The sequence below is a fragment of the Pseudoflavonifractor sp. An176 genome (assembly GCF_002160435.1).
In the GTDB taxonomy this organism is placed as follows: Bacteria; Bacillota; Clostridia; order Oscillospirales; family Oscillospiraceae; genus Enterenecus; species Enterenecus faecium.
On record NZ_NFKO01000013.1, the window covers coordinates 1 to 54,984 of the forward strand.

The following is a 54,984-nucleotide window of genomic DNA, read 5'->3' on the forward strand; positions in this document are numbered from 1 at the left end:
CTTCAGATTCCACCTCACGATGGACACCCTTGCCTTCGGCTAACAGTTCCTACTGCCAAGTCTGTAGTGGACTTTCACCACCAAGTTATTGCCCATGCCGGGCGCACCACTGAAAAGCAGGTCGCAGCCCAATGACTGCGACCTGCTTTGTTTCTACTCTGTGTGATGGTCTACGTATCCGCTTAGCCGTTGCGGCGCTTGCGGGCAATGGCCACGCCGCCCAAAGCGGTGGCACTGCTCATCAGCACGCCCACCATGGCAGCCAGCTGGCTGGCATCCCCCGTCTGGGGCACGTTGGTCTCGGGTTTCTCAGACACCACAGGCTTCTGAGTGGCCTCGGGAGTCTGGCTGGCCTCAGGGGTCTGAGTGGGCTGGGGAGTGGTCTCAGCAGTGAGTCCGTTCATGGCGGAGGCGAGCGCTTCCACAGCGGCGTCCACCGCGTCCTGATCCTCCACGCTGAGGGTCTCGTCCGCCATCACCGCCTGAGCCTCAGCCAATGCAGCTTGGAACACGGCCACGCTCTGGGCGGTATAACCGGAGAGGTCCACAGCCTGAGCCTGGTTCAGAATATCCTCCAGGTTCTCCTTGTTGGCCTTGTAGCGCTGGGCCAGAATGGCGTTCAACAGTGCTTCGCTGGCCTCTCCCACATCCCCTGCCAAGGCATTGCCGCTGTCTTCCAGCAGCTCCTGGGCCTGGGCCAAAGCGTCCACCAGCTGCTGCCAATCGGTCTGCACGTACTTGTCCTGCTCGGCCACCATGGCCTCGGCCTTTGCCACCAGCTGCTCCAGCATGCCTCTGCCTTGTATTTTTCCCACTGACGTGGTAGCATGAAGGAAAAGGAGATGGAACCATAAAACTTTACAAAATCACCTTCAGCCCCACAGGCGGCACCCAAAAGGCCGCTGACCTGCTGGTGGAGAACTGGAAGGCCCAGTCCATTTCGCTGGACCTCACTGACCCCAATGCCCACTTCTCCGATTACTCCCTAACCGCAGAAGATGTGGCTGTCATTGCCGTGCCCTCCTATGCTGGCCGGGTCCCCGCCCCCGCCGTCCAGCGCCTGACTGCCATGCAGGGCAACGGCGCCCGGGCGGTGCTGGTGTGCGTGTATGGCAACCGGGCCTATGAGGACACCCTGGTGGAGCTGGAGGACGCCGCCGTCCAGGCGGGCTTCCAGGTGGTGGCCGGAGTGGCCGCCATTGCCGAACACTCCATCGCCCACCAGTATGCCGCCGGACGTCCAGACAGCCAGGACAAGCAGCAATTGCAGGACTTTGGACAAAAAATTTGGGATAAGCTGCAGTCCGGAGACAACTCCCAGCCCACGCTGCCCGGCAACCGCCCCTACAAAAAGGCGGGCGGAGTCGGCATGGTGCCCAAGCCCGCCAAGGACTGCAACCGCTGCGGCCTGTGTGCCCAGCAGTGCCCCGTCCAGGCCATTGACCCCGCCGACCCCAGCCGCACCGACAAGGAGCTGTGTATTTCCTGCATGCGCTGCGTGGCCGTGTGCCCCCAGGGTGCCCGGAAGGTAAATCCCGTCATGCTCACCGCCGCACAGGTGGCCTTGAAGAAGGTTTGCTCGGACCGGAAAGAGGGCGAGCTGTTCCTGTAACCGTACCGCAAAGAGGTGTTGGTCCCCATCCAACGGGGACCAACACCTCTTTCCTTTCCTCAAGTATAGGTTTTAAGCATGGTGATGCATTCTGTATAAGTATTGGTGATTCTATCTCTGGAGTGTTAGAATCAGAATCAAAGATCCACTCACATAAGGAGGAACCCATATGAGTAAACACGTTTTGGTCATCTCCACCAGCCTGCGCTCCCGCAGCAATTCCCATCTGCTGGCTCAGCAGTTTGCCCAGGGCGCCCAGGAAGCTGGGCACCAGGTGGAGCTTGTCTCCCTGCAAGGGAAACAGCTGCACTTCTGCAACGGCTGCATGGCCTGTCTGGAGGCCCACCGGTGTGTCATTGAGGACGACGCCAACGCCATTGTGGAGAAGATGGGGGCGGCAGACGTCATCTGTTTTGCCACTCCGGTCTACTATTATGAGATGGCCGGTCAGATGAAGACCCTGCTGGACCGGGCCAACTCCCTGTATGACTCCGCCTACGCCTTCCGGGACATCTATCTGCTCACCGCCTCCGCCGAGGAGGAGGACAGCGCCTCGAATGGTCCTGTCCACGGCCTCAACGGCTGGATTGCCTGCTTTGAACGGGCCCGACTGGCCGGCGTGGTCCGGGGCGGCGGTGCCAACGACCCCGGTGAGATGGGCCAGGACAAGCTGGACGCTGCCTACCAGATGGGCAAGAACGTGTAAGGAGGGAATACGCCATGGAATCCAAGTACAACGGATATTCCTTCCCCCTCCGGGACACCGTGCGCCGGGAGAAGGTGAAGTTCCACAACCGCTACGGCATCGAGCTGACAGGAGACCTGTACCTGCCCCAGGATGCAACGGGAAAGCTGGCCGCTGTGGCGGTGTCCGGCCCCTTCGGAGCGGTAAAAGAGCAGTGCTCCGGGCTGTACGCCGAAGAGCTGGCCAGCCGTGGCTTTGCCGCTCTGGCCTTTGACCCCTCCTTTATCGGAGAGAGCGGCGGTGCGGTGCGCAACGTGGCCTCCCCCGACATCAACACCGAGGACTTCTCCGCTGCGGTGGACTTTTTGGCCACCCGGGACTTTGTGGACGGGGAGAAGATCGGCATTCTGGGTATCTGCGGCTTTGGCGGCATGGCCCTCAACGCCGCCGCCATGGACACCCGCATCAAAGCCACCGTCACCTCCACCATGTATGACATGAGCCGGGTCAACGCCAAGGGCTACTTTGATTCCACCGACAGCGCCGACGCCCGGTACGAGATGAAACAAGCCCTCAACGCCCAGCGCACCCAGGACTACCAGTCCGGCACCTACGCCCGGGCCGGGGGTGTGGTGGACCCGCTGCCGGAAGACGCCCCCTTCTTTCTCAAGGACTACTACGACTACTACAAGACCCAGCGGGGGTACACCGAGCGGTCCCTCAACTCCAACGACGGCTGGAATGTGACCTCTTCCCTGTCCTTTGTCAACATGCCCATTCTGCACTACACCAACGAAATCCGCAGTGCCGTGCTGATGCTCCACGGGGAGAAGGCCCACTCCTGCTATTTCAGCCGGGACGCCTTCGCCCACATGGTGGAGGGAAATCCCTACACCGCCAACAAGGAGTTGCTCATCATCCCCGACGCCGTCCACACCGATCTGTATGACCGAAAGGACATCATTCCCTTTGACAAGATCACAAGTTTCTTCCACGCGTATTTGGCATAAAGGAGGCCTTTGAAATGGCAGTGAAGCAGACCGCAGGCCGGGACGCTCTGGGTAAGTTTGCCCCCAAGTTTGCCCAGTTGAATGACGATGTATTGTTTGGAGAGGTGTGGAGCCGTGAGGACAAACTCTCCCTTCGGGACCGCTCCCTGGTCACCGTGGTGGCCCTCATGGCCCAGGGGCTGGTGGACAGCTCCTTCCAGTATCACCTGACCACCGCCAAGCAAAACGGCATCACCCGACAGGAAATTTCCGAGATTCTCACCCACGCCGCCTTCTACGCTGGCTGGCCCAAGGCCTGGGCCGCCTTCCGCATGGCCAAAGAGGTGTGGGCGGAGGAAGATGACGCAGACGGCAAGGCCCAACATCAGCAGGAGATGGTCTTCCCCATCGGCGCGCCCAACGATGGCTTTGCCCAGTATTTCGTGGGGCAGAGCTATCTGCACCCCCTGTCCACCAGCCAGGTGGGGGTGTTCAATGTGACCTTTGAACCCGGTTGCCGCAACAACTGGCACATCCACCACGCCACCCAGGGCGGCGGTCAAATGCTGATCTGTGTGGCCGGGCGTGGCTACTATCAGGAGTGGGGCAAGGAGGCCCAGGAGCTGCACCCTGGCGATGTGGTGAACATTCCCACCGGGGTCAAGCACTGGCACGGGGCCGCTCCCGACAGCTGGTTCTCTCACTTGGCTCTGGAGGTTCCCGGTGAGAACAGCTCCAACGAATGGCTGGAGGCCGTCTCCGACGAGGAGTACAGCAAACTCAAGTAACGAATAAGGGGGTGACGGAACCGTCACCCCCTTTTGTCATCTATTTGGTTATCCGCCGATCTTTTCCACGGGTTTCCCCACTTTATGCTCCAGGAAGCTGCGGAAGGAGTCCACCGTGCCCCCCTTCAACTCTCGCTTGGCAAATGCCTGGGCGTGGTTTTTGCCCAGCACAAAGACAAGATAGTCCCGGGTCTCCGCAATGGCCAGGATGTTCCCATACTCCCAGCTGGTGGTGGCGCCGGAGATTTTGCACTCATAGTGGTCCCCGTAAAAGCTGCTGCTGCACAGCTCGCTGCTCGGCATCATGCGGCGTTGGGCCATCAGGGCGTTGAGGCCATCTCCCCAGCCCTGCACCACAAACAGGCACACCACCGCCACCAGGATCACGGCTTTGAACCACAGCCGTTCGCCGGGCTCCAGCAGGAGGGACAGCCCCAGGACCAGAAGCAGGCATCCCGCCATCCACCACCGCCGGGCGGTCTTCTTCCGAACGGTTTTCCGCAGCGCGCGAGACATATCGGCCAGAGTGTGGCGATCATAGATGGTATAGCAGCTATATTCCATAGAGATTCCCTCCTAACTTGGCGCGGTCATTTCTTTTACAGTATAGCAAACCCGCAGTGGAAAATGCAAGATTTCCACTTACCAGATGGAGCCCTGGAAATGGCCGAAAATTTTTTCAACTTTTTTTGATTTCCCTCTTGCAATTTCAAAAGTCATGTGCTATTATGTCATAGTTCGGTTCAAATCCGGGTGTGGCGAAGTTTGGTATCGCGCTTGACTGGGGGTCAAGAGGCCGCAGGTTCAAGTCCTGTCACTCGGACCAAAAGAGAAGAGCACTGTCAACATCAGTTGGCAGTGCTCTTCTCTTTTGATTTGTACGGGGTGGTGAACCTGCGGCCTCTTGGTGCCGTCAGGCACATAAAATCCGCCGCCCTATGGCCTCCAGAGCGTCAGCTCTGGGGGCCAGTGGGTCAAGTCCTGTCGCCGGAAAACTTCTCTTGACCTTCTAGAGCACACCTGCTACCGGGCACCAATCAAAACAAAACCTGAGTAGCCATCCAGCTACTCAGGTTTTATTTATGTGCGAATTATCCGGTAATCCACTTGGTAAACGTGGCTACCTTCTCCAAATCTTCCTCACTTAACGACCTCAACCGCTCACAAAGTTTATGATAAGCGGAATCATCCTGTTCCAAGGGAGCAAAAAATTCTCCTGGCGTCATATCGAAATACGAAATGATGTTGAACAGTTCTCTCAGGGATGGCAAGGCCGCTCCGCTGGTGACGCCTCGAATATAAGAGCCGCTTTTACCTAAATCCAGGCTCATGCGATGCTCGGACACATCTTTGGCCATCCTCAATTCGGTAATACGAGTTCTAATGAAATCTTCATATGGCATATCAACCATTGCCTTCCCTCCCTTTTTCGTTATTTTATTACGAACCAGGGAATGGCGTTGGTAGTGTAATAGCTAATTTGCGATTTACTCTTCTCTTTATTGGTAGTATAATTACCAATGTATAATATTCTTTATGATTACACTACCACTTCCCATTTGGAGGCGATTGTATGCGCACCACGACAGTCAGCTTTTTTGGTCATCGACAAATGAAAGCCCCACTTCAAACGGAGCAGAACTTGGAAAAAATCATTTCACATCTGCTGCAAGAAAATGATTTTATAGAATTTCTTGTAGGGCGCAATGGAGAATTTGATCAAATCGTATCTTCAACCATACGCAAGTGCAAAAGACAGATTCGTAATGATAACAGTGTGCTCATTTGGGTTATGCCATATTCCACTGCCGAGTATCGCAACAACAAACGGTCCTTCCTTTCATACTATGATGAAATAGAAATTTGTGAGCAAGCGGCAGCAGCACACTATAAAGCTGCATTTCAAATCCGAAACCGGGCAATGGTTGACCGTTCCGATCTGGTTATTCTATACATTGATCATTCATACGGTGGTGCTTACCAGACGTTTCAGTATGTGAAAAAGATAGGAAAAAAACACATAAATATAGCGGAAAGCGATGACTCATTCTCTCAACTGTACCACTTTCCATCCTATACAATCCCTTAAAGCAAAACAGGTACTGTCCAGACAAAACGTCTGTGGCAGTACCTGTTTCATATTTGTTTAAACAAGCGAGCTTCTCGCCCCGCTCCGCCGCACGGCGTTGTCCTGGAATCGGAAAATACTGGGCACGTGCCGGGACTGGGTATACTCAAACATCACACCCTGGCTGTTGTACACCTGGTTGCTCACCACCGCCACGCAGTTGTACTCCCCCAGGTCCAGCCACTTCTTGTCCGCCCCAGTGACCGGCTCCACGGTGATGGTGCGCTTGCTGGTGACAATCACCATGCCCAGCTCCTCCTCCAAGTAGCGGTACAGAGAGCCCTGGGCGATCTCCTCCGTCAAATCCGGCATACAGTCCACCCGGAGATAGCTGTGGTTTAAAATGATGGGCTTGCCGTCCATCTCGTGGACACGGCTGAGGGAAAATAGCTCCGTCCCCACCGGAAACCCGGTTTGCAGGGAAATATTCACCCCCGCCACACACCGCTCCAGCTCCACTACCCGGGTGGCGGTGTGCTGTCCCGTGCGCTGGGCCGTCTCCCGGAAGGACTCAATGGTGCCCATGGTATAGGACGAACGCTCAATGGGCTGAAAAATATTGCAAACACCCTTGCCCTGGCTGGTCTGCACATATCCGTCCCGGACCAGCTCGGAAATGGCCCGGCGCACCGTGTTGCGGGAACAGGAAAACTCCCCGATGAGGGTATTTTCCGACGGCAGCAGCTGCCCCACCGGGTATACCCCAGACTCAATGCGGGATTTCAGGGCGGCATAAATTTGGGTAAACTTTTCTCGCGGCATATTCCTTCCACCTTGTCAAAACAGGCTCTATCTTTTTAAGATACTATATCCCCACTACCTTGTCAACGTCCCCCACCCCGCCCCCACCGAATTGTACACATGCCTAAAAATTGGGAGGAATGTTTATCACCTTTGTCAAGTTGACTTGTTTAAACAAGTGGTGTATCGTTAATATCAACAGAGACACAGGGAGCTGGGCCCCGGAACTGGAAAGCTTCCGTGCAGAAAAGAAGGAGGATGGGCATATGTCCAAGTATCAACGAGACGTAGAGGCGCTGCTGCCTCTCATCGGCGGACGGGAAAACATCCAGGCCGTCTCCCACTGCATGACCCGGATGCGGTTCGTGCTGGCCGACCCCAACAAGGCAGACGTGGACGAAATTGAGAAAATCCCCGCCGTAAAAGGCACCTTCACCCAGGCTGGACAGTTCCAGGTCATCATCGGCAACGACGTGGCGGTATTCTACAAGGAGTTCACCGCCTACGCCGGAGTGGAAGGGGTAAGCAAAGACGCCGTGAAGGCCGCCGCCAAGTCCAACCAGTCCCTCATTCAGCGGGCGGTGGGCACGCTGGGCGAGATCTTCGCCCCCATCATTCCCGCCCTGATCTGCGGCGGTCTGATTTTGGGCTTCCGCAACATCATCGGTGAAATCAACTTCTTTGCCGACGGCACCATGAGCCTGGCGGATACCTCCCAGTTCTGGGCTGGCGTGTACAGCTTCCTGTGGCTCATCGGCGAGGCCATCTTCCACATGCTCCCCGTGGGCATCTGCTGGTCCATCTCCAAGAAGATGGGCACCACCCAGATTCTCGGCATCATCCTGGGCTTGACTCTGGTCTCTCCCCAGCTGCTCAACGGCTTCTCTGTGGCCACCGCCACAGAAATCCCCGTCTGGGACTTCGGCTTTGCCCAGGTACAGATGATCGGCTATCAGGGCCAGGTCATCGCCGCCATGATGGCTGGTTTTGTGCTGGTCTATCTGGAAAAGGGCTTGAAAAAGCTCTGTCCGGAAGTCATTAGCATGATCGTGGTTCCCTTCTTCTCCCTGGTGCCTGCGGTCATCATCGCCCACACCATCGTGGGCCCCATCGGCTGGGCCATTGGCGACGCCATCGCCTCGGTGGTCTACGCCGGCCTCACCTCTTCCGTGCGCTGGCTGTTTGCCGCCGTGTTCGGCCTGTTCTACGCCCCCATCGTCATGACCGGTCTGCACCACATGACCAACGCCATCGACACCCAGCTGGTGAACCTGTACGGCGGCACCATCCTGTGGCCCATGATCGCCCTGTCCAACATCGCCCAGGGCTCTGCGGTGCTGGGTATGGCAGTGCTCCAGAAGAAGAATGAGCGGGCCCAGCAGGTGAACATCCCCGCCTGCATCTCCTGCTACCTGGGCGTCACCGAGCCCGCCCTCTTCGGCGTGAACATGAAGTACGGCTTCCCCCTGGTGTGCGGTATGATCGGCTCCGGCCTGGCCGCTGTCATCTCCATTGTCACCGGCTCTGAGGCCTACTCCATCGGCGTGGGCGGTCTGCCTGGCATCCTGTCCATCAAGCCCCAGTTCTACCTCACCTTCCTGCTGGCCATGGCCGTGGCCATCGTGGTGCCCTTCGTGCTCACCCTGATTGTGGGCAAGCGCAAACTGGACGCCGCCGCCCTGGGCACCGACCAGACTGCCGCCCCCGTTCCCGTCCAGGAGATGCCCGCCGAGGCCTGCCACGAGCTGAAAGCTCCCCTGTCCGGCCACATCATCCCCATGGAGCAGATTCCCGACCAGGTATTCTCCCAGGGCGTTCTGGGCCAGGGGGTGGGCATTGAGCCCACCGGAAATGTGGTGGTGGCCCCCGCTGACGCCACCGTGTCCACCGTCATTGAGGACAGCAAGCACGCCTGCGGACTGCTCTTAGACAACGGTGTGGAGCTGCTCATCCACGTGGGCATGGACACCGTCACCATGGGCGGCGACGGCTTCCAGCTCCATGTGAAGGAGGGGGACCGGGTACACACCGGGGACAAGCTCATCACCTTTGACCCGGAGAAAATCAAAGCCGCCGGACACCCCACCACCACCGCATTTGTCATCACAGAGCCCGGCTCTGCTCACTTCAACTTCCACACCGGACTGGACGCCCAGGCCGGCCAGACCGCCATCATCACCATGGAATGAGGAACCTACTATGAAAGACTTTCGCAACAGTGTAGTATACCAAATCTACCCCAAGTCCTTTCTGGACACCAACGGGGACGGTCTGGGGGACCTGAAGGGCGTCACCGCCAAGCTGGACTACCTGGAGAAGCTGGGCGTGGACTACATCTGGCTCACCCCCTTCTTCGTCTCCCCCCAGAACGACAACGGCTACGACGTGGCGGACTACCGGGCCATTGACCCCCGGTATGGCACCATGGCCGACTTCGAGGAACTGGTGGCCCAGGCCGAGGCCCACAACATCCGCATTATGCTGGACATGGTGTTTAACCACACCTCCACCTACCACCAGTGGTTCCAGAAGGCCCTGGCCGGGGACCCGGTGTATCAGGACTACTACATCTTCCGCCCCGGCAAGCCCGACGGCACTCCGCCCACCAACTGGGAGAGCAAGTTCGGCGGAAACGCCTGGGAGTACGTGCCCCAGCTGGGCAAATACTACCTCCACCTCTTTGACAAGACCCAGGCAGATTTGAACTGGGAGAACCCCGCCGTGCGGAAAGAAGTCCAGGACATTGTGCGCTTCTGGATGGGCAAGGGCGTGAAGGGCTTCCGCTTCGACGTGGTGAACCTCATCAGCAAGGGAGAGTACGCCGACGACTTCCAGGGGGATGGCCGCCGCTTCTACACCGACGGCCCTCGCATCCACGAGTTTTTGCATGAACTGAACCGTGAGAGCTTCGGCCAGGACCCGGAGATCATCACCGTGGGCGAGATGTCCTCCACCTCCATGGAAAACTGCTTCCGCTACGCCGGGGCAGACTGCAGCGAGCTGTCCATGGTCTTCTCCTTCCACCACCTGAAGGTGGACTTCATGGGCAACGACAAGTGGGTGCTGGTGCCCACCGACTTTGGCAAGCTCAAGGACATTCTCTTCTCCTGGCAGGAGGGCATGGCCGCCCACAACGCCTGGAACGCCGTGTTCTGGTGCAACCACGACCAGCCCCGGGTGGTGTCCCGGTTTGGAGACGAGGGGGCGTACTGGAAGGAGTCCGCCAAGATGCTGGCCAACATCGTCCACGCCATGCGGGGCACCCCCTACGTCTACCAGGGGGAAGAGCTGGGCATGACCAACGCCAACTTCACCCGCCTGGACCAGTACCGGGACGTGGAGAGCCTCAACCACTACCAGATTCTCCGGGACAAAGGCATGAGCGAGGAGAGCGTGTACAACATCCTCAAGGTGCACTCCCGGGACAACAGCCGCACCCCCATGCAGTGGGACGCCACCGCCCAGGGCGGCTTCACCACCGGGGAGCCCTGGATTTCCGTCAACCCCAACACCGCCACCATCAACGCCCAGGCCCAGGTGGAGGACAAAGACTCCATCTTCGCCCACTATCAGGCCCTCATCCGCCTGCGCCATACCTACGACGTGTTCGCTCAGGGGGACTTCACCCCCCTCACTCCCGACCACCCCGCCGTGCTGGCCTATCAGCGCAAGTACCAGGGCCAGGAGCTGATCTGTGTGAGCAACTTCTACCGCAAGGAGTGCGTGTGGAAGGCTCCCGTGGAGCTGGATGGATACCGGGTGCTGCTGTCCAACTACTCAGACAGCGTGCCCAAAGCCCAGTGGACGCTGCGGCCCTATGAGTCGGTGCTGCTGCTGAAAGAGACCCGCTAAAGACCACCTATCCCGTCCAGCCGTCCACCTATCCCATAGCTCTATACAGCCCCCTTTCCCTCTGGTATTCTAAAGATACCAAGGAAAGGGGGCATCGTTATGAAAACCTGGAATCCCAACACCAACCGCATATTGTTCCGGCTGCTCTGGGTGACGGCGGCGGTATATGCCGTGGTCTTTGTCTCCGCCTTTTGGGACTTGCCCATCGACATCCCCGTCTGGCACCAGGCTCTTCTCATCTATTTCCATTTCATCCCCATGTTCCTGTTGCAGCTGGTGCTGTGCCGCACCCGCTCCACCTCGGCGTGCATCCTTCTCCCCCTGGGCATCCTGGTAGGGGTGGGTCTGGTGTGGCTCTGTCTCACCCAATGGACGCTCTTGGGCCTGGTCCTCTTTGGCTACTGGTGCATTGCCCCGGTGATGGGCTGCGCCCTGGCCTGGGTGGTCTACTTTGCAGGGTATCTGCTGGGGTACCGACGGGTCTAACCACACAAAACGCATGGGCGGACGGCCTTTCAAGGCCGTCCGCCCATGCGTCAGCCTGTCGAGAAACCCGGTGTATGGATTATGCGTAGGCCGGGTTCTGTCATAAAGCGTGCAGAGCGGAATAGAAATGAATGGAAAAAGCTTCTCCCTCCATAGCCATATGGCCAGTTTTTTGAGGTTCATGGCAGCAAATTTAAGCTTCACCCAGTTTGTTACCTGAGCCAAGCCTCTGTACTGCGTATAACGCATGGCGTATTTTTCCTTGGCGTCGGCAAAGACCCGTTCAATGGTCTCTTTCCGTCGCTTATAGAGTTCCTGGTATTTGGGGGTATAGCGGGCGTCATCTGCCAATTCCTCATAATCCTTCCAGATATGCCTCTGCACGGTCTTTACGCAGTCCTTGGAGCAGGTACACAGATGGCGGGTAGGACAGTGGATGCAGATTTTGGGGTCGCTTTTGTATTCCCGGTATCCGTCACGGTTGGTGGTGCGGTAAGTCAGGACCTGGAATTCCGGGCAGAGCACACAGTCGTAATGCTCGTCATAGACATACTTCCACCATTCATGGCCGCCCTTTTTGGTCTGAGGCCGTTTGTAAGCGGTGGACAGCACACGCCCATCTTCAAATACCTTCTTGCAGATATGAGGCGTCTTGTAAGCGGAGTCGGCGACAATGGTCTCCGTTTCCGGGAAGGCTGCTGTTACACGGTCATAGACCTCATCAAAGGCCACGCTGTCATGGACGTTTCCGGGGGTAACGACGGTCTCCAGAATAAAACCATGCTTGTCGCAGGCTGTGTGGGCCTCATAGGCAAACTGCCGCTTGTGCTCTCCCTTGACAAACAAGCCGCTGTCCGGATCGGTCACGCTCCGCTTCACGGCGCGCTCCTTCTCCTTCTTCCGCCGGGCCAGCTTCTTCCTCGAGGTATTGTCCCTGCGCTTCTTTCTTGGTGCCGGAGGTGCATCATCGTCATCAAATGGTTCCTTTCCATGGGCCTCCCGGTCTGCGTTTACCTCCTCCATCAATTCCTTGGCGTAATGCCTGGACGCCACAGGAACCTGAACCTTCACCTGTTTTTTTGTGTTGGCGTTGGCTTTGATATGCGTGCCGTCTATAAAAACTGCCTTAGGGGAGAGATATCCCGCCTGCGCCACTTCCTCCAGAATCCAGCGGAATACCTGGTCTACCGTTTCCTCGGTAAAGCGGTTCCGGAAATTGTAACTCACCGTGGAGAAATGTGGGGTCTCCTCCTGCAGGCTGTACCCCAGAAACCAGCGATACGCATTGTTGAGGGAGACCTCCTCCGCTGTCCGCCGCAGAGACGGCAGCCCGTACAGATGCTGGATCAGCACCATCTTGAACAGTACCACCGGGTCTATGCTCGGCCTGCCATTGTCCTCACAATACAGCGGCTCCACCATTTCATACAGCCGGTTGAAATCCACCGCTCGATCTATTTTCCGCAGCAGATGATCTTCTGGGACTAAGCTGTCTATCCCTACGATCTCGATCACGTCCCGTTCCATTTTTCCTCTTTCCAGCATCTTTCTCACCACCACTTCCATTATACCTTATACACGCGAAAAAGCCCAGCTTTCGCTGGACTTTTTCGACAGGCTGACGCATGGGCGGACGGCCTTTCAAGGCCGTCCGCCCATGCGTTTATTCTTCCAGAGCCAGAGAGGCCTGGAGCAATTTCTTGGTGTAGTCGTGCTGGGGATTGTCGTAGATGGTGTCCACGTCCCCCTGCTCCACGATCTCCCCCTGGTACATCACCGCCACCCGGTCGCAGATCTGGTAGACCACCGCCAGGTCGTGGGAGATGAACAGGTAGGACAGGCGGAACTTGGCCTTCAAGTCCACCAGCAGCTGGAGGATTTGGGCCTGCATGGTCACGTCCAGGGCGGACACCGGCTCGTCCAGCACAATGAGGCGGCTGCCCCCGATGAGGGCGGCGGCAATGGCCACCCGCTGGCGCTGACCGCCGGAGAGCTGGGAGGGGCGGCGGGAATAGTGCTCCTCCCCCAGGCCCACCTGCTGCAGCATGTCAATGGCCTGGGCCTTCCGCTCCTTCTTGTCCTTCACCCCCAGCACCCGCAGAGGCTCCTCCAAAAACCAGCCCACCGACTTGGCGGGGTTCAGGGAGCCGTAGGGGTCCTGGAACACCATCTGAGGCCGGAAGGCGTTGACCTCCAAGGTGCCCTCGGTGTCCTTCACCACCCCCAACAGACACTTGGCCAGGGTGGATTTACCGGAGCCGGACTCTCCCACAATGCCCAGCACCTCGCCGGGGTCCAGGGTGAGGGAGACGTTGCGCAGCACTTGCTTGCGCTCCTTGCCCTTTCCATAGTAGCTGTTGAGGCCCTGGATGTTTACCATTGGTTTCTCAGCCATGGCTGCCACCTGCTTTCAGTTTGGTTCGGGTGGGGCGGGAGGCGATGAGCCGCTGAGTATACGCCTGCTGCGGGTGGTGGAACACCTGCTCCACGTCCCCTGCCTCCACGATCTCCCCCTGCTGCATCACCACCACGTGGTGGCACAGGGCCCGGATGACACCCAGGTCATGGGAGATGAACAAAATGGCGATGCCCTCTTTCCGGTTGATCTCCTTGAGGGTGTCCAGAATCTGTGCCTGGATGGTGACATCCAGGGCGGTGGTGGGCTCATCGGCGATGAGCAGCTTGGGCCGCAGCACCAGGGCGGCGGCAATCATCACCCGCTGGCGCATACCGCCAGACAGCTGGTGGGGGTACTGGTGGTACAACTGCTCCCCATTGGGCAGCCCGGCCAGGGCCATGGCCTTCAGAGCCCGCTGTTTGCGCTCCTTGGGGGGCATCTTGGTGTGAATGCGCAGGGCCTCCTCCACCTGGGGTCCAATCTTCATGGTGGGGTTGAGGCTGGTCATGGGCTCTTGGAAGATGATGGACAGGTCCTTGCCTTGATAGCTGCGCATCTGGCTGCGGGTGAGGTCCAGCAGTTCCACCCCCTCAAAGCGGATGGAGCCGGAGACCTGGACGCTCTTGCGGTCCAGCAGGCCCATGATGGCGTGGGCGGTCATGGACTTGCCTGAGCCGGACTCTCCCACAATGCCGATGACTTGCCCCTCCTCCACATGGAGGGAGAAGTCCTTCACCGCCTCGAAATGACCCTTGGGGTTGGGAAATGCAATTTTCAAATGTTCAATCTGTAACATCATGCCGCCATCCTTTCCCGCAGGCCCTCACCCAGCAAACTCACGCCCAGGATGGTGAGCACCACCACCAGGGCAGGACAGAGCATACACCAGGGGGCGGTGGACCACACCGCCTGGGCCTCATTGAGCATCCGTCCCAGGCTCACGTCGGGGGCGGTGACGCCAATGCTCAGATAGCTCATGGACGCCTCGGAGAGCACCGCATTGTTAAAGCCGATGGTGAGCCCCGACAACAGGGTGGGCCAGGTGTTGGGCAGGATGTGGACAAAGAGGATGCGTCCATTGGACACCCCCATGAGCCGGGCCGAGCGCACAAAGTCCCGGTCCCGGACCTTGAGGAACTCCCCCCGCACCAGGCGGGCAAAGCTGGGGATGAAGAGAATGCCCAAAGCTCCGATGACGTTATACTTGCCCGGGCCAATCACCGCCAACACCACCAGAGCCAGCAGAATGCTGGGGAAGGCGGCCAGGGCGTCACAAATTCGCATGACCAGGGCGTCCACCACGCCTCCGAAGTAGCCACAGAAGGCGCCGATGAGCAGTCCGGCCACAAAGCCGATGGCCAGCACGGCCAGGGCGATCATCAGGGTGCTGCCCGCTCCCTCCATGGTACGGGACAGGATGTCCCGGCCCAGCTGATCGCAGCCAAAGGGGTGGGCCAGAGAGGGGGCGGCATACCGGTCCGCTCCCACCATGGCGGTGGGCTCATAGGGGGTCCAGAACATGCCCACCCCGGCAAAACCCACCATGAGCACGGTGAGCACCAGGCCCAGCCGTCCATACCAGTTGCGTGTTGTCATCTCGCCTCACCGTCCTCTCAGTCTGGGGTCCATGACCCGGTAGAGCAAGTCGGCGGCGAAGTTGCACACCACCACCACCGTGGCGATGAGCACCACAATGGCCTGCACCACCGGATAGTCCCGGTTGCCAATGGAGGTCACCAGCATCTTGCCCAGGCCAGGGATGCCGAAGACCTGCTCCACCACAATGGAGCCGGCCATAATGTCCGCCACCGTCATGGCCAGGAAGGTGACCACGGGAATCATGGCGTTGCGCAGCACATGCCGCCACAGGGCCGAGGTCTTGGAGTTGCCCTTGCTGTACGCCGTGCGGATGTAGTCCTGGCCCAGCTCGCTGAGGATGGAGCCCCGCAGCATTTTCACCGTCATGGCCGACCGGGGCAGGGCCACCGCCAGGGCGGGAAAGAGCATGTACCACAGGTAGGGCCCCCATCCAGCCTGGGGGGTGACAATGGCCCCGGGCTGGAACAGGCGCAGCACCAGTCCGAACACATACACCAGCAAGATACCCGCCACAAAGTTGGGCACCGACATGGTGATCTGGTTGAGGATGGTGAGCACCCGGTCCACCACGCCCCCCTCATACCGGGCGGCGATGATACCCAGAGGCAGAGAGATGGCCACAATGAGCACAAAGGCCAGCACCGCCAGGGTGAGGGTGTGGGTGACGCAGGTGGACAGCAGCTGAGCCACCGGCATGCCGTAGTTGTAGGACTCCCCCAGATTCCCGGTGAGCAGGCCCCCCAGCCAGTGGAGGTACCGCTGCCAGATGGGCAAATCCAGCCCCAGCCGATCTCGGAGGGCTGCAATCTGTTCCTGGGTGGCCTCCACCCCCAGGATGGAGGAGGTGGGGTCGCCGGGAATGATGGAGAAGGCCACAAAGGCCAGGATGGTCACCAGCAGCAGGGTGGCAATCAGCAGCAGCACCCGCTTGACCAGGGTTTTCATCATACATCTCACCTCTTGCAATTTGGGGGCCGCAGGTGCGGCCCCCAAAGCGTTGGTCTCTTATTTATAGTGGATGGTGCTCATATCCAGCACATAGGTGGCATAGAAGGTCACGCCATCCAGGGCGGGATTCATCACCACCAGGTCGCACAGGTCCTGAATCCACAGGCTGGCGGCCTCTTCGTTGAGGATGGTCTGGGCCTGCTTGTAAAGCTGGGTCTGCTCGCCCTGGTCCAGCGTGGTCAGGGCCTTCTCCATCACCTGGTCATACTCCTCCGAGTTGAAGTTGATGAAGTTCTTCTGGTTGTCGCTGACGTAGCGCTCCAGCATCTCCCGGCCGGTCATGTCGCTGGCGGCGATGCCCACCACGGTGGACTCAAAGTCGCGGCCACGGTACACATCGCTGACCCAGCTCTCCCACTCGATGGGGTTGAGGTTGGCAGTGATGCCCACCTGAGCCAGCTGCTGGGAGACCACCTCAGCGGTCTCCACGTGCTGGGTGTAGTTGGAGGGCACGGTGATGGTCATGGTAAAGCCATCGGGATAACCGGCCTCAGCCAGCAGCTGCTTGGCCTTTTCCAGGTCCTGCTGGTAGTTTTCCGCCAGCTCGGGCATGAAATACTTGGTGTAAGCGGGGTACATGCTGGTACCAGTGGCCACGCCGTCCCCATTACACACAAATTCGATGATCTCAGGGACATTGATGGCGTAGTACATGGCCTGACGCACCCGCACGTCGTCAAAGGGCTTGACGTCGTTGTTCAGGTACAGGGCCTGCACCAGCTTCATGGTGTCCTGAAGCACGGTGAACTGCTTCTCCACCTCCTTGCGCACCGAGTTGGGCAGGTGGATGACCATGTCCAGGGTGCCGCCCTGCAAGCCCATCACCAGGGTGTTCACATCGGTGATGATGCGGAAGGTCACCTGGTCCAGCTGGGCAGGCTCGCCCCAGTAGCCGTCAAACTTCTTCATCTCCATGCTCTGCTGGGGGGTGTAGGAGGTGAAGGCGAAGGGACCGGTGCCGATGGGAGTGGTGGCAATGGTGTCGCTGGAATTTGCAGGGATGATGGCGGCAGTCATGGAGTTGATAAACTCCAGATTGGGCTCTTTGAGGGTGAGCACCACATGGGTGTCATCGGTGGCCTCCATGCTGGTGACATTAGAAAACGCCGAAATCAGAGGCGTTCCATCGTTCTCTGACCCGGCGCAGCGTTCCAAGGAGTATAGTACATCTTCCATGGTGACTGCGTTGCCGTTGTGGAACTTCACACCCTCCCGCAGGGTAAAGGTGTACTGAAGTCCGTCGTCGGAAACCGTGTAGTCACTGGCAACAGCGGGAGTGACGCCGCCGTCGGGACTGGCTTTCATCAGTCCTTCGAAGATGTTGAACAGCACTTCACTGGTCCCCGCGGCTACCGCCTTGTGGGGGTCCAGGCTGTCCAAATCCTGTGCGATACCTACCGTGACTGAGTTTCCATGGGATAACTCGCCCGTTTGTGCAGAGGCTGTGGGGGTGGCGCTATTGTTCGTGCCTCCTGTACATCCGTACAGTGAAGCCGAGAGCATGACCCCGGCCAGCAGCAGCAAAAGGGCCCGTTTCGTGAACTTGGGCATTTTGCTTCTTCCTTTCGTTTCTGCTTTTCTCGCAACTGTATTCAGTTGTCCGGTCTATTCTAACACACAGGAGCAGAATTGCAAGGTATTTCTTGCACAATTTGTGTGGCGCAGGGAGGCCCCCTGCGCCACACTTTGCCACTTATTTCAATCGCTCGTACAGGCCAGCCATGGCCTCTGCCCCGTCCCCTACCAGGGAGACCGTGCCGTCGTCCATGGTGATGAGCAGCCAGGGCCCCTCCTGAGGGTCCATGCACACGGTGATTTTGTCGTACTCGTCGCTCTGGTAGCGGCCCTTATATACGTTATCCATGGCCGTGCCAGCAATGCGCCGCAGCCCCTCCGGCTCCTCTTGCAGCAGCTGCACCTGGTCCACGTCCGCCAGGGGAATCTCATAGTGATCCCAGCCGTGCTCTGCCACCAGGACAGTATCGGTGAGGGTAAGGGTCACAGGTGCCCGCTCCTCCGCCATCAGCCACACCCCGAACAGGGGCATCAGGAGCATCAGAACCGCCGTAGCTCCCATGATGACCCTTCCGCTTTTCTTGGCCAGGTTCACGGTGGTGTTCATGCCGATGCGGTTGTTGACCACCAAGTGGGTGTCGTTGGGGTCATAGTAGAACATACCCCAAATCCACTTCTCGTCCTCGTCCACATAGTAGGTCTGGCCGCTCTGGGCGGTGAGCCGCTCCTGCTGGTGGCGCAGGTGGAACTCCAGCCCCACCGCCAGCACCAGAAAGAGGACGGTGAGGGCCAACATCACCACCAGGCCCCAAACCGGGTGGGCCAGGGACAACCACATGGCCAGGTTGACCCCTGCCATAAACCAGCTGCCCCACACCCAGCTCCGCCGCCAGGCTCTCCGGCGGATGCGGGTGAGGGTCTGGGTGAGGCTCTCATTTTCGTCCACCGTCTCCGCCCGCCGCCGCATGGCCCACTGATACAGGGCCCAGAACAGCAGCACACACACCGGCCCGGTGAGAAACAGGGCGGTCATCAGCCAATCCTGCTGCACGATGCCCCACACCAGGGGGGCCAAGCTCACCACCAGGGGAAGCAAAAACTGAACGGGCGAGATGGGCTTCTCCGCCTGGGCCGCCGCAGTGAGGTTTACCACATGGGTGCGGGGCACCTCCGGGTACCAGCCCTGTTCCTGTTTCAGCGCCTTGAGCTTTTTATGGTACTTCACATAGGGGATAAAGGGCAGCACCATGGCCACATCAATCCAAATCAGCCACACGGTCAGGGACAGCCCCGTGGACATGGGCAAAAGCACCAGCACCACCACCGATACCAGCAAGCCCAGACAGATCCACCGCAGAATCCGGCGGAACCGGTTCAGCAGCTCCACGGTCTGGGGGTGGGTGCGGCCCACATAGGGCAACGTGACCCCCAGGGCAATGTTCTTTTTAAACTTGGTCTCGTTGTTGAGCTGCCAAAACATCAGCGGTATGATGATAATTCCACACGCCCAAAGAATCAACCGAACGATCATAGTCACCCCTCCTGTTCATATAGCTTCTGGCACAGTTCCAGCACCTGCTCCTTCTGCCACCCGGCCACCCGCAGCTCGGATAGGGCCAGCTTCAACCGCCCAACCGTCTGCTCCGGCACGGTCTGGGCTCCCTCTCGGGCACTGACCACCGTCCCGCTTCTCCGGTCGGTGGTGATGTACCCCTCCTGTTTCAGAAGCTGGTAGGCACGGCTCACCGTCATCATGTTCACCCCGGCCTCATCGGCCAGAGCCCGCACCGTGGGCAGCTTCTCCCCCGGCGACAAGACCCCCTGGGCAATGCCCACCACAATCTGGTCCCGAATCTGTTGGTAAATGGGTCGCTCACTGTTGAAATCCAATTGCAGTAGCATGAGGGTTCACCGTCCTCTCTTTGTCTTGCTTGTATTATAGATTATAATACAAGAGATATAAAAAGTCAACCCCTCGCGGGGTTGACTTTGCGTCCCATTAAGCGCAGCTCTATGGGGTATGTCCCTCGTTTGACACTATACCTACGCCCCATAGGGCCATCAGAACCAGCACCAGCACAGACAAAACCGGGGAAATCATGTTCTTCCATTTCATACGGTTCACCCCAAAATCACAAAAGGTATTATGCTTACCGTGTACAGATCCTACGATTAGTGTACCAGAAGTTCCAGCCCCGGTCAATGGAAACAGCCCTCTGACCTCCACCAGGCCAAACGTCTCCCTTTTGCAAAGGGGGGCTGTCGGCTGTCCGGCTGATGGAGGAGTTGTTCTTCTAAACGGCCTAGTTCAGGCTTGCCAGCCTGGTGGGGACGCTTCCCGCTGGGGGTTCCTTTTGCTCGGTCAAAAGGAACCAAAACCCGCTTAGGGCGTTCCCCCCTAAGGACCTCCCTGGGGTACTGGAACGTACGTGCGTCAAGGCTATAGTCGGCCCGTCACCCTTGGTGTGGCGCCTAGTCGTGCCACCACACCAAGTTACTCTGGGCAGCTGGCCCTATAGCTGGGCGGTTTCCCCGTCCGGGCCTAGTCTGGTGTGTGCGGCGTTCCCGCCGCTGGAAGCCAGGCTCCCGGTGACCGCCACCTAAAGCCTCCCTCAAAGAGGCAGACAATGTACATTTCCAACTTTCCTCACTCTGCGTAGCTGTGTAGTCCCGTAGAACCTAACGACATATTGTACAGATTCATTTTGTAATGATCTTCTACAATTTCTACACTCAAACAAAAGCTTAATTTTTGATTATACTCTTTTTCGCTAAATGCACCCTTATATTTTATCTCCATATCAGTGCTTAGTATAATAAGCTTACCCTGGCACTTTTTAATTAATTGAGGAATACCAAGGATTATGTATATTTGTCCATTCACCGGCATGGTATTGATGTACTGTTCACCCAAAAAGCACGCAGTTGCTTCTTTGAGGGAGTCAACGCAACTACTGACTAGCTCTGTCTTATGCATGCTGTAATGCAGCTCAATAATCTCTCCACGTCCTACATTTTCTAACACGATCATCTTATCCATGTACACTGGTTGAGAGTCTGAGAAATATTCATTGTTAAATAGATATATAATCTCACCTACCTGCTGAAACCTGTGTTGATACTCACAGACATCAAATTTCAACAGCGGTCTATACTCTAATTCTCTCTCTTCTTTTTGCTGCACTCTATTGGCATCTATTGTCCACCATACCCCGTATAGTGTGAGAAACCCACCCATAATGGAACCGCCATAAGATACCACCGCAAGCCCAATATCCTCTGGTATCATCCCAAGCGGAGATTTCAGCAATATGACGCATGGAAATACAAGTACAATCAGTAGAAATACGATCAGCATTTTCCAATTGCTTTTAAAAAACTTCGTTACAATCACCTACACATTCTAGTTTTGTTTTAATTCCTTCACACAGTTCTCCGCAGTTTATTGAGATACCCCTCTAATATTAAGGTAGCGGCCACGGCGTCCACATTCTTCTTGTGCTGCTTCATCTTCTTCCCCGAGGCGTGGAGAATCTGGTGGGCCTCAATGGTGGTGCGCCGCTCATCCCACAGGTGCACCTCCATCCCGGTCACTTCTTGCAGCTGCCCGGCAAAGGCCCGGTACAGCTCCGCTCTCGGCCCCTCCGTGCCGTCCATGTTCCGGGGAAAGCCCATGACCAGCTCCTCCACCCGGTGCTCGCTTACCAGTTTGCCGATCTCCTGGGCCACCTGGTCCGCCTTCCGGCTGTGAATCACCGTGGTGAATCCCGCCAGCATCCCTAAGGCATCGGAAATGGCCACCCCGGTCCGGGCGTCTCCGTAGTCCACCGCCATCACTCGCATAGGTTCGTCCTCCTGATTATTTGGTAACGTGATTATAAAGGATAAATTTTCTCTTGACAACCCCTCACCCCTGTGATATGCTGGATGCACCTGTGAGCAGGGCTTTCTTTTTGTGCGCATTTTTACGGGATGAACACAAAAACCCTCTCCCCTCACCGATAGGGTCACAGGGAGGCAAAGGCCGGTTTCCCGTAGCAGATGTAGGGTGCCCCGGCACCCTTTTGAAGCGCTGGAATTGGCCATGGCCGTTCCGGCGTTTTTTGTTGCCGGGCGGCAAATTCAAAAGGAGGTGCCGAGAATGGCGAAAGCCGGTAGCCGTGTGAAGATTACCCTGCGTTGTTCTGAGTGCAAGCAGCGTAACTACAACACCAACAAAAACAAGCGCAACACCACTGAGCGTCTGGAGCTCAACAAGTACTGCCCCTTCTGCAGAAAGCACACTCTGCACACCGAAACCAAGTAATGAGCTCTCGCTCAAAGAAAGAAGGGTACAAGAATGTCTGAACTGAACAAGCGTGATGAGGTCGTCGCTGGCAAGGAGTCCGTAAGCTCCGCCGACAAGAAGGCCAAGACTGCTGCGAAGAAGAAGGACAAAAAGCCGAACCGTCTCGCCCGTTGGGTGAAGGACTTGAAGGGTGAGCTGAAGAAGGTCACTTGGCCCTCCGGCAAGGATACCCTGAAGAACGTGGGCACCGTGATTGTCTGCGTGCTCCTGGTCGGCGTGTTCATCTGGGTCTTCGACTGGATTGCTCGCCAGGTGGTTGAGGCTCTGCTCAAGCTCTTCGCTTAAGAGGTCAACACAATGGCTGAGGAAATGAAATGGTATGTGGCCCACACCTACTCTGGCTATGAGAACACCGTAGCCGTCTCCATTGAGCAGGCCGTGGAAAACCGCAACATGCACGACGTCATTGCCGAGGTCTCCATCCCCATGGAGACCGTCACTGAGATCACCGACAACGGCCCCAAGACCGTGGAGCGCAAAGTGTTCCCCGGCTACGTGCTGGTCAAAATGGTCATGACCGATGAGACCTGGCACCTGGTGCGCAACATCCGTGGCGTCACCGGATTCGTGGGCTCTGCCAACAAGGCTATCCCCCTCACCGACGAGGAAATCGCCGCTCTGGGTGTGGAGAAGCGTGAGGTCATGGTGTCCTATGCCGTGGGTGACAACGTGAAAATTACCGATGGTGCCTTGGAATCCTTCATTGGCACCGTGGAGGAAATCGACACCGAGCGCAGCAAGGTTCGGGTGGTCGTGTCCATGTTCGGACGGGAGACTCCCGTGGAACTGGAACTGGATCAGGTCGAGCCTCTCAACTGACGGAACTCTTCCGTCGCAAACCGTGGGAGGAGCACAAAGCGGCTCCGTCACCACCACATTTTATGTAGGAGGTGCTGTTTCAAATGGCACAGAAAGTTACTGGATATGTAAAGCTTCAGATCCCCGCCGGTCAGGCAACTCCCGCCCCCCCTGTTGGTCCTGCTCTGGGTCAGCACGGCGTGAACATCGCCGCGTTCACCAAGGAGTTCAACGAGCGCACCAAGAAGGACATGGGCCTGATCATCCCCGTGGTCATCACCGTGTATGCCGACCGTTCCTTCACCTTCGTGACCAAGACTCCCCCCGCCCCCGTGCTCATCAAGAAGGCCTGTGGCATTGAGTCCGGCTCCGGCGTGCCCAACAAGACCAAGGTGGCTACCCTGAGCAAGGCCGATCTGCAGAAGATCGCCGAGACCAAGATGCCCGACCTGAACGCCTCCAGCCTGGAGAGCGCCATGAGCATGATCGCCGGCACTGCCCGTTCCATGGGCGTTCTGGTGGAAGAGTAAGGGAAAGGAGGACATAAGCAATGGCAACTAAGGGTAAGAAGTATGTGGACAGCGCCAAGCTCATCGACCGCGCTGCTCAGTATGATGTGAACGAGGCCATGGAGCTGGTCATCAAGACCGCCACCGCCAAGTTCGACGAGACCGTGGAGCTGCACGTGAAGTTGGGCGTTGACTCCCGTCACGCTGACCAGCAGGTGCGCGGCGCCATCGTTCTCCCCCACGGCACCGGCAAGACTGCCCGCGTGCTGGTCTTCGCCAAGGGCGACAAGGCCGAGGAGGCCCGTGCCGCTGGCGCCGACTTCGTGGGCGATATGGACATGGTGGAGAAGATCCAGAAGGAAAACTGGTTCGACTTCGACGTGGTCGTGGCTACCCCCGACATGATGGGCGTGGTTGGCCGTCTGGGTAAGGTTCTGGGCCCCAAGGGCCTGATGCCCTCCCCCAAGGCTGGCACCGTGACCCCCAACGTGACCCAGGCTGTCAACGAGATCAAGGCCGGTAAGGTGGAGTATCGTCTGGACAAGACCAACATCATCCACTGCCCCATCGGCAAGGTCTCCTTCGGCGCTGAGAAGCTCTCTGACAACCTCAACGCTCTGATGACCGCTATCGTCAAGGCTAAGCCCGCCGCCGCTAAGGGCCAGTACGTGAAGAGCTGTGTGGCTGCTTCCACCATGGGCCCCGGCGTGAAGGTCAGCGCTGCCAAGTTCGGCAACTAATGTTTGATCCCAGCCCCGTGTCCATACCAAGGTATGGGCACGGGCCGGGAATTTCCCCAAAATTATATCCAATTCGGGCGATTTTTGCTTGACAAACTCCTCCCGGGTTGATATAATACACTTCGTGTTCGGAGACAGTAGGTGGCGCAAGCCGTAAGCCCTACCGAGAATGCAGCTCATAACGATATGTTTGCGCTGTTTTCGTCTTGACACGAAAGCGGCGTTTTTGCTTATTTGGCAAAGACCGCTGCACTAAATTTTCCGGAGGTGAATTCCAAATGCCTAACGCAAAGGTTCTCAGTGAAAAGCAAGCCATCGTGGCCTCTCTGACCGAGACCCTGCAGAGCGCTTCTTCCGGTGTGCTGGTGGACTACAAGGGTATCACCGTGGCCGAGGACACTGCTCTGCGTGCTGAACTGAGAGAGAATGGTGTGGAATATTCCGTCGTGAAGAACACCCTGCTGCGCCGCGCTGCCGACAACGTCGGTCTCGGTGAGCTGGATGAAGTGCTCAACGGTACTACTTCCATCGCCATCTCTAAGGACGACCCCATCGCTCCCATGCGTATTGTCAACAAGTACGCCAAGCAGATGGGCGATCGTTTCAACATCAAGGCCGGCTTCATGGACGGCAAGGTGATCCCCCTGGAGGACATCGCCGCTCTGGCCGAGCTGCCCTCTAAGGATGGCCTGGTGGCTCAGCTGCTCGGCATGATGCTGGCTCCCATTACCAGCCTGGCTATCGTCCTGAAGGCCATCGCCGAGAAGGACGGCGAGCCCGCTGCTGCTGCTGAGGAGACTGCCGCTGAATAATTCAGCATCGGGTCAACCCTGACCCGCCCACATTCTACTTTATATTATTTATTTAAGGAGGTATTTCATCATGGCTAGCGAGAAGATTACTGCTATGATCGAAGAGGTTAAGTCCCTGACCGTTCTGGAGCTCAACGAGCTCGTCAAGGCCCTGGAGGAGGAGTTCGGCGTTTCCGCCGCCGCCATGGCCGCTCCCGCCGCTGGCGCTGCTGCTGCTCCCGCTGAGGAGAAGACCGAGTTCGACGTGGTGCTGACTGAGGTTGGCTCCGAGAAGATCAAGGTCATCAAGGTTGTCCGCGAGATCACCGGCCTGGGCCTGGCTGACGCCAAGGGTCTGGTTGAGTCCGCTCCCAAGGCTCTGAAGGAGGGCATCTCCAAGGAGGACGCCGAGGCTCTGAAGGCCAAGCTGGAAGAGGTTGGCGCCAAGGTGGAGCTGAAGTAAGTTACTTCCCCACAGTCTTTTTCAGAAGGGCTTGTCGCAGTTCACTGCGGCAAGTCCTTCTGTGTTTTTTTACTTCCCTGTCACATTCTTCCTGTCTTGTGATTCTGCCAACATTTTGCAGGCTAGACCTTGCGACAGTTGTGCAGTTGTGATATGATTTTAGAAAATACCGCTATCATTGTGAGGAGTGTCTCCCGTGAATCAATTCTTCGACCAGCCCATTCCCCCCCGCGTCGGCGTGGAGGTGGAGAAGTGGGACCTGATGGGCCCCAATCCCCAGCCCGGTGTGGTGCCTCTGTCCGTGGCGGACATGGAATTCCGCTCTCCCCCTGCCATTGTCCAGGCCCTGGAGGAAATGGCCCGCTCTGGGCTGTGGGGCTATGCGGGCTGGAGCGACCGCTACTATAACGCCATCCGCTCCTGGGTGTCCCGCCGCTACGGCTGGGAGGTCCAGCGGGACTGGATTATCCGCACCACCGGTGTGGTCCACGGCATCAACGCCGCCGTCCGGGCCTTCACCCAGCCCGGGGACGGCATCGTCATCCAGACCCCCGTCTACCCCCCCTTCTACCGGGCGGTGCGGGAAAACGGGCGCACCCTTCTGGAAAATTCCCTGAAGCTGGTGGACGGCCACTATGAGATGGACTTTGACGACCTGGAGGACAAGCTGTCCCGGCCCACCACCACCGCCATGATTCTCTGCTCTCCCCACAATCCCGTGGGACGGGTGTGGACCCGGGCAGAATTGCAGCGGGTGGGCGACCTGTGTCTGGCCCACGGGGTGTTCCTAATCAGCGACGAAATCCACTGTGACCTGTGCCAGCCGGACCACCCCCACACGGTGTACGCCTCTCTGGGGGAGGAGTACGCCAAGCACTGTGTCATCGGCATGGCCGCCAGCAAGACCTTCTCCCTGGCCGGGCTGGCCTGCGGCAACATGATTGTGCCCGATGGAGACAACAAGGCCAAACTGGAAGCCGAGGTGGCCCGCTCTGGGGCCTACTCCAACTCCTCCTTTGGTACCCTGGCCCTGGAAGTGGGGTACGAGCAGTGCGAGCCCTGGGTGGAGCAGCTGGTGGACTATCTCAAGGAGAATGACCGCTACCTCCGGAACTTCATGGCCCAGCATTTCCCCAAGGTCTGGATTGCCCCCCTGGAGGGCACCTACCTGTCCTGGATAGACTTCTCCAGCTTCGGGCTGGACGACAAGGCCCTGGCCGACTTTATGGAGCAGGAGGCCCAGCTGTACCTCAGCCACGGCATCAACTACGGCGGGGCCGGATTTATGCGCCTGAACCTGGCCTGTTCCCGGGACGTGCTGGCCGCCGCCCTGGAGCGACTGCTGGCAGCTGCCCAGCGGCGTGGCCTGGTGTAAACCATCCCCAACCCATCTAGAAGAGAGAAACGAGAGGATTCATTTTGAATATTATCATAGCCGGAGCCGGAAAGGTGGGCGCCACCGTCGCCCACCACCTGGCCGCGGAGCACCACAACATCACCGTGGTGGACATCTCCGAAGATACCTTGACCCGCATCTCCAACCAGTTGGACGTGATGTGCATCAAGGGCAGTTGTGCCTCCCGCACCGTGTTGGAGGACGCAGGGGCTGAGGATGCGGACGTTGTCGTCGCCGCCACCAGCTCGGACGAAATCAACCTGCTGTGCGGTCACACCGCCAAGCGCCTGGGCGTGCCCTACACCGTGGCCCGGGTGCGCAACCGGGACTACCTGGCCGATCTGGACAACCTGCGCCGGGACCTGGGCATCACCAAGCTCATCAACCCCGAGTCCGCCGCCGCCATGGACATCTCCCGGATGATTCGCCTGCCCAACGCCGCCGACGTGGACACCTTTGCCAAGGGCAAGGCGGAGATCATCTCCTTCCACGTCCAGCCCGGGGACCATATGGCCGATCAGCCCCTGTCCCACCTGGCCACCAAAATCAAGAATCTGCCCATCCTCTTCTGCGCCGTGGAGCGCGGTGCAGAGGTGATGATTCCCAACGGCTCCTTCGTCCCTCAGGTGGGGGACAAGGTCTATGTGGCGGGCACCCCCAGCGGGGTGAGCCAGTTCTTCAAGGTACTGGGCCGCCACAGCCACCGGGTCCGCTCCGCCTTCATCATCGGCGGCGGACGGGTCACCTACTACCTGCTCCAGCAGCTGGAGAAGCTGGGCATCCAGTGCAAGGTGGTGGAGAAAAACGAGGCCCGTTGCAGACAGCTGGCCGAGTGGTTCCCCCACGCCCTCATCCTCCACGGAGACGGCACCGACCCGGAGCTGCTCACCGAGGAGTGTATGCCCGCCAGTGACGTGTTCATCGCCCTCACCGACCGGGACGAGGACAACCTGATTATCTCCCTCTACGCCCACCAGTGCGGCGTGCACAAGATCATCGCCAAGTCCAACCGGCAGAACTACTCCCTTATCGCCCGCTCCGCCGGGGTGGAGTCGGTGGTGTCTCCCAAACTCACCACCGCCTACCAGATTCTCCGCATGGTGCGTGGCATCCAGAACTCCAAGGGCAGCCGTATGACCGCTCTGCACCACATCGCCAACGGACAGGCAGAGGCCATGGAGTTTGTGGTCTGTTCTTCCACCCGCAACCTGGGCACCCCTCTGAAGGATTTGAAGCTGAAAAACGGTGTCCTCATTGCCGGCATCGTCCGGGGCGACCAGGTCATCATCCCCGAGGGCAACAGCTACCTCCAGGTGGATGACATTGTCATCGTCATTGCCAAGGACAGCGGCATTGTAGACCTCAACGACATCTATGCCGACTCCTTCGGCCTGCGAGGCGCCCTATGAATTTTAAAACCGTATTTCGCGTGGCAGGGTTCACCCTGCTGGTGGAGGCGGCGGCCATGCTGCTGCCCATGGGCGTGGCCCTGTACTACGGGGAGGACCCCTCTCCCTTTTGGAAAACCATTGGTATCATGGTGGTGGTGGGCCTGGCATCCGTGTTTGGCCTGCGGGGGGAGCACAAGTTTTTTGCCCGGGAAGGCTTTTTCTCCGTGGGCCTCATCTGGGTGCTCTCCGGCGTGTTCGGCGCCCTGCCCTTCTGGTTTTCCGGCCAGTTCGGCAGCTATGTGGACTGCTTCTTTGAGACCATCTCGGGGTTTACCACCACCGGCTCCTCCATTCTCACTGCGGTGGAGGGCCTGCCCCTGGGCCTGGTGTTCTGGCGCTCCTTCACCCACTGGCTGGGCGGCATGGGCGTGCTCATTCTCACCACCGCCCTGCTCCCCTTCCTGGGCATCAACTCCACCCACCTCATCCGGGCGGAGAGCCCCGGCCCGGTGAAGAGCAAGCTGGTGCCCCGGGCCTCCCAGTCCTCCAAGATTCTCTACGCCATTTACCTGGCGCTCACCGTCATCCAGGTGTTCTGCCTGCGGATTGCGGGAATGCCCTGGTATGACTCCTTCATCCACGCCTTCGGCACTGCTGGTACCGGTGGCTTCTCCAACCGCAACCTGTCGGTGGGTGCCTACGGAAATCCCACTTTTGAGATCATCATCACCATTTTCATGATCCTGTTCTCTCTGAACTTTGCTTTGTACTTCCTGGTACTCACGGGCAAAATCAAACAGGCACTGAAAAGTGATGAGCTGCGGTTCTTCCTGGCGGTCACTGCCATTGCCACCGCCATCATTTCCATAAACATAGCGGCCAGCATGCCCACATATGCTGATGCTGTACGCACCGCCGCCTTCCAGGTGGCCTCGGTGATCTCCACCACCGGCTTTGCCACGGCGGACTTCAACCGATGGCCGGAACTGTCCCGGATGCTACTGGTGATTTTGATGTTCATTGGCGCCTGCGCCGGGTCCACCGGCGGCGGTATGAAATGCTCCCGCATTCTGGTCATTCTGCGCACCATCAAGGCCCAGGTGCGCTCCATCATCCACCCCCGGGCGGTGTCCGTGGTGAAACTGGACGGAGCGCCTCTGTCCGACTCCACCGTGCGCACCATCTACACCTACTTCGCCACCTATATTTTCATCACCTTTGTCTCCGCTCTGGTGGTGGGATTGGACAACTTCTCCTTCGGCACCACCCTCACCGCCGTCATCACCTGCATCAGCAACGTGGGACCTGGTTTGGAGGCCGTGGGACCCATGGGCAACTTTGCCGCCTTCTCCCCTTTGAGCAAACTTGTCCTCAGCATGTGCATGGTCATTGGACGGTTGGAGATCTTCCCCATCCTGGTGCTCTTCAGCCGCAGCGCCTGGAAGCGCTCGTAAGTTCCCTTTCACAATCGAATACAAGTCCCCTCAGCTCTTTGCTCTTGAAGTCCCTGCCACCCCTGGGAGGGGTGTTATGAGTGTTCACCCATTGGCAAAATTCAGAAAAAGGAGTTGTAGTTCTCATGACGGAAAACCTGTTTTGGCTGGGCATTTTAGGTGCCATTCTGGCTCTGCTCTTTGCCTTTGCGCAAAGCCGCAAGGTGCTGGCCTACTCAGAAGGCAGCGACACCATGCAGAAAATTGCGTCAGCCATTCGCAAGGGCGCAAATGCCTATCTGCGACATCAGTACGCCACCGTGTTCAAGGTCTTCGCAGTGGTCTTTGTCATCCTGCTGGTGTTATGCAAGTTTGGGCTTCTGGACAACTGGTTTATCCCCTTTGCCTTCCTCACCGGCGGCATCTACTCCGCCATTTCCGGGTTTGTGGGCATGAGAATCGCCACCTCCTCCAACGCCCGCACGGCGCAGGCGGCCTCGGAGAGTCTGAACAAGGGACTGAACGTGGCCTTCTCCTCCGGCGCCGTCATGGGCTTTACCGTGGTGGGTCTGGGCCTGTTTGACATCTCGGTGTGGTTCCACATCCTCAGGTACATCGCCCACTATGACGCCGCTCGCATCGCCCAGACCATGGTGATGTTCGGCATGGGCGCCTCCTTCATGGCCCTGTTCGCCCGTGTGGGCGGCGGCATCTTCACCAAGGCCGCCGACGTGGGCGCGGACCTGGTGGGCAAGGTGGAGGCGGGCATCCCCGAGGACGACCCCCGCAACCCCGCCACCATCGCCGACAACGTGGGTGACAACGTGGGTGACGTGGCCGGTATGGGCGCCGACCTGTACGAGTCCTACGTGGGCTCCATCCTGGCCACCTTTGCCCTGGGCGTCACCGCCTATACGTCCCAAGGCAAGTCCTGGGAGGCCATGCTGCTGCCCATCGCCCTGGCTGTGGTTGGTATCGTGTGCTCCATCATCGGCTCCTTCCTCATCCGCACCAAAGAGGGAGCCACCCAGCGGGAGCTGCTGGCCACCCTGCGCCGGGGCACCTACACCGCTGCCGTACTGGCTGCTGTCATCGCCGCCCCCCTCACCTACTTCCTGTTGGGCAGCTGGGGCGTGTACGTGGCCATCCTCTGTGGTCTGGTAGGCGGCTGCGCCATCGGCTATTTCACCGAGTACTACACCTCGGACACCTACAAGCCCACCCGTGAGTTGGCTGAGGCCACCGAGACCGGGGCCGGCACTACCATCATCGGCGGTCTGTCCCTGGGTATGCTCTCCACCATCGCCCCCATCCTCATTGTGGGCGTAGCGGTCATCGTCTCCTTCGTGGCCGCTGGCGGCACTCTGACCACCAGCGCCGACAACTACACGGAACTGTTCTCCAAGGGCCTCTACGGCATCGGCATCGCCGCTGTGGGTATGCTCTCCACCCTGGGCATCACCCTGGCCACCGACGCCTACGGCCCCGTGGCGGACAACGCCGGCGGCATCGCCGAGATGTCCGGCCTGGGCGAGGAAGTGCGCAACCGTACCGACGCCCTGGACTCCCTGGGCAACACCACTGCCGCCACCGGCAAGGGCTTTGCCATCGGCTCCGCCGCCCTCACCGCTCTGGCTCTGCTGGTGTCCTATGTGGACATTGTATCCGTGAAGCTGGAGGCCAAGGGCCTGGCCATTGACCTGTCCCTCACCAACCCCGCCGTGCTGGTGGGCCTGTTTGTGGGCGCCATGCTCACCTTCGTCTTTGCCGCTCTCACCATGAGCGCCGTGCAGCGGGCCGCCCAGTCCATCGTCATGGAAGTACGCCGCCAGTTCCGGGAAATCCGGGGCATCATGGAAGGCACCGCTGACCCCGACTACGCCGCATGTGTGGGTCTGTGCACCAAGGGCGCTCTGAAAGAGATGGTGGCTCCCTCCCTGCTGGCCATCGTAATCCCCATCCTCACCGGCCTGATTCTGGGCCCTGAGGGCGTGGTGGGTCTGCTGGGCGGCGTGTCCGTCACCGGATTTGCCATGGCCGTGTTCATGTCCAACGCCGGCGGCGCCTGGGACAACGCCAAGAAGTACATCGAGGCCGGACACCATGGCGGCAAGGGCTCCGACTGCCACAAGGCCGCCGTCATCGGCGACACCGTGGGCGACCCCTTCAAGGACACCTCCGGCCCCTCTCTGAACATCCTCATCAAGCTGGTGTCCACGGTTTCCATCGTGTTCTCCGGCCTCATTGTGGCGGTCCAGGCGTTTATGAGCTGACGCTTCTCAAAAATGCCAGCATTTTTGAGAGGATTGCAATTTATTTTCCCGCCCTTGGCGGGAAAACTCTGCCGAGGGCTTTCCTTCCGGGAAATTTTCACATATCTTTAGGCTCTTATCATTGTCTCAGCCTCCCTGAACTTCGGTTCGGGGAGGTCTTTTTCTCCCTTGGCATTCGTGGTACAATTTTTTTGAACTTCTTTGCAACGTTTTCACAGCTTCCCAGTCTTATGGGTGAAGGGGGTGATGGTGTGGCAGATTTTGAGCGGATATACACCGACCATTTTCCCAGCGTATACAAATACATCTTTTCCATGTGTCGGAACCCGGCGACTGCCGAAGAGGTGACCCAAGAGGCCTTTTACAAGGCCATGATGCACATGGACCAATTTGACGGCACCTGTCAGCTGTATGTCTGGCTGTGCCAAATCGCAAAAAACACCTATTTCACCTACCACCAAAAGCAAAAACGCCATGTCTCAGAGGAGGCGGCAGACTTGTCCCAGGAGATTGCCCCGGACTTTGAGCGGGACCTCATGGACCAGGAGACCGCCCGCAGGCTCCACGTGCTGCTCCACCAGCTCCCGGAGCCGTACAAAGAGGTCTTTTCCCTGCGGGTCTTTGGCGAGCTACCCTTTGCCCAAATCGGGGAACTGTTTGGCAAGACGGACAGCTGGGCCAGAGTCATCTTCTACCGGGCCAAAACCAAGCTGAGGAGGGATTTCGATGAAAACACCGTGTAACGTCATCCGGGACCTGCTCCCCCTGTACCAGGACGACGTGTGCAGCCCAGAGAGCCGTCAGCTGGTGGCCGAGCACCTGGAGGAATGTGAGACCTGCCGGGCAGAGTGGGAGCGTATGAGTGCCCCCATTCCCACCGCTCACCCTCAAGTGGAGGAGCGCACCGTGGCCCAGGCGGCCTCCTCTGCCTGGAAGCGGGGGCGGCGGCGGGCCTTTTCCAAGGGCTTTGTCATTGCCGCTGTGCTGGTGGCGGTGATCAGTAGCCTCATCGGCCTGTGGTTTTTGTTCCACACCCCTCCCCGAGAGTTGACCGGAAGAATCGTGGAGACCCATGTGAACAACACCACCGGAGAGGTGTCCTATGTGGTGTATACTTCCCGAGGAGAGCAGTTTGGGCTGATCATGGAGGAGTACACCAAAGTTATATCCTTCTTTGATGCCTATACCGACCAGGACTTCCTGGATGGAGCCATCTACGACGGTCTGCGCATTTACGCCGAACTGGGCAACTCCAAAGAGTCCATCAGCAACCGGGATGGGAAGAAACTCCCCACTTATTCCGCCCAACTGGTGGAAATCAACGCCTATCAAAAGCCTGACCCCATTCTCTTGCAGGATGGCACCCAGGTGGAGGTCTGGCAGAAAAACGGAGGCGTGTTGTACGCTCTTCCCAAAGGCCCGGAGCTGCTGGACGTGCATACCCCCTATCCTCCCGACATCGCCTTGGACGGTGTCCAGGGTCTGGAGGAACTATCTCAGGAGGCTCAGGACAATATCGTAGCGTACTACGAAACACAGAGTCTGCTGTATGACGAGCTGGAAGAGCTGGAAGCCGTCTACCAGTCCTATCGCGAGGCAGGCTCCCCTGCATCCTTCTCCACCTGTCTCATTCTCCAAGATACCTACCTCTCTGCATCCAGTCCCAGGGTAATCTATTTCACCACATCCCTCCAAGCACCTTCCAAGTATCTGGAGGTGGGCACGGCGTTCTACCGAGACACTGGAGAACGGGTGGACATGGAAGACCTGTTCACCTGCACCTCGGAGGAGTTGGAGCAGGCCCTTTTGGATGAGGCCGAAATCACCGACCCCACGCTCCGCCAGGAGATGGAGATGGCCTTTGACCTGGATCGGCTGATTCTAGGCCCAGACCTCCTGTCGGTGCAATATGAAGCAGGCTCCCTGCCCAGCCAGGACGTCACCTATTTCCTCTCCTTCGATTATGACGACACCATTCTGGAGCGCATGCACGCCTGGGCCGTCCCCTATGCCCAATAACCTCCCCAAAATCCCCGAACTTCGGTTCGGGGATTTTTTTGCAATTTCCACCGCCCCCCTCTTGCAAAGACTTCGTTTGTTTGCTACACTAAAGCAAATGCGTCATATTACTCCCAAGGAGGTAACCCATATGATTACCATTCACAACCAGGGCATGAGCTGGCAGAAAGGCCAGCTGGTCCCGGCCGAAAAGACTCAGGCTGGCGTGGAGTCCACCATGGCCTACTCCATCCTGAAAGCCCATAACACCTCTGGCTCCATGGAGCGGCTCTCCATCCGCTTTGACGCCATGGCCTCCCACGACATCACCTATGTGGGCATCATCCAGACCGCCCGGGCCTCCGGTCTCAAGGAGTTCCCCCTGCCCTACGTGCTCACCAACTGCCACAACTCCCTGTGCGCCGTGGGCGGCACCATCAACGAGGATGACCACAACTTCGGCCTGTCTGCTGCCAAGAAGTACGGCGGTGAATTTGTCCCCGCCCACCAGGCCGTCATCCACTCCTACATGCGGGAGCGGTACGCTGCCCCCGGCAAGATGATTCTGGGCTCGGACTCCCACACCCGGTACGGCGCTTACGGCTGTATGGCCATCGGCGAGGGCGGCCCCGAGCTGGCCCGTCAGCTGCTGTGCAAGACCTATGACATCGCCTATCCCCAGGTGGTGGGCATCTACCTCACCGGAGCTCCCCGCCCCGGCGTGGGCCCCCAGGACGTGGCTTTGGCCCTGGTCAAGGCCACCTTCCAGTCCGGCGCGGTGAAGAACGCCGTCATGGAGTTCTTCGGACCCGGTGTAGCCAATCTGTCCATGGACTATCGGTCCGGCATCGACGTGATGACCACCGAGACCACCTGTCTGTCCTCGGTGTGGCAGACCGATACCAACACCCAGACCGCCCTCACTCTCCTGGGCCGTGGCGCGGAATATCACCCCATGCAGCCCAAAGAGGGCGCCTACTATGATCGGGTGGTGTGCGTGGAGCTGGACAAGGTGCAGCCCATGATCGCCCTGCCCTTCCACCCCTCCAACGCCTTCCCCATCGCCGAGTTTCAGGAGAATATGGAGGACATGCTCCACATGGTGGAGCAGAACACCCGGGACCAGCTGGGTATCGAGCCCCCCGCTCCCCTGTCCGCCAAGATCCGCGACGGCAAGTTCCACGTGGACCAGGCCGTCATTGCCGGATGCTCCGGCGGTACCTATCAGAACCTGCGCCGGGCCGCTGAGATTCTGGGCACCACCGCCACCGGGTCCGACCACTTCTGGCTGTCCTGCTACCCCGGCTCCATGCCCGTGATGCAGGAACTGACCCGCCAGGGCTATATCACCACCCTTATGGCCGCCGGCGCCTCGGTGCGCTCCTGCTTCTGCGGCCCCTGCTTCGGTGCCGGAGACGTGCCCGCCAACGGGGCCTTCTCCATCCGCCACTCCACCCGCAACTTCCCCAACCGGGAGGGCTCCAAGCCCGGCGAGGGCCAGGTGTCCTATGTGGCCCTGATGGACGCCCGCTCCATCGCCGCCACCGCCAAGATGGGCGGCGTGCTCACCGCCGCCGACCAGCTGCCTGACGTGCCCGCCGACCGGGCCGACGAGCAGTGGACCTATGACGGCTCCTCCTATCAGGCCCGGGTCTACTACGGCGTGGGCAAGGCCAACCCCGACGAGGAGTTGGTGTTTGGCCCCAACATCGCCGACTGGCCCCAGCAGATCGCCCTGCCGGAAAACCTGATGCTCACCGTGGCCTGCGCCATCTACGACCCCGTCACCACCACCGACGAGCTCATCCCCTCTGGTGAGACCTCCTCTTACCGCTCCAACCCCCTGCGCCTGTCGGAATTCGCCCTCAGCCGCAAGGACCCCCAGTATGTGCCCCGGGCCAAGGAGATTCAGAAGGTGGAGCAGCTGCGCCGCTCCAATCCCCAGGACCCCCAGGTGGTGGCCGCTCTGGAGGGCTACGACCCCGCCAACACCGGACTGGGCTCCCTGGTGATGGCCCTGAAGCCCGGCGACGGCTCTGCCCGGGAGCAGGCCGCTTCCTGCCAGCGTGTACTGGGCGGCTGCGCCAACATCGCCCAGGAGTACGCCACCAAGCGCTACCGCTCCAACGTGGTCAACTGGGGCATGCTGCCCTTCATCGCCAGCGAGCTGGAGCAGCTCAACCTCCAGCCCGGTGACCGAGTGTACATCCCCGGCATCCGTGCCCTCCTCCAGGGAGACGGCGAGACCGTGGAGGCCCAGGTGCTGCGGGATGGTACCTCTACCCCCGTCACCCTCTCCCTCCCCGGCCTGACCCGGGAAGAGCGGGACATCATCCTGGCTGGCTGCCTCATCAACTACTACGCACAATAATAACTCAAAACGGGTTGCACTCAACGTGCAACCCGTTTTTCTTTGTAAAAGCCCGCCTGAGCCAGTCGGTGGCGCAGCAGACTGCCCAGACCAATGGCAATGACGATCTTTCCCAGGTCAAAGGGAATGAAGGGGGTCACGCACAGCCCCAGGGCCGCCCCCACGGTATACCCCCCCTGCCAGCAGAACCAGGCGGTGCCCAGCAGATAACACAGGGCGGTGCCCAACATCAGCCCCAGGGCGTGGAGCAGCTTGGACCGGGTGTGGTCGATGACCCAGCCCCCCACCAAAGCCATGGGCAGATAGCCCAGCAAATAGCCCCCGGTGGGCCCCAGCAGCTTGGCCGCTCCACTGCCAAACCCGGAAAACACCGGGAGACCGGCCAGACCCACCAGCAAATACACCAGGCAGCTCACCGTTCCCCACTTCCACCCCAGCAGATACACCGCCAGAAAGATGGCCAGGTTGGCAAAGGCCACGGGCACCGGGCCAATGGGCACGGAAAAGGGGCTGAGGACACAGATCACCGCCGCCAGTACCCCGCAGCTGCACAACTTTTGTATGGTCTCATGCTTCATATGCTCGCCCTCCGATTGTATACTAAATTCGCTTGTAAGTATACAATATAACTTTTCCCCTGTCAACCGCTTGCCTTTGCCCCCAATGTGTGATACTTTAGATGGGATTACTCTATGAAAAATGTGAGGGACGAACCGTGGCAAACGTGAAGTATCTATTCCAGCGCGTGATGAATATGAACTACAAGGCCATGTGGGAGAAGATTAGCTCCATCCACAAAAAGACCGGGCGGTCCCGGCTGGCCATTTTCCGGGACATGAAGGACTGTGCCGTGAAGTACGGGGCGGGGTATATGGACTACGACCTGTTTGAGATGTACAATCTCACACTGGAGCAGCGGGACACCTACCTCACCCGAGGCCGCAACAACGCCCTGGTGGTGAAGTACAACGACAAGGCCTACACGGGCCAATTTGACGATAAGGTGCAGTTCAACACCCTCTTTGGCAAGTACCTGCACCGGGACTGGGTGCCAGTGACCGGGGACAACCGGGATCAGGTGATGGCGTTTTTGGCCGCCCACGAGGTGTTCATGGCCAAGCCCTCCCAGGGCAGCTGTGGCTGGGGCATTGAAAAGATCCGCCGTACCGAGTATCCCTCTCTGGACGCCCTCTACGACTATCTGGTGCAGCGGGCCCCCAAGCTGGAGCTGGAAGAGGTGCTGGAGCAGCATCCCCAGGTGTCCGCCATCTACCCCGGCTCCATCAACACCGTGCGCATGGTGACCATCCGGGGCAAGCACGGCAAGGTGTACCTGGTCACCGCCATGTTCCGCATCGGCAACGGCAAGTTTGTGGACAACTTCAACAGCGGCGGCATGGTGGCCCCCATGGATCCTGAGCGGGGCGTAGTCATTGACCGGGCCCTGGACAAGGCCAAGAACCTGTACGAAAACCACCCCGCCACGGGCACCCCCATCAAGGGCTTTCAGTTCCCCGACTGGGACAAGGCGGTGGCCATGGTCTCTGAGGCCGCCCAGGTCATTCCCCAGGTGGGGTATGTGGGCTGGGACGTGTGCTTTACCCCCAACGGTCCCTGTCTGGTGGAGGGCAACCCCTTCCCCGGCCACGACATCTATCAGCTGCCTGTGCACACCCCGGACAAGATCGGCATCATGCCTCGGTTCCGGGAGATTGAGGCCCAGGAGCAGCAGGCTAAGCGCTAAAAAATCCCTCGGCTTTTCGGAAAGCCGAGGGATTTTTTATAGATAATAGGCCAATCTGGGACTTCCATCCTCCAAATAGATGGTGCCACAGGGGGTGAACCCCATCTTCTCCAGCAACTGCTGCATGGGGATGTTCTTCTCATGGGTGTCGATACGCAGCTGGCGGCAATGGGCCCGGCACCAGGCCAGGCAGTGGGCCGCCGCCCCGGTGCGGGAGGAGCCGGTGGCCAACCGGTGCACCACGCCATAGTCCCCGTTCTCCGGCCACCCCTCCCCTTCAATGTGGGCGTAGGTGGGCTCTCCCTTGGTGTGGAAGGAGAAGGCCGCGGCCAGGCGGCCATGTTCCATACACACAAAGCTGTACCCCAGGTTGATATCCTGCTGGATCTGCTCCAGGGTTGGTTTATCCTCCCCCCACTGGTCCGGGTTGCCGGACTCCCGCATAAAGGCCCGGGCCTGGGCGTAGAGCTGCTCCAGGGCAGGCAGATCCCGGATATTGCCCCGACGAATCAAAAAATTGGTTCCACTGTTCATGTTCATTCCACCGTTTTCAAACTTTCTACCATATCAATTTTCTTTAACCTAAAGTGTGCCGCCACATTGACAATGAGGGAGAACAGGGCGGTCAAGGCCGCGGCCAGCACATAGGCGTAGGGGGGTGCCGTGCGGCCAAACATCACCAGGTCCACCTCCACCGTCAGCACCATCCAGCTGTGGAGGAACCGGCCCAACACCAGTCCCAGAATCACGCCAAAGATGGTGAGGAACACGTTCTCCCGCAATACATATGCGGTGGTCTCTCCGTCATAGAACCCCAGCACCTTCAAGGTGGCCAGCTCGCTTCTGCGCTCGGTGATGTTGATGTTGGTCAGGTTGTACAGCACCACAAAGGCCAGCGCGGCGGCGGCCACAATGATGATGACCACGGCGTAGTTGATGGCGTCCATGCTGTCCTCAAAGCTGTCCCGGATGGTGGCAATGTAGGAGTAGGAGGCCACCCCATCCATCTTCATCAGGGTCTCCGAGGTCTGGTTGGACACGTCCACCCCCATGCCGTCCTGATAGGCCAGGAGCATCACATTGTTCTGGTAGTCCTCCCCAAACAGCTGGGTATACAGGTCCCGGGTGAGGTATACGTAGTGGTAGACGTAGTTTTCCGTGATGTCCGCCACCACGGCCTCCACCCGCTGGTCTCCCCCCAGGGTGATGGTGTCCCCGACCGACACACCCAGCAGCTCAGAGAGCTTCTCGTCAATGACCACGCCGGAGCCGTCCAGCTCCACCGGGGAGTGGTCCGAACGGTGGCGCAAATCCACAAAGCGCCCGAACTCCTCCACGTCGTCCACCGCAAAGAGGTACACGTCGTAGGAGATGCCTGTGGTGGAAGCGTCCATCATCTGCTGATAGGTGAACATGTAGTCCGCCACAGCCTCTTCCCCGTCCAGATAGTCCTCAATCCCCTGCTTCTGCTCCTCCGTCAGGTCCTCGTCCAGGCCTACGGTGGCGTCATACAGGGATATCTCATCAAACTGCTTATCCAGCACGTCAAAAATGGACTCATGGAGGCCAAAGCCCGTGACAATCAGGGCGGTACAGCCGCCAATGCCGATGACCGTCATCCAAAACCGCTTTTGATAGCGGAACAGGTTGCGCATGGTCACCTTCCAGGTAAAGCTTAGCCTGCGCCAAATGGGCTTGATGTATTCCAAGAAGACCCGCTTGCCCGCCTTGGGGGCCCGAGGCCGCATGAGGTTGGCTGGGGTATCAATCAGCGTGGACAGGCAGGCCCACAGGGCGGCCCCGGTGGTGCACGCCACTGCCGCCAGCACCGCCAACACAAACAGGGGCAGCTGCATCTTATAGTCCAGCCCGGGGATGGCGTACATGATCTGGAAGGCGTTGGCGATGACCGCCGGGATGAGGGTAGCCCCTACCCCTAAGCCAATGAGGCCGCCCACCAGGCTGGCCACAAAGGCGTATCCAATGTACTTTTGGGAGATGGCCAGCCGGGAGAAGCCCAGGGCCTTCAAAGAGCCAATCTGGGTGCGCTGCTCTTCCACCATACGGGTCATGGTGGTCAGGCAGGCCAGCGCGGCCACCACAAAGAAGATGACCGGGAAGATGCTGGACAGATTATCCACCCGCTCGGCGTCTTGGGAGTAGCTGACAAAGCCGGAATTGGTGTCCCGGCCCAGCACATACCACTCACAGGTAGCCATCTCGTCTAAATCCTTCTGGCCCTGGTCGATGTCCGCCTGGGCCTGCTCCAGCTCCGGCTGGGCGTCGGCCTTGGCCTGCTGGTACTCCTCCAGGCCCTTCTGGTACTCCGCCTCGCCGTCGTCCAGCTCTGCCTTGGCTTCGGCCAGCTGGCTGCGGCCACGGGCCTCTTCCTGGTCCAGGGTCTGCTGCCCGGACTGGTACTCTGCCCATCCGGTATCCAACTGCTGGGCGGCATCTTGCAACTGGGCCTGGGCGGCATCCAGCTCCGCCTTGGATTCCTCCAACTGAGTCTTTACCTGGGCCAGCTGCTGATACCCCGCCTGTATCTGGGCGGCAGCTTCGTCCAGCTTTGCCTTCTGGGGAGCCAGCTGCTCCACCATCTGGTCATACATAGGGGTGCCCTCAAAGGGCTTCAGAGCGTCGTAATACTCCTCATAGCCCTTGGCCACCTCTTCCTGCTGGGCGTCCAGTTGGGCCAGGTTCTCCTCATAGGCGGTCTGGCCCTCCTGATACTGAGCCAGACCCTCCTGATAGTCCACTTTGCCCTGCTCATACCGGGTCTGGGACTCCTCCAGCTGGGACCGGGCGGCGTTCAGCTTGGCCTGGCCGTCCTTGATCTCCTGTTCCAGGGTGGCCAAACCACTCTCATAGTCCGCCCAGCCGCTGTCCAGCTCCGCCCGGGCATCGTCCAGCTTCTTCTTGGCATCGTCCAGTTCCTTTTGGGCGTCTGCCAGCTCGCTTCGGGCATCGTCCAGCTCCTTCTGGGCCTCGCTGCGCACCTCTTTGTCCCGCAGGCTGGCCCGCTCCTGGGCCAAGGGGTCCAGGCTGTCCACCAGGGCGCTGAGCTGGTCGGCGTAGGCCTGGCTGTAGCTGTTGAGGGCTTCCATTCCATCGCCAGTGAAATAGGCGGTGGTGTATACGTCCAGGTCGAAATTCTCCCCGGGGATGTAGACAAAGGCATCGATGCTGCCGCTGCCCAGGGTGGTACTGCCTCGGTCTGTACCCACATACAGCGGGCTTTGCACCGTGCCCACAATGGTGTAGCTGGTACGGGTGAGGCTGTCCTGGTCCGCCTCGTCCAACGTGACGGTGAGGGTGTCCCCAATCTCCAGCCCCAGAGCGGTGAGGAGCATCTGCTCGGTGACGCACTCGTCCGCCTGCTGGGGCAGGCGGCCCTCCACCACGTTGAGCAGATTCAAGTTCTCCGGCATGGAGCGCATGGAGACGATGGAGTCCACCGCGGTGGCGTCCACGCTCCACGCCCCTTCCACCTGATCTACGCCGTCGGCCTGGGCTAAGGCCTGCAAGTCCTCCTGGGTGAGCCCCATGGTGGACATAACATAGCCGTCCATGAGGTGGTGGGAGTCGTAGTAGTTGTCCGCCGTATACTCCATATCCGGGGCCGTGGCCCGCAGGCCCACCAAAAAGGCCACGGCCAGAGCGGAGAGGAGGAGAATGGATAGAAAGCGGCTGTAGGTATGGCGGACTTCCCGAATAAAATCGGTGAGCAGCCTGTTTTTCCTCTTTACCATTCAATCGCCTCCACCGGGGTGGGGTGAGGATTGCAGGTCATCTCCTCCACACGCCCGTTTTTGATGTGAATAACCCGGTCTGCCATGGGGGTGAGGGCGGTATTGTGGGTGATGACCACCACTGTCATCCCCTGCAGGCGGCAGGTATCCTGCAAGAGCTTCAAAATGGCCTTGCCCGTGACGTAGTCCAGCGCGCCGGTAGGCTCATCGCACAGCAGCAGCTTGGGGTTTTTGGCCAGGGCACGGGCGATGGCCACCCGCTGCTGCTCGCCGCCGGAGAGCTGGGCGGGGAAGTTGTTGAGGCGATGCCCCAGCCCCACGTGCTCCAGCACGTCTTTGGCGTCCAGGGGCTCTTTGCAGATCTGGGCGGCCAGCTCCACATTCTCCAGGGCGGTGAGGTTCTGCACCAGGTTGTAGAACTGGAAGACAAATCCGATGTCGTTGCGGCGATACTGGGTGAGCTGGCGGGCGTTGAATCCGCTGACCTGGGTGCCATCCACCAGGATCTCTCCGCTGGTACAGGCGTCCATGCCCCCCAGCATATTCAGCACCGTGGTCTTACCTGCGCCGGATGGCCCCACAATGATGGCAAATTCCCCTTTTTCGATGTGGAAATCCACCCCATCCACCGCTTTGATGGTCACCTCTCCCATGACGTATTCCTTGCGTACTTGTTTGAAAGAGATATAACTCATAATTACCACCATCCCGCTATATTGTTATCTTAACTATATAGTACACGTTCTCCCCTCCACCTGCAATCCTTCCTTACCATTGTTTAAAGAAAGTTTATGAATCCCCCGAGGTCTCCTGTGTTATCGTTGACTAACTCCTCTTGCCGCTGGTACAATACCCACACGATAAGGGAGTAATTGGCGGCGTGTTTGCGCCGTGGCCTGGTCAACATACTGGCGGCGTGTCCGTCTGGCCGGGTCTGAAACAGTGAGACTTATCCGCTACAAAGGGCGGGTAGTCTCTTTTTTTATGCCCGCCCAACACCTGAAACAGAAAGGCGAGAAGAATATGGGAATTTGGGAACTTTTGATTTTAGCTGTTGGCCTGGCCATGGATGCCTTTGCCGTGTCCATCTGCAAGGGCCTGTCTATCCGCAAGCTCCATCTGCGCCACATGGTGATTGTTGGCCTGTGGTTCGGGGCCTTCCAGGCCCTCATGCCCCTACTGGGGTACTTTTTGGGCTCCGCCTTCACCCAGCTGGTCCAGGCGCTGGACCACTGGATTGCCTTTGTGCTGCTGCTCATCATCGGCGGCAACATGATTCGGGAGGCCTTCAGCGGCGACGAGGAGGAAGTCTCCCCCTCCCTGGCCGTCCCCGGTATGTTCCTGCTGGCGGTGGCCACCTCCATTGACGCTCTAGCGGTGGGCATCACCTTCGCCTTCCTGCGGGTGAACATCTGGCTGGCGGTGGCCATCATCGGGGTGTGCACCTTTGTCATCTCGGCGGCGGGGGTAAAGATCGGCAATGTCTTCGGCGCCCGCTTCAAATCCAAGGCTGAGCTGCTGGGCGGCGTGGTGCTGGTGCTCATCGGCGCCAAAATTTTGCTGGAGCACCTGGGGCTGCTGGCCCTGTAAGGGGTAGTTGACGCAGGGGCCCTTCCAGTGCTACAATCGAAGAAAAGCACATAAGGAGGTTTTTCCCATGTCTGACAATCGCACCCTCTTTGCCACCATGCCCAACGGTGACCTGGTGGAAGAACTCACCCTCCGCTGCGGCGCTCTGCGTTGCTCCATCCTCACCTATGGCGGTGCCATCCGCTCCCTGGTGGTCCCCGACAAGGACGGCAACCCCGTGGACGTGGCCCTGGGCTTCGACACCATCGAGGACTACATGACCCAGACCTGCTACATCGGCGCGCTCATTGGTCGCTTCGGCAACCGTATCAACCAGGGCAAATTTACCCTCAACGGGGTGGACTACACTCTGGCCACCAACAATGGCCCCAACCACCTTCACGGCGGCGACATCGGCTTTGACAAGCAGATCTGGACCGTAGAGGACCAGACCGAGAACCAGGTGGTGCTCTCCCTGGTCAGCCCCGATGGCCAGGAGAACTATCCCGGCACCCTCACCGTCATCGTCACCTACACCCTCACCGAGGATGGGCTGTCCATCTCCTACCACGCCAACACCGACGCGGACACCCTGTGCAACCTCACCAACCACTGCTACTTCAACCTCTCCGGCCACGACAGCGGCCCGGTAGATAACCAGACCATCTGCATCAAGGCCCAGGCCTATACCCCCACCGATGCCGGGTCCATCCCCACCGGGGAGATCGCCAGCGTGGAGGGCACTCCCATGGACCTGCGTACCCCCGTGGCCATGGGGGCCCACTGGGACGACGACTTTGAGCAGCTGACCATGGCCCGAGGCTACGACCACAACTGGGTGCTGGATGGTGAGGCTGGACAGCTGCGCCACGTGGCCACTGCCCACTCCCCCGCCACCGGCATCACCATGGAGGTGCACACCACCACCCCCGGCGTGCAGTTCTACTCCGGCAACTACATGGACGGCTGCCCCGTGGGCAAGGACGGCGCCCCCTACGACAAGCGCTGGGGCTTCTGCCTGGAGACCCAGAACTTCCCCGACGCCCCCAACCACGCCAACTTCCCCTCCGCCGTGCTCAAGCCCGGTCAGGAGTATAAAGAAGAGACCGTGTACAAGTTTGTGTAATACATAAAATGAGAAATGGCCTGTTGCGGCAACGCAGCAGGTCATTTTTCTTATCCTGGAATGATTTTCTTATCAGAATCACCCTGTTCCGGCTTGCCAGCCTGGGGGCGCTCCGCTGGGCCCGATTTCTCCCCGATGAGAAATCGGGGAAAGAATCGCCAAAGGCGGGGTCTTCCCCCGCCTTGTGGAATCCACCCCGCGGTACTGGGAGCCCCTGCGTTCTTCTCTTCTCGGCCCTTGGCTTGGTGGGGTCACATAGATAGCATGGCAATGCTACAGAATGTACCTGCTTCTCTGCAAAACTATGCTTCTCTCACCAGGGCCTTACCCTGGTGAGCTGCTGTTTCCAGCGCTCGGCGGCCTGGTTCCCGGCGGCGGGAACGCCGCTTCTCCAGGGTAGGCCCGGCTGTGAAAACCACCTGGCTGTAGGGCCAGCTTCCCAGGGTGACCTGGTGTGGTGGCAGAAACAGGAGCCACAATAAGAGTGACGGGCCGAACCTAGTCTTGACGCATTGACAGCCTGGTACCTCAGGGGGGTACTTAGGGGGGAACGCCCTAAGCGGGTTTTGGTTTCTTTTGCCCGCTCAAAAGAAACCCCCAGCGGGGAGCGTCCCCACCGCACTGGCAAGTGCATAGAAGAGAAAAAGAACGTGGAAGCAGCCGCAACGGCCACTTCCACGATTCACTTATTTCATCACGTCTTTGTTTTTCCAGAAGTACTCAATGCCGGAGTACACGGTGGTAATCACGATCACCCACACGCACACCTGCACCAAAATCTCAGGAATGGGCAAGTGCATCAGGCACAGGCACACCATGGTGGAGAAAGTCTTCACCTTGCCAGACCAGGCGGCGGCGATCACCCGGCCATTGTCCACGGCGATGAGCCGCAGGCCGGACACGGCAAACTCCCGGGCCACCACGATGACCAGGGCCCACACGGGGAGCAGCCCCACGGAGACAAACCAGATCATGGCGGTGATCACCAGAATCTTGTCCGCCAGGGGGTCCATGAACTTGCCGAAGGTGGTCACCTGGTTGTAGTGCCGGGCCACATAGCCGTCCAGGAAGTCGGTGACGCTGGCGATGACAAACACGGCCAGGGCCAGCAGAGCGCTGTATTTCAGGTTCAGGTACCACACCACCAGGTACACGGGAATCAAAATCACCCGGAGCATGGTCAGTTTATTGGCGGTATTCCATTCCATGTCGCTCACTCCTCAATCTCGCCCGTGAGGTCCCCGTCGGCGGTGCCGGTGATACGGACCCACACAAAATCTCCTGCTTTCACGTCTCCCGCAGCGGTAAACAGCACCCGGCCGTCAATGTCCACCGAGTCGGCGTAGGTACGGCCCACAAAGCAACCTTCCGCAGCGTCAAAGCCCTCGCACAGCACTTCCATGCAGGTGCCCAAACGCTCCTGGTTGTACTCGTCCATGATACGGGACTGGAGGTCCACCACCAGCTCCACCCGGCGGGCAGCCACCTCGGGGTCCACCTGGTGTTCCATGGCGGCAGCCAGGGTGCCCTCCTCGGGGGAGAACTGGAACACACCCGCCCGCTGGATTTTCTGCTCTTTCAGGAACTCACACAGCTCCTCGAACTCCTCCTCCCCCTCGCCGGGCAAGCCGCAGATGAGGGAGGTGCGGATGACCACTTTGGGCATGGCCTTCCGCAGCTTGGCAAAGAGGGTCTCGATCTCCGCCTTGGTGCTGCGGCGGCGCATGGCCTTCAAGATGCCGTCGTTGGCGTGCTGGATGGGAATGTCCAGGTACTTGACGATCTTCCGCTCCTTGGCAATCACCTCGATGAGCTCGTCAGTCACCGCCTCGGGGTAGAGGTAGTGGAGACGAATCCAGTGGAAGGGCAGCTTGCACAGCTCGCGGAGCAGCGCCGCCAGGGTGGTGGGCTGCTCCAGGTCCTGGCCGTAGCGGGTGATGTCCTGGGCGATGACGATGAGTTCCTGCACCCCGTTGTCCGCCAGCTTCTGGGCCTCCTCCAGGATGTGCTCCATGGAGCGGCTGCGGTAGCGGCCCCGAAGCTTGGGGATGATGCAGAAGGCACAGCCGTTGCTGCACCCCTCCGCAATTTTCAGGTATGCGGTATAGGGGGGTGTGGTGACCATCCGCTCCCCGTCCTCGTAGGTGCGGTGGATGTCCCCGAAGTGCTGGGCCTCTTCCCCGGCCATGAGCTCCTCAATGGCGGACACCACGTCGGTATAGCTGCCAGTGCCCAGCAGGCCGTCCACCTCGGGCAGCTCGGTGCGGATGTCCTGGGGATAGCGCTGGGACAGGCACCCGGTGACCAGCAGCTTTTTCAGCTGCCCCTCTTTCTTCAGCTGGGCCAGCTCCAAAATGCAGTCGATGGCCTCGCTCTTGGCCGCCTCAATAAACCCGCAGGTGTTGAGGACCGCCACGTCCGCCCCCCGGGGCTCCCCGGTGACATTGTAGCCAGCAGCCCGGCACAGGGCCATCATCTGCTCGGTGTTCACCAGGTTTTTGGAGCAGCCCAGAGACTGGAATGCCACGGTATAACTCATTGGTTCCATCCTTTCACTCCGCCTCTTGCTCCACTTGGCTCAGCACCCGGGAGATCTCCTCCCAGCCAAAGCCACGGCGGGCCAGATAGGCGGACACTTTTTTCAGTTCTTCCCGGGTGGGCGCTGCCCCCCGGAGCTTCTTTTCCACCAGGGCCCGGAGCTTGTCGTCCCCCTGGTCCCGCTCCTCCATGGCCTCGTCCCAGAACTCTCTGGGGACACCACGGCGGTACAGTTCATCCCGGATTTTGGCCGGGCCGTAGCCCTTGCGGCTGTAGTGGCGCACCACCGTGGAGGCGTACTCCCGGTCGTCCACCAGCCCCACCTGGGCCATGCGCTGGGCCACCTCCTGGGCCAGCTCCCGGCGCTGCTGCCGCTGCTCCTCCCCCTCCTGAGGGTCTCTCGTTCTGGGGGACTTGGCGGACAGCTTGCGCTCCAGCTCCCGCTGGGACATGGGCCGGGCCGCGAGAAGGGTGAGGGCCTTGTTGTTCAGCTTAGCCTTCTCCTGGGCCTGTTTGAGCCCTTCCAGCTGCTCCTCACTCAGCTCCATCCCGGCGTAGAGGGAAAAGGACACCACGTCCCCCTCCCCTACCCGCAGCAGAGAGCCGTCCTCCAGCCAGACAAGCCACCGCCCCTCGACCCGGGACGAGGGCTCCAGCTTGACTAGTTTCATCCTTCAAAGTCGTCCGCCGACACGTCCACGGCTCGCCCGGCGGCCCGGGCGGCGATCTGGGACTGGCGGCTCATGAGCTTGAAGGAGTTGGCCCGAATCTGGTCCTCGATCTCCTGAGCGATCTCGGGGTTGTCGGTGAGATACTTCTTCACGGCGTCCTTGCCCTGGCCCAGGCGGGTGTCGCCCATGGAGAACCAGGAGCCGGACTTCTGGATGAGGTCCAGCTTCACGCCCAGGTCCACCAGCTCGCCCAGCTTGGAGATGCCCTCGCCGTACATGATCTCAAACTCTGCCTCCCGGAAGGGGGGAGAGACTTTGTTCTTCACAATCTTCACCCGGGTGCGGTTGCCCACCACCTCGGTGCCGTTTTTCAGGGCCTCCACCCGGCGCACCTCCATGCGCACCGAGGCGTAGAACTTCAGGGCACGGCCACCGGTGGTGACCTCGGGGTTGCCGTACACCACGCCCACCTTTTCACGGAGCTGGTTGATGAAGATGACCACACAGTTGGTCTTGGCAATGGAGCCGGCCAGCTTGCGCAGGGCCTGGCTCATGAGGCGGGCCAGCAGGCCCACATGGGAGTCGCCCATGTCGCCCTCAATTTCCGCCCGGGGGGTGAGGGCGGCCACCGAGTCCACCACCACCACGTCAATGGCGCCGGAGCGCACCAGGGCCTCGCAGATCTCCAGGCCCTGCTCGCCGGTGTCCGGCTGGGAGATGAGCATGGAGTCAATGTCCACGCCCAGGGCACGGGCATAGGTGGGGTCCAGGGCGTGCTCGGCGTCGATGAAGGCCACCTCGCCGCCCCGCTTCTGGGCCTCTGCCACCACGTGGAGGGCCAGAGTGGTCTTACCGGAGGACTCGGGGCCATAGATCTCAATGATACGCCCCTTGGGCACGCCGCCGATGCCCAGGGCGATGTCCAGGGACAGAGAGCCGGTGGGGATGGCCTCCACCATCACGTCGGCGTTCTCTCCCAGGCGCATGATGGAGCCCTTGCCGTAATCCCGCTCGATCTGGGCAATGGCGGTCTCCAGCGCCTTCTTCTTATCCGATGCAGGCCCCACAGGGTCCACGGGCCGTTTCTTATCTGCCATGCGTCATTCTTCCTTTCCTGCCGGCTCGTCCGGCTGTATGGGTTCTAGTATGCCCTCCACGACCCGCCAGTGGCCGCCAGGGTCTTGAAAACTGCGGACCTGCTGGAAGCCTCGGTCCACCATGAGCTTTTTCACCGCTTCCTCCTGGTCGTAGCCGATCTCAAAGATCAGCTTGCCGCCGGGACGCAGGGCCCAGTTCCAGTGCAGGGTGATGGCCCGGTAGAAGTCCAGGCCGTCCTCGCCCCCGTCCAGGGCCAGGTGGGGCTCGTAGTCCCGCACCGAGTGGTCCAGCTCCTCCTCCACCACCTGGCGGGGGATGTAGGGGGGATTGCACACAATGAGGTCAAACTCACCCAGCTCCCGGGGTGGGGGCTGGAGGGCGTTGACCTGGACCAGCTCCACTTGGTCGGCGAGCTGGCAGCGCATCAGGTTCTGCCGAGCCACCTCCAGGGCGTCCTGAGACCAGTCGGCCAGCACCACCTGGGCGTTGGGGCAGTTGTAGGCCAGGGCCAGCCCCACACAGCCGCTGCCGGTGCACAAATCCAGTACCCGGGCCTGGGGCAGGTCCCGCACCGCCAAAATCCCCCGCTCCACCAGCAGTTCGGTGTCGGGGCGGGGAATGAGCACCTGGGGGGTGACGGTGAGGGTGAGGCCGTAGAACTCCCACTCTCCAAGGATATAGGCGATGGGCTCCCCGGCCAGTCGGCGCTGGAGCAGGGCGTCCACCTGCCCCTCGATGGCCTCGCTGGCATAGAGAGACAGGTCCCGGAGCACCTCTTCCCGGCGCTTGCCCAGGGCGGCACACATCAGCTCCATGGCCTCCAGCTGGGCTTGCTCCACGCCGGACTCCTTGAGGGTGCGCCGTACCGCTAAGTAAATATCGTTATACGTCTGCATGTCTGCCGCCTTTCTCTGTCTTCCATTACCAGGCGTCGGCGCCCTTTTCCCGGGGCAGCACCAGCTTCAAAGCGGTAATGGCCACCTCGATCATGCTCTCGTCCGGCTCAAAGGTGGTGAAGTTCTGCATCCACATCCCCGGAGCCCGCAGGGCGCGACACAGGGCATTGTCATGGCCGCCCACGTAGCGGTTGAACTCATAGGTCACACCCACAATGATGGGCAGCAGCACCAGGTGGAGCACCATGCGCAGCAGGGTGTTTTTGATCTGCAAGGGGGTAAAAATCACAATGGAGAGGAAAATGGACACCACAATCACCACAAAGAGAAAGCTGGTGCCGCAGCGGGGATGGTGGCGGGGCTGCTTTTTCACGTTCTCCACGGTGAGCTCCAGGCCATTCTCATAGCAGTAGATGGCCTTGTGCTCCGCCCCGTGGTAGGAGAACACCCGGCGCATCTCCTTGGTTCTGGAGCACAGCCACAGGTAACACAGGAAAATGGCCACCTTCATCACACCTTCCACCACCGCCTGGACCCACAGAGGCATCTGGGGCCACACCAGGCGGATGAGGCCGGTGAGGGCGGTGGGCAGCAGGATGAACAGGCCCACCGAGAAGGCGATCCCCAGGGCCGCCGCTATGGTAATGAAGATGGAGGCGGCCTTCTCCTGGGTAAAGTGGGCGTCCAGCCACTTCTCCAGCCAGCCGGGCTCCTCGTCCTCCTCCTGCTCCAGTCCCTCCTCGGACACCTCGGCGGAGTGCATCAGGGCACTCACCCCGTGGACCATGGCCGAGCCGAAGACAAACACCCCTCGCACCAGGGGCAGCTTGGCAAACCGGCTGCGGGGCTGAATCTTTTTGGTGGTGATATCCAGCTCTCCGTTGGGCTTGCGCACCACGATGGCCCGCTTCTCCGGGCCCTGCATCATAATGCCCTCAATGAGGGCCTGACCACCGCAGGTGGTCTTGTAAGGCGTCCCACAGGGGGACGCAGACTGATTGGACATGGGAATGAACTCCTTTATCTCGGGCGTACTCCCCCCCGTCCTTCCACGGAACATCTTAGCAGATGGCGGGAAAAATGACAAGGGTTTTCGTACATTTGTTTCATTATTCCAGGGTCATGGGCAGGCGCAGGGTGACCACGCAGCCGCCGCCCATGGCGTTTTCAATATCCAGGGTGCCGCCGTGGCAGGTGACGATCTCCTCACACACGGCCAGGCCGATGCCGGAGCCACGGGCCTTGGAAGAGCCCTTGTAGAACTTGTATTTGACGTAGGGCAGCTCCTCTTCGGGGACGCCGGGGCCGAAGTCCCGCACCCGGATGGCCACCATGTTCCCCTCGGGGTGGATGGACACATCCACTTCGCCGCCGGAGCCGCCGTGCTTGTCGGCGTTGTCCAGCAGGTTGCAGAACACCTGGCGCAGCCGCTCGGGGTCGCCGCTGATGGGAGGGAACTCCTCTTCGCACTCGATGTACTCCAGCTTCAAGCCCTTGCGGCGGAAGAACTCCCGGTAGGTGTACACGGCGTCCTCCAGCTCCGCCTTGATATCGATGGGCTCCACGGACAGGTTGAACCGCCCGGTCTCAATGCGGGAGAACTCCAGCAGCTCCTCCACCATGTTGGTCAGGCGTCGGGCCTCGGAAACGATGATGCCCATGCCCTTTTTCACGTCCTCTGCGTCCCGCACCTCGCCGTTGTACAGGGTCTCCGCCCAGCCGTTGATGGCGGTGAGGGGGGTACGCAGTTCGTGGGACACCGAGGAGATAAACTCCGACTGAGTCTTCTCCGCCTGGTCGATCTTCATGGACATGTCGTTGATGGCGTCCACCAACTGGCCCATCTCGTCGTCGCCCCGCACCTCCATCTGCACGCCGTAGCTGCCGGCGGCGATGCGCTTGGCGGTCTCGGTGACGCGAGTCACCGGCTCCAGAATCATGCGGATGAAGTAGGAGGCGTAGAGTACCATCAGGGCGATGATGACCATGCCCACCAGCACGCTGATGCCCACCACCTTCAACATCTGGGCCTGGAGCAGGCGCAGAGAGGTGACCAGGCGCACCACACCCACCACCGAGCCGTTGTACACGATGGGGGCGGAGGCGGCCATGAGGTAGTCCTGGGTGGAGGTATCCTCCCCCCGCCAGGTGGACAGCTCTTTGGTCTGGATGGCCTCCTCAATATCAGCCCCCTGGGGGGTGGCACCGGAGATATCCATGAGGGAAGTCATGCGCACCTCGCCGTCGGGGGTGAGGAACTGCACCTCGATGGTGTTTTTCTCCTCAAACTGGTTGATGAACTGCCGGGCCGCATAGAGGTAGGTGGTCTCGGTGTAGTTCTGAAACATCCCGGCCGCCGTCTGGGCCTTGCTCTCCAGGGTGGCGGCGATGGTGGCCAGGTAGTAGTTGTAAATGGCCAGGGAGAAGGCGGACACGGCAATGGCCACAATGGCAAAGGTGGTCACCAGGGTATTCACCAGCCAGCGGCGACGCAGCACGCCCCGGCGCACCGCCTTTTTCTTCTGCTCCTGTCCCTCCTTCTTCCGCTTGCCGGGAAGGGGGATCTTCTTCCAAATCATCTTATATCCTCTCCATGCTCTTCACGCCGCATTAGCAGCCCCATTTATAGCCAAAGCCCCAGACGGTGTTGATGTAGGTGGGGTTCTGGGGGTCGTCCTCCAGCTTGATGCGCAGGCGGCGAATGTTCACGTCCACGATCTTCAGCTCTCCAATGTAGTCCTTGCCCCACACCGCGTCCAGAATCTCCTCCCGGGCCAGGGCCTTCCCCGGGTTGTCCATAAACAGCTTGACGATGGAGTATTCCACCTGGGTCAGCTTCACCCGCTGGCCGTTTTTCTCCAGGGTGCGGTTGCGGGTGTTGAGGAGGAAGGGGGGCTGATGAATCTCGTCGGTCTCCCGGGTGGTCTCTCCGCCGGTGCGGCGGTACAAAGCGTCCACCCGGGCGGTGAGCTCGGCGGGCGAGAAGGGCTTGGTGACATAGTCGTCCGCCCCGGTCATCAGGCCGGTGACCTTGTCCATCTCCTGGGTAAGGGCGGTGAGCATGATAATGCCGATCTGGGAATTGCCCGCCCGGATACGGCGGCACACCTCAAAGCCGTCCATCTCGCCGGGGAGCATAATGTCCAGCAGCGCCACCCGAATGTCCGGGTGCCGGGCAATCTGCTCCAGGGCCTCTTCCCCGGTGCCCGCCTCGATGGTCTCATATCCCGCACGCTTGAGGTTGATGACCACAAAGCTGCGGATGTTGGACTCGTCCTCCAATACCAATACTTTTTTCATGGTGGCTCACTCCTTTAAGATTCACTGTCCCAGGCCACGGTGATGAGGAAGAACCGCTGGGCCAGTTCGTTGGCTTTCAGTTTGCAATCCCACACGCCCTCTTCCAGGGAGGCGGCGTAGATGGTGGTACTGTCGCTGTACAGGGTCACACGGCCAGGCAGCATGGCCCGGGCCTGACGGTTGCTGCCGGTCAGGCGGTAGATGGTCAAGAAGGGCTTGGGCTCCTGGCCCTCTTCCCCGGAGTTATAGTAGAACACCACCGAACGCTCGCCCCGGTGGCTGAGAGAGTCGTCCCGGGCCACGGCGATGTTCTCCGGCCAGTTGTCCGGCAACACCAGGTACCAGCCGTCGGCCTGACAGTGGTAGGTGACACAGCTGATGGCCAAGCTGCCGTTGGCGTTGACCTGGCACCAGTAAATCACCGACTCTTCGGACTCCTCCCCCTCCTTGACGCTGGGCAGCTTTACGGGGATAGGGATTTCCAGCACGCCGTCCTTGTTGATGTCGGACAGGGACACCCCGGTGTCCACCCGGGAGGTCACCTCACTGTAGCCCGCCTGCTTGTTCAAGGTGACATTGTGCAGGCGCCCGTCCGCCACCGTCATCACGTCGGTGAGATTCCCGCCGGAGAACAGCGAGGAGGCAAACACCGCCGGAGTGCCGTCGGCCAGCTTGCCCGGCACCATGGAGTACACCCCATAGATGCCATTGGACAGGGGGGCGGAGGAGGTCATGGTCATCACACCGCCGTTATAGTCGTAAAATTCCGCCAGGTTGGCCCCGTCTCCGGTGCTGTCCTGGTGACAGACCACGATCTCCTTGGCGCCGTCCTGGTCCAGATCGGTGACCAGATAGCTCTCATTGTATGTGGTGCTCATCAGCTCGCTGACCCCTGCGTCCAACAGGGCGTAGGCGGAGAGGATGTGCACCTTGGTGCTCATCTGCCAGGAGACGATGAGGTCCAGGGTCCCGTCCCCCGTCACGTCCTCATAGGTCACGGAGTTGATGGAGGTGCCGTCCCCTTCCACCACGTAGGTCAGGCGGTAGTCGTTGTCCGCACCCTTGCGGAACAGGCACACCCGCAGAGGCTTCTCCTCTGCCGAGGTGACTCGGAGAAACACCGCCGCCATTTCCTGCTCTCCATCTCCGTTGAGGTCCAGCAGCTGCACCGTGGAGGTGTTGCTGCCCGAGCTGATGGTGGCGTACTCCGCCCCCTGCTGGTCCATCACGTCCTGGATGGTGCTCTGGAGCTGGGAATATGCCCCGGGCAGGATGGGCAGGGCGTACATCCCCTCGGACTGCTCAAACATACAACCGCATAAACTCAACGATAGGCACAGCAGCATGGCACACAGCCCCACACCGCGAAACACTCGTTTTTTCACCGTTCTAACCTCATTTCTTTTGCTGGGCTTGACCCCTCCGGCTGTCTGAGGGGAATTTCGTAGCTTACCATTATGATATGATACCACAATCCCCCGCCCTTGCCTATGCTTATTTCCGTCTCTGGGAGTTATTTTTTATTTTCTTCTTTACAAACGGAAATTTTCCTGCTATACTATTCAAGCATCATAAAGATGCGCCCGTAGTTCAATTGGATAGAGCGTCAGATTCCGGTTCTGAATGTTGGGGGTTCGAGTCCCTTCGGGCGTACCAAAGCTAGGATAGATCGCAAGGTCTACCCTAGCTTTTTTCTTTTCCAGCCTTGTGCGTCTATCGCCAATCAGGCTTCGTCCACAGGACTCGCCTTCTTGGGAAGGGACCCGCAGCGGGAAAACGTGCCGCAGGCACCTTTTCCTCGCTTCGGCTTCGGGCGTACCAAAAATCGACAAGTTCCGCAAGGAGCTTGTCGATTTTTACTTATTCACTATTCTCCTACAATAAAGTTACGGTTTAAGGCGCGGCAGCCAGCCGCGTCTTTTTCCATCTCAAAGCCGAAGCTGTTAGAATGAGAGAGTAAATGGTCTGGCACCAACAT

51 protein-coding genes and 2 tRNA genes are annotated in these 54,984 nt (G+C 59.6%); 26 read left to right on the forward strand and 27 right to left on the reverse strand.

What is annotated here, in order from left to right:
* Window positions 1-182: 182 nt before the first annotated feature.
* Window positions 183-791 carry an LPXTG cell wall anchor domain-containing protein gene (locus tag B5F12_RS07075; RefSeq protein ID WP_087232417.1) on the reverse strand — a complete coding sequence of 203 codons (609 nt, stop codon included), beginning with the start codon at window positions 789-791 and terminating at the stop codon, window positions 183-185.
* Window positions 792-913: 122 nt separating this feature from the next.
* On the opposite strand from B5F12_RS07075, the gene B5F12_RS07080 reads away from it, so the two are divergent.
* From B5F12_RS07080 to B5F12_RS07095, 4 genes are all read left to right on the forward strand, one after another.
* Window positions 914-1,612 (forward strand): 4Fe-4S binding protein, encoded by a 699-nt coding sequence (locus B5F12_RS07080; protein ID WP_343286316.1) that lies wholly within the window; start codon window positions 914-916, stop codon window positions 1,610-1,612.
* Window positions 1,613-1,781: 169 nt separating this feature from the next.
* Window positions 1,782-2,318, forward strand: coding sequence for a flavodoxin family protein (locus B5F12_RS07085; RefSeq protein WP_087232423.1), 537 nt, complete (start codon window positions 1,782-1,784; stop codon window positions 2,316-2,318).
* A gap of 14 nt (window positions 2,319-2,332) precedes the next feature.
* Window positions 2,333-3,307 carry an alpha/beta hydrolase gene (locus B5F12_RS07090; RefSeq protein WP_087232426.1) on the forward strand — a complete coding sequence of 325 codons (975 nt, stop codon included), beginning with the start codon at window positions 2,333-2,335 and terminating at the stop codon, window positions 3,305-3,307.
* A 14-nt stretch (window positions 3,308-3,321) separates the two neighbouring features.
* Window positions 3,322-4,074, forward strand: coding sequence for a carboxymuconolactone decarboxylase family protein (locus B5F12_RS07095; RefSeq protein ID WP_087232429.1), 753 nt, complete (start codon window positions 3,322-3,324; stop codon window positions 4,072-4,074).
* Between the two features lie 48 nt (window positions 4,075-4,122).
* Here B5F12_RS07095 and B5F12_RS07100 read toward each other — a convergent pair whose 3' ends face one another.
* Entirely contained in the window at window positions 4,123-4,638 is a 516-nt protein-coding gene (locus tag B5F12_RS07100; protein ID WP_087232432.1) for a YcxB family protein, read from the reverse strand.
* A gap of 185 nt (window positions 4,639-4,823) precedes the next feature.
* On the opposite strand from B5F12_RS07100, the gene B5F12_RS07105 reads away from it, so the two are divergent.
* Window positions 4,824-4,900, forward strand: a tRNA-Pro gene (locus B5F12_RS07105).
* 265 nt (window positions 4,901-5,165) lie between these two features.
* Here the strand turns inward: B5F12_RS07105 and B5F12_RS07110 are convergent.
* Complete coding sequence (locus tag B5F12_RS07110; RefSeq protein WP_087232435.1) at window positions 5,166-5,486, reverse strand: helix-turn-helix transcriptional regulator; 321 nt, start codon at window positions 5,484-5,486, stop codon at window positions 5,166-5,168.
* Window positions 5,487-5,647: 161 nt separating this feature from the next.
* Between B5F12_RS07110 and B5F12_RS07115 the strand changes: the two genes are divergently transcribed.
* Window positions 5,648-6,163 carry a hypothetical protein gene (locus B5F12_RS07115; protein WP_087232438.1) on the forward strand — a complete coding sequence of 172 codons (516 nt, stop codon included), beginning with the start codon at window positions 5,648-5,650 and terminating at the stop codon, window positions 6,161-6,163.
* Between the two features lie 57 nt (window positions 6,164-6,220).
* Here B5F12_RS07115 and B5F12_RS07120 read toward each other — a convergent pair whose 3' ends face one another.
* Complete coding sequence (locus B5F12_RS07120; protein ID WP_087232441.1) at window positions 6,221-6,964, reverse strand: UTRA domain-containing protein; 744 nt, start codon at window positions 6,962-6,964, stop codon at window positions 6,221-6,223.
* A gap of 245 nt (window positions 6,965-7,209) precedes the next feature.
* Between B5F12_RS07120 and treP the strand changes: the two genes are divergently transcribed.
* Window positions 7,210-9,132, forward strand: a complete 1,923-nt coding sequence (gene treP / locus B5F12_RS07125; RefSeq protein WP_087232444.1) for a PTS system trehalose-specific EIIBC component — start codon at window positions 7,210-7,212, stop codon at window positions 9,130-9,132.
* Window positions 9,133-9,142: 10 nt separating this feature from the next.
* Entirely contained in the window at window positions 9,143-10,795 is a 1,653-nt protein-coding gene (treC, locus tag B5F12_RS07130; RefSeq protein WP_087232446.1) for an alpha,alpha-phosphotrehalase, read from the forward strand.
* A 69-nt stretch (window positions 10,796-10,864) separates the two neighbouring features.
* Here the strand turns inward: treC and B5F12_RS07135 are convergent, their stop codons facing one another.
* The 10 genes from B5F12_RS07135 to ruvX form a co-directional block, all read right to left on the reverse strand.
* Entirely contained in the window at window positions 10,865-12,826 is a 1,962-nt protein-coding gene (locus tag B5F12_RS07135) for an IS1182 family transposase (RefSeq protein WP_158096775.1), read from the reverse strand.
* 118 nt (window positions 12,827-12,944) lie between these two features.
* Window positions 12,945-13,676, reverse strand: coding sequence for an ATP-binding cassette domain-containing protein (locus B5F12_RS07140; RefSeq protein WP_087232452.1), 732 nt, complete (start codon window positions 13,674-13,676; stop codon window positions 12,945-12,947).
* A complete protein-coding gene (locus B5F12_RS07145; RefSeq protein ID WP_087232455.1) occupies window positions 13,669-14,475 on the reverse strand; it encodes an ABC transporter ATP-binding protein in 807 nt (268 codons plus the stop codon). The genes B5F12_RS07140 and B5F12_RS07145 overlap by 8 nt, the downstream gene beginning before the upstream one ends.
* Window positions 14,475-15,275 (reverse strand): ABC transporter permease, encoded by an 801-nt coding sequence (locus B5F12_RS07150; protein WP_087232458.1) that lies wholly within the window; start codon window positions 15,273-15,275, stop codon window positions 14,475-14,477. The genes B5F12_RS07145 and B5F12_RS07150 overlap by 1 nt, the downstream gene beginning before the upstream one ends.
* A 6-nt stretch (window positions 15,276-15,281) precedes the next feature.
* The gene (locus tag B5F12_RS07155) at window positions 15,282-16,226 is read right to left on the reverse strand and encodes an ABC transporter permease (RefSeq protein WP_343286317.1); all 945 of its coding nucleotides are present in this window, start codon (window positions 16,224-16,226) and stop codon (window positions 15,282-15,284) included.
* Between the two features lie 57 nt (window positions 16,227-16,283).
* A complete protein-coding gene (locus B5F12_RS07160) occupies window positions 16,284-17,666 on the reverse strand; it encodes an ABC transporter substrate-binding protein (RefSeq protein ID WP_242954915.1) in 1,383 nt (460 codons plus the stop codon).
* Window positions 17,667-17,979: 313 nt separating this feature from the next.
* Window positions 17,980-19,332 carry a hypothetical protein gene (locus B5F12_RS07165; RefSeq protein ID WP_087232464.1) on the reverse strand — a complete coding sequence of 451 codons (1,353 nt, stop codon included), beginning with the start codon at window positions 19,330-19,332 and terminating at the stop codon, window positions 17,980-17,982.
* A 2-nt stretch (window positions 19,333-19,334) separates the two neighbouring features.
* Complete coding sequence (locus B5F12_RS07170) at window positions 19,335-19,703, reverse strand: GntR family transcriptional regulator (RefSeq protein ID WP_087232467.1); 369 nt, start codon at window positions 19,701-19,703, stop codon at window positions 19,335-19,337.
* A gap of 745 nt (window positions 19,704-20,448) precedes the next feature.
* The gene (locus tag B5F12_RS07175; protein WP_143482353.1) at window positions 20,449-21,195 is read right to left on the reverse strand and encodes a hypothetical protein; all 747 of its coding nucleotides are present in this window, start codon (window positions 21,193-21,195) and stop codon (window positions 20,449-20,451) included.
* Window positions 21,196-21,224: 29 nt separating this feature from the next.
* Window positions 21,225-21,644: a Holliday junction resolvase RuvX gene (gene ruvX, locus B5F12_RS07180; protein ID WP_087232473.1), complete on the reverse strand. Its 420-nt coding sequence runs from the start codon at window positions 21,642-21,644 to the stop codon at window positions 21,225-21,227.
* Window positions 21,645-21,942: 298 nt separating this feature from the next.
* Here ruvX and rpmG point away from each other — a divergent pair, with 298 nt between their 5' ends.
* The 14 genes from rpmG to B5F12_RS07250 all read left to right on the forward strand — a co-directional run bounded on the left by rpmG (window position 21,943) and on the right by B5F12_RS07250 (window position 36,312).
* Complete coding sequence (rpmG, locus tag B5F12_RS07185) at window positions 21,943-22,107, forward strand: 50S ribosomal protein L33 (protein WP_087232476.1); 165 nt, start codon at window positions 21,943-21,945, stop codon at window positions 22,105-22,107.
* A gap of 33 nt (window positions 22,108-22,140) precedes the next feature.
* The gene (gene secE, locus B5F12_RS07190; protein ID WP_087232479.1) at window positions 22,141-22,434 is read left to right on the forward strand and encodes a preprotein translocase subunit SecE; all 294 of its coding nucleotides are present in this window, start codon (window positions 22,141-22,143) and stop codon (window positions 22,432-22,434) included.
* Window positions 22,435-22,446: 12 nt separating this feature from the next.
* Window positions 22,447-22,968, forward strand: a complete 522-nt coding sequence (nusG, locus tag B5F12_RS07195) for a transcription termination/antitermination protein NusG (protein WP_087232482.1) — start codon at window positions 22,447-22,449, stop codon at window positions 22,966-22,968.
* An 83-nt stretch (window positions 22,969-23,051) separates the two neighbouring features.
* Window positions 23,052-23,477, forward strand: a complete 426-nt coding sequence (gene rplK / locus B5F12_RS07200; protein WP_087232485.1) for a 50S ribosomal protein L11 — start codon at window positions 23,052-23,054, stop codon at window positions 23,475-23,477.
* Between the two features lie 20 nt (window positions 23,478-23,497).
* Entirely contained in the window at window positions 23,498-24,196 is a 699-nt protein-coding gene (gene rplA, locus B5F12_RS07205) for a 50S ribosomal protein L1 (RefSeq protein ID WP_087232488.1), read from the forward strand.
* A gap of 278 nt (window positions 24,197-24,474) precedes the next feature.
* Window positions 24,475-25,008, forward strand: a complete 534-nt coding sequence (gene rplJ / locus B5F12_RS07210; protein ID WP_087232491.1) for a 50S ribosomal protein L10 — start codon at window positions 24,475-24,477, stop codon at window positions 25,006-25,008.
* Between the two features lie 70 nt (window positions 25,009-25,078).
* The gene (gene rplL, locus B5F12_RS07215) at window positions 25,079-25,450 is read left to right on the forward strand and encodes a 50S ribosomal protein L7/L12 (RefSeq protein ID WP_087232494.1); all 372 of its coding nucleotides are present in this window, start codon (window positions 25,079-25,081) and stop codon (window positions 25,448-25,450) included.
* A gap of 196 nt (window positions 25,451-25,646) precedes the next feature.
* Complete coding sequence (locus B5F12_RS07220) at window positions 25,647-26,825, forward strand: MalY/PatB family protein (RefSeq protein WP_087232496.1); 1,179 nt, start codon at window positions 25,647-25,649, stop codon at window positions 26,823-26,825.
* A gap of 44 nt (window positions 26,826-26,869) precedes the next feature.
* Window positions 26,870-28,255 carry a Trk system potassium transporter TrkA gene (trkA, locus tag B5F12_RS07225; RefSeq protein WP_087232499.1) on the forward strand — a complete coding sequence of 462 codons (1,386 nt, stop codon included), beginning with the start codon at window positions 26,870-26,872 and terminating at the stop codon, window positions 28,253-28,255.
* Window positions 28,252-29,691: a TrkH family potassium uptake protein gene (locus B5F12_RS07230; protein WP_087232502.1), complete on the forward strand. Its 1,440-nt coding sequence runs from the start codon at window positions 28,252-28,254 to the stop codon at window positions 29,689-29,691. Before trkA ends, B5F12_RS07230 begins: the two co-directional genes overlap by 4 nt.
* Window positions 29,692-29,816: 125 nt before the next feature.
* Window positions 29,817-31,943, forward strand: a complete 2,127-nt coding sequence (locus B5F12_RS07235; protein WP_087232504.1) for a sodium-translocating pyrophosphatase — start codon at window positions 29,817-29,819, stop codon at window positions 31,941-31,943.
* Window positions 31,944-32,194: 251 nt separating this feature from the next.
* The gene (locus B5F12_RS07240; protein ID WP_087232507.1) at window positions 32,195-32,686 is read left to right on the forward strand and encodes a sigma-70 family RNA polymerase sigma factor; all 492 of its coding nucleotides are present in this window, start codon (window positions 32,195-32,197) and stop codon (window positions 32,684-32,686) included.
* Window positions 32,670-33,962: a zf-HC2 domain-containing protein gene (locus B5F12_RS07245; protein WP_087232510.1), complete on the forward strand. Its 1,293-nt coding sequence runs from the start codon at window positions 32,670-32,672 to the stop codon at window positions 33,960-33,962. The genes B5F12_RS07240 and B5F12_RS07245 overlap by 17 nt, the downstream gene beginning before the upstream one ends.
* A 154-nt stretch (window positions 33,963-34,116) precedes the next feature.
* A complete protein-coding gene (locus tag B5F12_RS07250; protein ID WP_242954917.1) occupies window positions 34,117-36,312 on the forward strand; it encodes a hydratase in 2,196 nt (731 codons plus the stop codon).
* 20 nt (window positions 36,313-36,332) lie between these two features.
* Here the strand turns inward: B5F12_RS07250 and B5F12_RS07255 are convergent, their stop codons facing one another.
* Window positions 36,333-36,890: a biotin transporter BioY gene (locus B5F12_RS07255; RefSeq protein ID WP_087232515.1), complete on the reverse strand. Its 558-nt coding sequence runs from the start codon at window positions 36,888-36,890 to the stop codon at window positions 36,333-36,335.
* Between the two features lie 137 nt (window positions 36,891-37,027).
* Between B5F12_RS07255 and B5F12_RS07260 the strand changes: the two genes are divergently transcribed.
* Window positions 37,028-38,056 carry a sugar-transfer associated ATP-grasp domain-containing protein gene (locus B5F12_RS07260; RefSeq protein WP_158096776.1) on the forward strand — a complete coding sequence of 343 codons (1,029 nt, stop codon included), beginning with the start codon at window positions 37,028-37,030 and terminating at the stop codon, window positions 38,054-38,056.
* 36 nt (window positions 38,057-38,092) lie between these two features.
* Here B5F12_RS07260 and B5F12_RS07265 read toward each other — a convergent pair whose 3' ends face one another.
* From B5F12_RS07265 to B5F12_RS07275, 3 genes are read right to left on the reverse strand one after another with little or no spacing between them, the layout of a single operon-like run.
* Window positions 38,093-38,590, reverse strand: coding sequence for an N-acetyltransferase (locus B5F12_RS07265; protein ID WP_242954916.1), 498 nt, complete (start codon window positions 38,588-38,590; stop codon window positions 38,093-38,095).
* A 2-nt stretch (window positions 38,591-38,592) separates the two neighbouring features.
* Window positions 38,593-41,808: an ABC transporter permease gene (locus tag B5F12_RS07270; protein ID WP_087232520.1), complete on the reverse strand. Its 3,216-nt coding sequence runs from the start codon at window positions 41,806-41,808 to the stop codon at window positions 38,593-38,595.
* Window positions 41,802-42,503 carry an ABC transporter ATP-binding protein gene (locus tag B5F12_RS07275; RefSeq protein WP_204210512.1) on the reverse strand — a complete coding sequence of 234 codons (702 nt, stop codon included), beginning with the start codon at window positions 42,501-42,503 and terminating at the stop codon, window positions 41,802-41,804. Before B5F12_RS07275 ends, B5F12_RS07270 begins: the two co-directional genes overlap by 7 nt.
* Before the next feature lie 328 nt (window positions 42,504-42,831).
* On the opposite strand from B5F12_RS07275, the gene B5F12_RS07280 reads away from it, so the two are divergent.
* Together B5F12_RS07280 and B5F12_RS07285 are read left to right on the forward strand one after the other, a co-directional pair.
* A complete protein-coding gene (locus B5F12_RS07280) occupies window positions 42,832-43,398 on the forward strand; it encodes a manganese efflux pump MntP family protein (protein ID WP_087232563.1) in 567 nt (188 codons plus the stop codon).
* 67 nt (window positions 43,399-43,465) lie between these two features.
* A complete protein-coding gene (locus B5F12_RS07285) occupies window positions 43,466-44,503 on the forward strand; it encodes an aldose epimerase family protein (protein WP_087232523.1) in 1,038 nt (345 codons plus the stop codon).
* Window positions 44,504-45,189: 686 nt separating this feature from the next.
* Here B5F12_RS07285 and pgsA read toward each other — a convergent pair.
* The 9 genes from pgsA to B5F12_RS07330 form a co-directional block, all read right to left on the reverse strand.
* Complete coding sequence (gene pgsA / locus B5F12_RS07290) at window positions 45,190-45,711, reverse strand: CDP-diacylglycerol--glycerol-3-phosphate 3-phosphatidyltransferase (protein ID WP_087232527.1); 522 nt, start codon at window positions 45,709-45,711, stop codon at window positions 45,190-45,192.
* Between the two features lie 5 nt (window positions 45,712-45,716).
* Window positions 45,717-47,042 carry a 30S ribosomal protein S12 methylthiotransferase RimO gene (gene rimO, locus B5F12_RS07295; RefSeq protein ID WP_087232530.1) on the reverse strand — a complete coding sequence of 442 codons (1,326 nt, stop codon included), beginning with the start codon at window positions 47,040-47,042 and terminating at the stop codon, window positions 45,717-45,719.
* 13 nt (window positions 47,043-47,055) lie between these two features.
* Entirely contained in the window at window positions 47,056-47,712 is a 657-nt protein-coding gene (locus tag B5F12_RS07300) for a regulatory protein RecX (RefSeq protein WP_087232533.1), read from the reverse strand.
* Window positions 47,709-48,809 (reverse strand): recombinase RecA, encoded by a 1,101-nt coding sequence (recA, locus tag B5F12_RS07305; RefSeq protein WP_087232536.1) that lies wholly within the window; start codon window positions 48,807-48,809, stop codon window positions 47,709-47,711. The genes B5F12_RS07300 and recA overlap by 4 nt, the downstream gene beginning before the upstream one ends.
* A gap of 3 nt (window positions 48,810-48,812) precedes the next feature.
* Window positions 48,813-49,706 carry a peptide chain release factor N(5)-glutamine methyltransferase gene (prmC, locus tag B5F12_RS07310; RefSeq protein WP_087232539.1) on the reverse strand — a complete coding sequence of 298 codons (894 nt, stop codon included), beginning with the start codon at window positions 49,704-49,706 and terminating at the stop codon, window positions 48,813-48,815.
* A gap of 25 nt (window positions 49,707-49,731) precedes the next feature.
* On the reverse strand, window positions 49,732-50,712 hold the full coding sequence (locus tag B5F12_RS07315) for a DUF1385 domain-containing protein (protein ID WP_087232541.1): 981 nt from the start codon (window positions 50,710-50,712) through the stop codon (window positions 49,732-49,734).
* 103 nt (window positions 50,713-50,815) lie between these two features.
* The gene (locus tag B5F12_RS07320; RefSeq protein WP_087232545.1) at window positions 50,816-52,285 is read right to left on the reverse strand and encodes a HAMP domain-containing sensor histidine kinase; all 1,470 of its coding nucleotides are present in this window, start codon (window positions 52,283-52,285) and stop codon (window positions 50,816-50,818) included.
* 31 nt (window positions 52,286-52,316) lie between these two features.
* Window positions 52,317-53,006 carry a response regulator transcription factor gene (locus B5F12_RS07325; RefSeq protein WP_087232548.1) on the reverse strand — a complete coding sequence of 230 codons (690 nt, stop codon included), beginning with the start codon at window positions 53,004-53,006 and terminating at the stop codon, window positions 52,317-52,319.
* Between the two features lie 14 nt (window positions 53,007-53,020).
* Window positions 53,021-54,391, reverse strand: a complete 1,371-nt coding sequence (locus B5F12_RS07330) for a VCBS repeat-containing protein (protein ID WP_143482354.1) — start codon at window positions 54,389-54,391, stop codon at window positions 53,021-53,023.
* Window positions 54,392-54,585: 194 nt separating this feature from the next.
* On the opposite strand from B5F12_RS07330, the gene B5F12_RS07335 reads away from it, so the two are divergent.
* Window positions 54,586-54,662, forward strand: a tRNA-Arg gene (locus tag B5F12_RS07335).
* Window positions 54,663-54,984 lie beyond the last annotated feature (322 nt).

What these genes read in the sequence shown, in the direction of transcription:
- B5F12_RS07075 (WP_087232417.1), bottom strand. Translation starts at nt 791, where the DNA reads ATGCTGGAGCAGCTGGTGGCAAAGGCCGAGGCCATGGTGGCCGAGCAG.
- B5F12_RS07085 (WP_087232423.1), top strand. Translation starts at nt 1,782, where the DNA reads ATGAGTAAACACGTTTTGGTCATCTCCACCAGCCTGCGCTCCCGCAGC.
- B5F12_RS07090 (WP_087232426.1), top strand. Translation starts at nt 2,333, where the DNA reads ATGGAATCCAAGTACAACGGATATTCCTTCCCCCTCCGGGACACCGTG.
- B5F12_RS07095 (WP_087232429.1), top strand. Translation starts at nt 3,322, where the DNA reads ATGGCAGTGAAGCAGACCGCAGGCCGGGACGCTCTGGGTAAGTTTGCC.
- B5F12_RS07100 (WP_087232432.1), bottom strand. Translation starts at nt 4,638, where the DNA reads ATGGAATATAGCTGCTATACCATCTATGATCGCCACACTCTGGCCGAT.
- B5F12_RS07110 (WP_087232435.1), bottom strand. Translation starts at nt 5,486, where the DNA reads ATGGTTGATATGCCATATGAAGATTTCATTAGAACTCGTATTACCGAA.
- B5F12_RS07115 (WP_087232438.1), top strand. Translation starts at nt 5,648, where the DNA reads ATGCGCACCACGACAGTCAGCTTTTTTGGTCATCGACAAATGAAAGCC.
- B5F12_RS07120 (WP_087232441.1), bottom strand. Translation starts at nt 6,964, where the DNA reads ATGCCGCGAGAAAAGTTTACCCAAATTTATGCCGCCCTGAAATCCCGC.
- treP (WP_087232444.1), top strand. Translation starts at nt 7,210, where the DNA reads ATGTCCAAGTATCAACGAGACGTAGAGGCGCTGCTGCCTCTCATCGGC.
- treC (WP_087232446.1), top strand. Translation starts at nt 9,143, where the DNA reads ATGAAAGACTTTCGCAACAGTGTAGTATACCAAATCTACCCCAAGTCC.
- B5F12_RS07135 (WP_158096775.1), bottom strand. Translation starts at nt 12,826, where the DNA reads ATGCTGGAAAGAGGAAAAATGGAACGGGACGTGATCGAGATCGTAGGG.
- B5F12_RS07140 (WP_087232452.1), bottom strand. Translation starts at nt 13,676, where the DNA reads ATGGCTGAGAAACCAATGGTAAACATCCAGGGCCTCAACAGCTACTAT.
- B5F12_RS07145 (WP_087232455.1), bottom strand. Translation starts at nt 14,475, where the DNA reads ATGTTACAGATTGAACATTTGAAAATTGCATTTCCCAACCCCAAGGGT.
- B5F12_RS07150 (WP_087232458.1), bottom strand. Translation starts at nt 15,275, where the DNA reads ATGACAACACGCAACTGGTATGGACGGCTGGGCCTGGTGCTCACCGTG.
- B5F12_RS07155 (WP_343286317.1), bottom strand. Translation starts at nt 16,226, where the DNA reads ATGATGAAAACCCTGGTCAAGCGGGTGCTGCTGCTGATTGCCACCCTG.
- B5F12_RS07165 (WP_087232464.1), bottom strand. Translation starts at nt 19,332, where the DNA reads ATGATCGTTCGGTTGATTCTTTGGGCGTGTGGAATTATCATCATACCG.
- B5F12_RS07170 (WP_087232467.1), bottom strand. Translation starts at nt 19,703, where the DNA reads ATGCTACTGCAATTGGATTTCAACAGTGAGCGACCCATTTACCAACAG.
- ruvX (WP_087232473.1), bottom strand. Translation starts at nt 21,644, where the DNA reads ATGCGAGTGATGGCGGTGGACTACGGAGACGCCCGGACCGGGGTGGCC.
- rpmG (WP_087232476.1), top strand. Translation starts at nt 21,943, where the DNA reads ATGGCGAAAGCCGGTAGCCGTGTGAAGATTACCCTGCGTTGTTCTGAG.
- secE (WP_087232479.1), top strand. Translation starts at nt 22,141, where the DNA reads ATGTCTGAACTGAACAAGCGTGATGAGGTCGTCGCTGGCAAGGAGTCC.
- nusG (WP_087232482.1), top strand. Translation starts at nt 22,447, where the DNA reads ATGGCTGAGGAAATGAAATGGTATGTGGCCCACACCTACTCTGGCTAT.
- rplK (WP_087232485.1), top strand. Translation starts at nt 23,052, where the DNA reads ATGGCACAGAAAGTTACTGGATATGTAAAGCTTCAGATCCCCGCCGGT.
- rplA (WP_087232488.1), top strand. Translation starts at nt 23,498, where the DNA reads ATGGCAACTAAGGGTAAGAAGTATGTGGACAGCGCCAAGCTCATCGAC.
- rplJ (WP_087232491.1), top strand. Translation starts at nt 24,475, where the DNA reads ATGCCTAACGCAAAGGTTCTCAGTGAAAAGCAAGCCATCGTGGCCTCT.
- rplL (WP_087232494.1), top strand. Translation starts at nt 25,079, where the DNA reads ATGGCTAGCGAGAAGATTACTGCTATGATCGAAGAGGTTAAGTCCCTG.
- B5F12_RS07230 (WP_087232502.1), top strand. Translation starts at nt 28,252, where the DNA reads ATGAATTTTAAAACCGTATTTCGCGTGGCAGGGTTCACCCTGCTGGTG.
- B5F12_RS07235 (WP_087232504.1), top strand. Translation starts at nt 29,817, where the DNA reads ATGACGGAAAACCTGTTTTGGCTGGGCATTTTAGGTGCCATTCTGGCT.
- B5F12_RS07245 (WP_087232510.1), top strand. Translation starts at nt 32,670, where the DNA reads ATGAAAACACCGTGTAACGTCATCCGGGACCTGCTCCCCCTGTACCAG.
- B5F12_RS07250 (WP_242954917.1), top strand. Translation starts at nt 34,117, where the DNA reads ATGAGCTGGCAGAAAGGCCAGCTGGTCCCGGCCGAAAAGACTCAGGCT.
- B5F12_RS07255 (WP_087232515.1), bottom strand. Translation starts at nt 36,890, where the DNA reads ATGAAGCATGAGACCATACAAAAGTTGTGCAGCTGCGGGGTACTGGCG.
- B5F12_RS07265 (WP_242954916.1), bottom strand. Translation starts at nt 38,590, where the DNA reads ATGAACAGTGGAACCAATTTTTTGATTCGTCGGGGCAATATCCGGGAT.
- B5F12_RS07270 (WP_087232520.1), bottom strand. Translation starts at nt 41,808, where the DNA reads ATGGTAAAGAGGAAAAACAGGCTGCTCACCGATTTTATTCGGGAAGTC.
- B5F12_RS07275 (WP_204210512.1), bottom strand. Translation starts at nt 42,503, where the DNA reads ATGAGTTATATCTCTTTCAAACAAGTACGCAAGGAATACGTCATGGGA.
- B5F12_RS07280 (WP_087232563.1), top strand. Translation starts at nt 42,832, where the DNA reads ATGGGAATTTGGGAACTTTTGATTTTAGCTGTTGGCCTGGCCATGGAT.
- B5F12_RS07285 (WP_087232523.1), top strand. Translation starts at nt 43,466, where the DNA reads ATGTCTGACAATCGCACCCTCTTTGCCACCATGCCCAACGGTGACCTG.
- pgsA (WP_087232527.1), bottom strand. Translation starts at nt 45,711, where the DNA reads ATGGAATGGAATACCGCCAATAAACTGACCATGCTCCGGGTGATTTTG.
- rimO (WP_087232530.1), bottom strand. Translation starts at nt 47,042, where the DNA reads ATGAGTTATACCGTGGCATTCCAGTCTCTGGGCTGCTCCAAAAACCTG.
- B5F12_RS07300 (WP_087232533.1), bottom strand. Translation starts at nt 47,712, where the DNA reads ATGAAACTAGTCAAGCTGGAGCCCTCGTCCCGGGTCGAGGGGCGGTGG.
- recA (WP_087232536.1), bottom strand. Translation starts at nt 48,809, where the DNA reads ATGGCAGATAAGAAACGGCCCGTGGACCCTGTGGGGCCTGCATCGGAT.
- prmC (WP_087232539.1), bottom strand. Translation starts at nt 49,706, where the DNA reads ATGCAGACGTATAACGATATTTACTTAGCGGTACGGCGCACCCTCAAG.
- B5F12_RS07315 (WP_087232541.1), bottom strand. Translation starts at nt 50,712, where the DNA reads ATGTCCAATCAGTCTGCGTCCCCCTGTGGGACGCCTTACAAGACCACC.
- B5F12_RS07320 (WP_087232545.1), bottom strand. Translation starts at nt 52,285, where the DNA reads ATGATTTGGAAGAAGATCCCCCTTCCCGGCAAGCGGAAGAAGGAGGGA.
- B5F12_RS07325 (WP_087232548.1), bottom strand. Translation starts at nt 53,006, where the DNA reads ATGAAAAAAGTATTGGTATTGGAGGACGAGTCCAACATCCGCAGCTTT.